51 protein-coding genes and 1 tRNA gene (1 of these 52 running past the window's edge) are annotated in these 57,671 nt (G+C 25.7%); 9 read left to right on the top strand and 43 right to left on the bottom strand.

The genetic code is table 11. The features are described from left to right. The 14 genes from KQY27_RS03990 to glmS all read right to left on the bottom strand — a co-directional run. Positions 1-238 carry the 5' portion of a P-II family nitrogen regulator gene (locus tag KQY27_RS03990; RefSeq protein ID WP_224425287.1) on the bottom strand. 80 nt of this gene lie to the left of the window's left edge, so 238 of the gene's 318 nt are visible here — the first part of the coding sequence; the start codon lies at positions 236-238; its stop codon lies beyond the left edge, outside the window. Positions 239-295: 57 nt separating this feature from the next. Further along, positions 296-1,123 (bottom strand): nitrogenase iron protein, encoded by an 828-nt coding sequence (nifH, locus tag KQY27_RS03985; RefSeq protein WP_224425286.1) that lies wholly within the window; start codon positions 1,121-1,123, stop codon positions 296-298. Positions 1,124-1,824: 701 nt separating this feature from the next. Then, entirely contained in the window at positions 1,825-3,030 is a 1,206-nt protein-coding gene (locus KQY27_RS03980; RefSeq protein WP_224425285.1) for a hypothetical protein, read from the bottom strand. Between the two features lie 268 nt (positions 3,031-3,298). Next, on the bottom strand, positions 3,299-4,339 hold the full coding sequence (locus KQY27_RS03975; protein WP_224425284.1) for a Zc3h12a-like ribonuclease: 1,041 nt from the start codon (positions 4,337-4,339) through the stop codon (positions 3,299-3,301). 397 nt (positions 4,340-4,736) lie between these two features. Beyond that, positions 4,737-5,480, bottom strand: a complete 744-nt coding sequence (locus KQY27_RS03970; protein WP_224425283.1) for a metallophosphoesterase — start codon at positions 5,478-5,480, stop codon at positions 4,737-4,739. 120 nt (positions 5,481-5,600) lie between these two features. Next, on the bottom strand, positions 5,601-5,951 hold the full coding sequence (locus tag KQY27_RS03965) for a nascent polypeptide-associated complex protein (RefSeq protein WP_224425282.1): 351 nt from the start codon (positions 5,949-5,951) through the stop codon (positions 5,601-5,603). Positions 5,952-6,288: 337 nt separating this feature from the next. Next, positions 6,289-6,780: a DUF2262 domain-containing protein gene (locus KQY27_RS03960; RefSeq protein WP_224425281.1), complete on the bottom strand. Its 492-nt coding sequence runs from the start codon at positions 6,778-6,780 to the stop codon at positions 6,289-6,291. A gap of 26 nt (positions 6,781-6,806) precedes the next feature. Continuing rightward, the gene (locus tag KQY27_RS03955; protein WP_224425280.1) at positions 6,807-7,217 is read right to left on the bottom strand and encodes a tetratricopeptide repeat protein; all 411 of its coding nucleotides are present in this window, start codon (positions 7,215-7,217) and stop codon (positions 6,807-6,809) included. Between the two features lie 91 nt (positions 7,218-7,308). Further along, on the bottom strand, positions 7,309-7,722 hold the full coding sequence (locus KQY27_RS03950; protein ID WP_224425279.1) for a VOC family protein: 414 nt from the start codon (positions 7,720-7,722) through the stop codon (positions 7,309-7,311). A gap of 61 nt (positions 7,723-7,783) precedes the next feature. Beyond that, positions 7,784-9,772 carry a tRNA guanosine(15) transglycosylase TgtA gene (gene tgtA / locus KQY27_RS03945; RefSeq protein ID WP_224425307.1) on the bottom strand — a complete coding sequence of 663 codons (1,989 nt, stop codon included), beginning with the start codon at positions 9,770-9,772 and terminating at the stop codon, positions 7,784-7,786. A 560-nt stretch (positions 9,773-10,332) separates the two neighbouring features. Beyond that, the gene (locus KQY27_RS03940) at positions 10,333-11,601 is read right to left on the bottom strand and encodes an MnmC family methyltransferase (RefSeq protein WP_224425278.1); all 1,269 of its coding nucleotides are present in this window, start codon (positions 11,599-11,601) and stop codon (positions 10,333-10,335) included. 75 nt (positions 11,602-11,676) lie between these two features. Further along, on the bottom strand, positions 11,677-12,453 hold the full coding sequence (locus KQY27_RS03935; RefSeq protein WP_224425277.1) for an FkbM family methyltransferase: 777 nt from the start codon (positions 12,451-12,453) through the stop codon (positions 11,677-11,679). A gap of 638 nt (positions 12,454-13,091) precedes the next feature. Next, positions 13,092-14,096 (bottom strand): sugar phosphate nucleotidyltransferase, encoded by a 1,005-nt coding sequence (locus KQY27_RS03930; RefSeq protein WP_224425276.1) that lies wholly within the window; start codon positions 14,094-14,096, stop codon positions 13,092-13,094. Between the two features lie 462 nt (positions 14,097-14,558). Further along, positions 14,559-16,340: a glutamine--fructose-6-phosphate transaminase (isomerizing) gene (gene glmS, locus KQY27_RS03925; RefSeq protein ID WP_224425275.1), complete on the bottom strand. Its 1,782-nt coding sequence runs from the start codon at positions 16,338-16,340 to the stop codon at positions 14,559-14,561. Between the two features lie 645 nt (positions 16,341-16,985). On the opposite strand from glmS, the gene purC reads away from it, so the two are divergent. The 5 genes from purC (at position 16,986) to KQY27_RS03900 (ending at position 20,434) form a co-directional block, all read left to right on the top strand. Further along, positions 16,986-17,723: a phosphoribosylaminoimidazolesuccinocarboxamide synthase gene (gene purC / locus KQY27_RS03920; protein WP_224425274.1), complete on the top strand. Its 738-nt coding sequence runs from the start codon at positions 16,986-16,988 to the stop codon at positions 17,721-17,723. Between the two features lie 59 nt (positions 17,724-17,782). Next, positions 17,783-18,028, top strand: coding sequence for a phosphoribosylformylglycinamidine synthase subunit PurS (gene purS / locus KQY27_RS03915; protein WP_224425273.1), 246 nt, complete (start codon positions 17,783-17,785; stop codon positions 18,026-18,028). 24 nt (positions 18,029-18,052) lie between these two features. Further along, a complete protein-coding gene (gene purQ, locus KQY27_RS03910) occupies positions 18,053-18,706 on the top strand; it encodes a phosphoribosylformylglycinamidine synthase subunit PurQ (protein WP_224425272.1) in 654 nt (217 codons plus the stop codon). A 97-nt stretch (positions 18,707-18,803) separates the two neighbouring features. Beyond that, positions 18,804-19,544, top strand: a complete 741-nt coding sequence (cobA, locus tag KQY27_RS03905) for a uroporphyrinogen-III C-methyltransferase (protein ID WP_224425271.1) — start codon at positions 18,804-18,806, stop codon at positions 19,542-19,544. Positions 19,545-19,654: 110 nt separating this feature from the next. Beyond that, positions 19,655-20,434: a uroporphyrinogen-III synthase gene (locus tag KQY27_RS03900; protein ID WP_224425270.1), complete on the top strand. Its 780-nt coding sequence runs from the start codon at positions 19,655-19,657 to the stop codon at positions 20,432-20,434. Between the two features lie 20 nt (positions 20,435-20,454). Here KQY27_RS03900 and KQY27_RS03895 read toward each other — a convergent pair whose 3' ends face one another. The 5 genes from KQY27_RS03895 to KQY27_RS03875 form a co-directional block, all read right to left on the bottom strand. Beyond that, positions 20,455-21,636, bottom strand: coding sequence for a GDP-mannose 4,6-dehydratase (locus tag KQY27_RS03895; RefSeq protein ID WP_224425269.1), 1,182 nt, complete (start codon positions 21,634-21,636; stop codon positions 20,455-20,457). A 66-nt stretch (positions 21,637-21,702) separates the two neighbouring features. Continuing rightward, complete coding sequence (gene gmd, locus KQY27_RS03890; RefSeq protein ID WP_224425268.1) at positions 21,703-22,755, bottom strand: GDP-mannose 4,6-dehydratase; 1,053 nt, start codon at positions 22,753-22,755, stop codon at positions 21,703-21,705. Between the two features lie 242 nt (positions 22,756-22,997). Continuing rightward, positions 22,998-23,996: a glycosyltransferase gene (locus KQY27_RS03885; RefSeq protein WP_224425267.1), complete on the bottom strand. Its 999-nt coding sequence runs from the start codon at positions 23,994-23,996 to the stop codon at positions 22,998-23,000. A 607-nt stretch (positions 23,997-24,603) separates the two neighbouring features. Further along, the gene (locus KQY27_RS03880) at positions 24,604-25,890 is read right to left on the bottom strand and encodes a DEAD/DEAH box helicase (RefSeq protein WP_224425266.1); all 1,287 of its coding nucleotides are present in this window, start codon (positions 25,888-25,890) and stop codon (positions 24,604-24,606) included. Between the two features lie 571 nt (positions 25,891-26,461). Next, positions 26,462-27,190 carry a PD-(D/E)XK nuclease family protein gene (locus tag KQY27_RS03875; RefSeq protein WP_224425265.1) on the bottom strand — a complete coding sequence of 243 codons (729 nt, stop codon included), beginning with the start codon at positions 27,188-27,190 and terminating at the stop codon, positions 26,462-26,464. A gap of 328 nt (positions 27,191-27,518) precedes the next feature. Here KQY27_RS03875 and KQY27_RS03870 point away from each other — a divergent pair, with 328 nt between their 5' ends. Beyond that, entirely contained in the window at positions 27,519-28,052 is a 534-nt protein-coding gene (locus tag KQY27_RS03870) for a thermonuclease family protein (RefSeq protein ID WP_224425264.1), read from the top strand. Between the two features lie 169 nt (positions 28,053-28,221). On the opposite strand, the gene KQY27_RS03865 is transcribed toward KQY27_RS03870, so the two are convergent. The 20 genes from KQY27_RS03865 to hypA form a co-directional block, all read right to left on the bottom strand. Continuing rightward, complete coding sequence (locus KQY27_RS03865; RefSeq protein WP_224425263.1) at positions 28,222-29,031, bottom strand: winged helix-turn-helix transcriptional regulator; 810 nt, start codon at positions 29,029-29,031, stop codon at positions 28,222-28,224. Positions 29,032-29,193: 162 nt separating this feature from the next. After that, a complete protein-coding gene (locus KQY27_RS03860) occupies positions 29,194-30,303 on the bottom strand; it encodes a glycosyltransferase family 2 protein (RefSeq protein WP_224425262.1) in 1,110 nt (369 codons plus the stop codon). 131 nt (positions 30,304-30,434) lie between these two features. Continuing rightward, positions 30,435-31,943, bottom strand: coding sequence for a radical SAM protein (locus tag KQY27_RS03855; protein ID WP_224425261.1), 1,509 nt, complete (start codon positions 31,941-31,943; stop codon positions 30,435-30,437). After that, positions 31,943-33,349 (bottom strand): single-stranded-DNA-specific exonuclease RecJ, encoded by a 1,407-nt coding sequence (gene recJ / locus KQY27_RS03850; RefSeq protein ID WP_224425260.1) that lies wholly within the window; start codon positions 33,347-33,349, stop codon positions 31,943-31,945. The genes KQY27_RS03855 and recJ overlap by 1 nt, the downstream gene beginning before the upstream one ends. Positions 33,350-33,588: 239 nt before the next feature. Next, positions 33,589-33,867, bottom strand: coding sequence for a signal recognition particle subunit SRP19/SEC65 family protein (locus tag KQY27_RS03845; protein ID WP_224425259.1), 279 nt, complete (start codon positions 33,865-33,867; stop codon positions 33,589-33,591). A gap of 150 nt (positions 33,868-34,017) precedes the next feature. Next, complete coding sequence (locus tag KQY27_RS03840) at positions 34,018-34,452, bottom strand: RDD family protein (RefSeq protein WP_224425258.1); 435 nt, start codon at positions 34,450-34,452, stop codon at positions 34,018-34,020. A 127-nt stretch (positions 34,453-34,579) separates the two neighbouring features. Then, positions 34,580-35,596, bottom strand: a complete 1,017-nt coding sequence (gene hypE, locus KQY27_RS03835; protein WP_224425257.1) for a hydrogenase expression/formation protein HypE — start codon at positions 35,594-35,596, stop codon at positions 34,580-34,582. Between the two features lie 657 nt (positions 35,597-36,253). Continuing rightward, positions 36,254-37,165: a hypothetical protein gene (locus tag KQY27_RS03830; RefSeq protein WP_224425256.1), complete on the bottom strand. Its 912-nt coding sequence runs from the start codon at positions 37,163-37,165 to the stop codon at positions 36,254-36,256. A gap of 124 nt (positions 37,166-37,289) precedes the next feature. Beyond that, positions 37,290-38,162, bottom strand: coding sequence for a hypothetical protein (locus tag KQY27_RS03825; RefSeq protein WP_224425255.1), 873 nt, complete (start codon positions 38,160-38,162; stop codon positions 37,290-37,292). A 10-nt stretch (positions 38,163-38,172) separates the two neighbouring features. Further along, positions 38,173-39,039, bottom strand: coding sequence for a hypothetical protein (locus KQY27_RS03820; protein ID WP_224425254.1), 867 nt, complete (start codon positions 39,037-39,039; stop codon positions 38,173-38,175). Positions 39,040-39,198: 159 nt separating this feature from the next. Beyond that, positions 39,199-40,149 carry a hypothetical protein gene (locus KQY27_RS03815; RefSeq protein ID WP_224425253.1) on the bottom strand — a complete coding sequence of 317 codons (951 nt, stop codon included), beginning with the start codon at positions 40,147-40,149 and terminating at the stop codon, positions 39,199-39,201. A 392-nt stretch (positions 40,150-40,541) separates the two neighbouring features. Continuing rightward, a complete protein-coding gene (locus KQY27_RS03810; RefSeq protein WP_224425252.1) occupies positions 40,542-41,222 on the bottom strand; it encodes a thymidylate synthase in 681 nt (226 codons plus the stop codon). A gap of 238 nt (positions 41,223-41,460) precedes the next feature. After that, entirely contained in the window at positions 41,461-42,420 is a 960-nt protein-coding gene (locus KQY27_RS03805) for a methionine synthase (RefSeq protein WP_224425251.1), read from the bottom strand. A 90-nt stretch (positions 42,421-42,510) separates the two neighbouring features. Next, positions 42,511-42,819, bottom strand: coding sequence for a DUF1894 domain-containing protein (locus KQY27_RS03800; protein ID WP_224425250.1), 309 nt, complete (start codon positions 42,817-42,819; stop codon positions 42,511-42,513). 30 nt (positions 42,820-42,849) lie between these two features. Then, on the bottom strand, positions 42,850-43,308 hold the full coding sequence (locus KQY27_RS03795) for a DUF1890 domain-containing protein (protein WP_224425249.1): 459 nt from the start codon (positions 43,306-43,308) through the stop codon (positions 42,850-42,852). A 297-nt stretch (positions 43,309-43,605) separates the two neighbouring features. Further along, complete coding sequence (locus tag KQY27_RS03790) at positions 43,606-44,685, bottom strand: hypothetical protein (protein WP_224425248.1); 1,080 nt, start codon at positions 44,683-44,685, stop codon at positions 43,606-43,608. Positions 44,686-44,892: 207 nt separating this feature from the next. Next, positions 44,893-44,965: transfer RNA gene (locus KQY27_RS03785), tRNA-Ala, on the bottom strand. 217 nt (positions 44,966-45,182) lie between these two features. Continuing rightward, positions 45,183-46,223, bottom strand: a complete 1,041-nt coding sequence (locus KQY27_RS03780; RefSeq protein ID WP_224425247.1) for a DUF354 domain-containing protein — start codon at positions 46,221-46,223, stop codon at positions 45,183-45,185. A gap of 176 nt (positions 46,224-46,399) precedes the next feature. Then, a complete protein-coding gene (gene hypB / locus KQY27_RS03775) occupies positions 46,400-47,053 on the bottom strand; it encodes a hydrogenase nickel incorporation protein HypB (protein WP_224425246.1) in 654 nt (217 codons plus the stop codon). Positions 47,054-47,136: 83 nt separating this feature from the next. Continuing rightward, positions 47,137-47,511 carry a hydrogenase maturation nickel metallochaperone HypA gene (hypA, locus tag KQY27_RS03770; protein ID WP_224425245.1) on the bottom strand — a complete coding sequence of 125 codons (375 nt, stop codon included), beginning with the start codon at positions 47,509-47,511 and terminating at the stop codon, positions 47,137-47,139. A gap of 379 nt (positions 47,512-47,890) precedes the next feature. On the opposite strand from hypA, the gene KQY27_RS03765 reads away from it, so the two are divergent. Further along, positions 47,891-48,400: a nitroreductase family protein gene (locus KQY27_RS03765; RefSeq protein WP_224425244.1), complete on the top strand. Its 510-nt coding sequence runs from the start codon at positions 47,891-47,893 to the stop codon at positions 48,398-48,400. A 254-nt stretch (positions 48,401-48,654) separates the two neighbouring features. Continuing rightward, positions 48,655-49,587 (top strand): ribose-phosphate diphosphokinase, encoded by a 933-nt coding sequence (locus tag KQY27_RS03760; protein ID WP_224425243.1) that lies wholly within the window; start codon positions 48,655-48,657, stop codon positions 49,585-49,587. Between the two features lie 453 nt (positions 49,588-50,040). On the opposite strand, the gene lonB is transcribed toward KQY27_RS03760, so the two are convergent. Then, complete coding sequence (gene lonB, locus KQY27_RS03755) at positions 50,041-51,933, bottom strand: ATP-dependent protease LonB (protein ID WP_224425306.1); 1,893 nt, start codon at positions 51,931-51,933, stop codon at positions 50,041-50,043. A 953-nt stretch (positions 51,934-52,886) separates the two neighbouring features. On the opposite strand from lonB, the gene cobQ reads away from it, so the two are divergent. Beyond that, positions 52,887-54,473, top strand: coding sequence for a cobyric acid synthase CobQ (cobQ, locus tag KQY27_RS03750; RefSeq protein WP_224425242.1), 1,587 nt, complete (start codon positions 52,887-52,889; stop codon positions 54,471-54,473). Positions 54,474-54,596: 123 nt separating this feature from the next. Here the strand turns inward: cobQ and KQY27_RS03745 are convergent, their stop codons facing one another. The 3 genes from KQY27_RS03745 to KQY27_RS03735 all read right to left on the bottom strand — a co-directional run. After that, a complete protein-coding gene (locus tag KQY27_RS03745; RefSeq protein ID WP_224425241.1) occupies positions 54,597-55,748 on the bottom strand; it encodes a thiolase domain-containing protein in 1,152 nt (383 codons plus the stop codon). A 24-nt stretch (positions 55,749-55,772) separates the two neighbouring features. Next, positions 55,773-56,822, bottom strand: coding sequence for a hydroxymethylglutaryl-CoA synthase (locus tag KQY27_RS03740; protein WP_224425240.1), 1,050 nt, complete (start codon positions 56,820-56,822; stop codon positions 55,773-55,775). Positions 56,823-57,387: 565 nt separating this feature from the next. Continuing rightward, on the bottom strand, positions 57,388-57,671 hold a 284-nt coding region (locus KQY27_RS03735; RefSeq protein WP_224425239.1), incomplete at its 5' end, for an anion permease.

The following is a 57,671-nucleotide window of genomic DNA, read 5'->3' as shown; positions in this document are numbered from 1 at the left end:
CAGTGAAAGCTGATTCTGTTATTACATCTACAGCAGGATCAATAAACTCATCTTCTGTAACCAACATGATCATTCTCTTAGGCAACTCATCATAGTTAATATTGTTTTGATGAATTCCTTTTTGTTTACCTCTTCCTATAACATCTATTTTTGTAAACGCAACAAATCCGGCTTCATCTAATGCATCTACAACACGTTCTATCTTTTCAGGCCTCACTATGGCTCGAATCATTTTCATTATATAATACTCTCCTAATAAAATTAAACTTAAGAATTAATTATATTGTAACTCAAATCAATCCAAGATACCAAATTCAACTACTAATTCTTCTAATTCTTCCATAGATAATGGTTTAGGTATAACAAAGTTTTCATTTCCAATAATTTTTCCAGCAAGCTCAGAATATTCATTAGCTTGATTACAACCTTCATCAAAATCAACTACAGTTCTTTTATTAAACTCAGCTTTTTGAACTATATTATCTCTTGGAACAAAATGAATCATTTGAGTTCCTAATCTTTTACAAAATTCCTCCATCAAATCTAATTCACCATCAACATTACGACTATTACAAATAATTCCTCCAAGTCTTACTCCACTTTGATTTGCATATTTTACCATACCTTTACATAAATTATTTGCAGCATATAATGCCATCATCTCACCAGAAGCAACAACATAAATCTCTTCAGCTTTTCCATCACGAATTGGCATTGCAAAACCACCACATACAACATCTCCTAAAACATCAAAAAACACAAAATCAAGATTATCCTCATATACTTTTTGCATCTCCATTAGTGAAATAGCTGTTATAACACCTCTTCCAGCACATCCTACACCAGGTTCGGGACCTCCAGACTCAACACATTTTATTCCTTCAAATCCAGTTGACATTATATTATCAACAGTACAGGCCTCTTCACCTTCTTCTCTTAATGTATCCATCATAGTCTTTTGCATAGTTCCTCTAAGAATCATACGTGTACTATCTGCTTTTGGATCACATCCATGAATCATAACTTTCTGATCATGAAAATGTGCCATAGCTGCTGCGGTATTTTGAGTTGTAGTTGACTTTCCAATACCACCTTTTCCATAAATTGCTATCTTCCTAACCATTTTTTTCTTACCCTCTTTTATTAATCTTATTTAATTTTATTTAGCAAATATAGATACAAATATATTTAAATAGGTTTTATTTCAATTATGAAATTTAAATCCAATCATATTTATCCCAATTATATTTATTCCAATAACATAATCACAAAAATATAATTATTAAATATATTTGATAATATTTGATAGTAGGAAAACGGTTTCCGTATTCCTACTTAATTATATTAAAGTTCATTATATATAAGTTTTATGATAACAATTATCAGAAAAAATTGATTTTTTCTAAAAAAAATTATAAAATATAAAACGATTATTAAACAATATACATAAAAACAAGATTTATCTAATAAATATTAAACAATAATACTAAAAAAACTAAAAAAACTAAAATATTGTATAGAAAATATATAAAATCAAAAACAAAATAAATTAAAATTCAAAAAAAATAAAACAAAATAGTTTATTTTTATAATATTTTATATATTTTTATTAAATATTTAAAATCTATATGATACATATAAAATTATTTTTAATAGTTAAATTAATGAAATAAAAAAGAAAAAAGGAAAATAAAAATAGATATATAGAATAGAAAGCTAAAAATAATATAAATAATAAAAATAGTTAAAATAGTAAAAATTCTGCAAATATTAAAAATAATAAATGCTAAAAAAATTATAAAATAAATTAATGAATTAAATAAATTAAGAAGCTAAAGCATATATAGCTGCTAAAATTACCACTATAAAACTATATTCCCAGTATCCTAAAATAGTCATGAAGTAAACAGCTATGAATACTAAAATAAATATTCCAATTAATTTTGCTTTTTTGTTTAAGAATAAATTGAGAACAGTTCTAAAGAATTCTGAAGGAATATAATAAGCATAAAGACCATTAGCCATCTCAAAAATAACAAGAGATAATGGATTTGTAATTTTAATCTCATCAGCTAATTGAGCTCTTTCTCCTGCTTCTCTTCTGCTTTTTCCAATACCTGCCCTAATTTTAGCACCATTATTGAGAATATACCATGCAGTATCAAGACCTGCCCTAATAGCTAAATCTTTACTAGGGAAACGAGCAATAAGATCATCTCCACCTTCCCTATATCCTTCAATTTTACCATTACATTCAATTTCCATGAAATTTTTAACACCAGTCATTAATTCCACTAATTTATCTCGACCATAATCATCGATGAATTTAGTTGAATCGATTACATCAATGAATAAATAATTTTGAAGTTCTGGAGGAGTAGCTGTTGAACTTATAAAGTTAGAATCAAAAGTAAGAGCATATTCCCCACCAAGTTTGGTAAAACCTACTCCAGAATCATCTCCAACTTCTTTAGTAAGATTAATAGAACGTTCAATAGCCGCAGCACCTGTCATTCCAACAGCTGCACGAACATTTAAACCATAATCAAGACCAATACCAATCATTTTAATAGCTACTCTAATAGCATCATTTTTGGAAAGGAGTTTTGAAACAATTTCAGTTGAACTTTGTTCTATAATTTCCCCTTTTTCTTCAATAATAATTCTAGAGAACTGATTTATAATTTTACTAGAGTTAGAAAGTTCAACATATAGATAACGATCACTACCCATTATAATATTACTTACAAGAGCATATTCTTCTATCTTATTTTCAGCTGGTTTTAACTCATAAAAATTATGTTTTTCAGGGATATTTTCTGCACCAACATCTCTTAAAAGATTGTAAAAGATACTATCAGTAGTAATTTCAGCTTTTTCAATCTCCATGAGCATAGTTTGAGTATAGTTAAACATTTCAACATATTCAGTTTCTAAAGGAGTTGTTGGGTAATATTTAGTACCAATACTTATAATTTCATGTTTAGTTAAAAATTTAAATAAAGCTCTAGTTAATCCATTACCAGCCATTTTATTCCCTCCTTTTATAAATCTGAAATTTTTATGTTAATTAATAATAGATGTTAATAATATTTAGAAATTTTTATAAACCCTATTTTTATGCTAAAAATATAATTTATATAAATATTTTTTAATTAATTATATAAATTTATAAATTATTTTAAATATGTCAATTATTTTAAATATGTTAAATATATTAAATATATTAAATATGATAATTCATGAAAATATTTAGAAATATTTAATCTTATTATCATCTTATTTATATTCTTATATTTTATTCATCTTTTTTTCCATATTTTTCATTTTTATCAAGAAATGTTTCAAATTCACCAGGTTTTTCTAAAATAATATCTGGTTTAACAGCAACAAATGGAAATTTCCAAGATCCCATTCTTCCAGCTACAGTACTAGCTATATTTCTAGAATTTTTCTTAATAAATACTTCATCATGTTGATTAATCTTGATTTCTACATTGAAAGGTGCCTCTTCTTCAACTTCATCGGAATATAAGATATTCAATTCAAAACTTCCAGGCTTCATAAAAAGATCATTTCTAACAGCTATAAGAGGTCGTTTATTTAGCCTTAATCTATCAGCTATTGTAACAGAAATATTTCCTGCACTTTTTACAGCTTCTTTATAGTCTTTTGGATGAACTAAAACAAAAATAACATAAGGTGCAGAAGTTTCGACATTTTCAACCATATCCATTACTTTATCAAACATAGGTAATTTAGAAAACAATCCTTCAATTTTATTCCCAACCCCATCATGCTGAGATTTATCCATCCGAATAATAGATTCTTTAGCTATATTAAGTGGAGTAAACTCAATACCTTCCTTTCCTTTATAAATTTCCCAACGTTTACGCTCAATAGCAATTAAGATATCTTCACAAATATGTTGGAGAATATTCTTATCTTTTTTTGGTTTTTTAGATTCACCAATAACTATATCTTCGCCTTCAAAAGAAAAAGGCAGTCTTCTACTTTGAATATCTTTAAATTCATCATTAAATTCTCTAAACATGTCATTTGAAAGAATTTTTGCATTTTCTTCTTCAGATAATTCTAGTATAAAATGATCTGCATTATTTCCAGCTGGAACTTCTTCAATAGCTTCTTCTTCAACTAGATGATTATATTTCTCTTTATCATCAATCCCGTGTTTAAGTGAAGCATCAGCTATAATAACAAAGTCATCCCCCCTATCTTCTAAAGCTTTCACTGCAGAGAGAATATTACTCAATTTAGGAGGAGAATCATCTTCTTTTCCAAAGTGTGCTACATTAGATCCATCTATAACAACTTTCAAACTACCACCAGCTTAAATTAATCAATGATTAGATAATAATTAAATTAAATTAAATAGAATTTCAATAGAATTAATTTCCTATAATTTCTATGATAATAATATAAGAGTTAAACATATATTTAAATTTTACTACAAAATATCATAAAAAACAATAATTAAGTAGTTTTATAATGATTATTAATAAAATAAATAAAAAAATAGACAAAGAAATTAATAAAATAATTAAAATGATAATTTTAAAATAAAAATGAAAATTTAGTACAAATGATAGCAGCTGAAAAATAAAGCTGATAAAACTAATAAAAATAATAAAAGTAATAAAACTAATAAAATTAAAAAATAAAAAGTGAAAAAGTAATAAAAATAACAAAATAGATAAAATAGATAAAAACTAATTTCAAAGCTGATCTCTATTGAATTTACCTAAAAATATTTTTTCACCATTAATATGATTTAAAATAACATCAATATGATTATCAGATATATGATAAGTATTGTAAGAATTTTTATCATTACCACGTAATTTAATAGATGAAACAGAACCTGCATTTATGAACAAAGTGTTTTCCATTCTCCAAAGGTGAGGAACATGTTTATGGCCACAGATAACCATATTTACATCATGATTAATTAAACTTTGTAAAATATCTCCAGCATCAGATAAAACATTTCTCTCTCTTCCAGTTTTAGGAACAGGTATTACATGATGGTGCATGGCTACAATAGAAAAATTAGAATTGTTTAAAGATTTATCAAGCTCATTTTCCATCCATAATTGTTGGGGGCGACCTATATGGCCCTTGTCAACATCAGGACCGCTGCTATCAAGACCAACAACAGTTAAATTATCATCTTTAGTTAAAACCCAACTTCGTTCACCGATTAATTCTTCAAAAGTTTCATATCCAACATTTCGAGCATCGTGATTTCCTGGAACAGCGAATAATGGATAATTAATCATAGAAAGATATTCTGTAGCTTTATGAAATTCAGAATAATAACCATGATCAGTAATATCCCCTGTTACAATAACCATATCAGGTTCTAAAGCATTAACTTGATTAACAACTTCTAAATATACTTCATCATCAAAAGCATTGTTACTGACATGAAGATCAGATATATGAGCAATTACAGTCATTATTTCCTCATTTTTATTAATTATTTATAAATATAGTATAATATAATAAATACAGTATAAATATAGCTATAAATTATTTTTATATATAATGCAGTTATTTTTATAAATCATTTAGTCAAATTATTGACTTAACTTTAAAATAGCTTCAGCTAAATCTCCTTTAGTAGCAATAAGTGCTTCTTCAGCATCAGCTTTAGTGACTCCTGCTTGGTTTGCAACCATCTCAATATCTTCATCAGGAATCTCAATTTCTCCATTCAATTCTACTTCAACTGCATTTCCTGTAATTTGATAAGTTTCTTGACCCATAACATTCATAAGGTTTACTTCAGCATCAGGAATAACAAGTTCTTTATCTTCAAAACGAATAATAACTTCTTTTACTCCAGGAAGGTCTTTCATATCCATTCCCATTTTTTTCATCTGTCTTTCCATCTGCTTCATTTGTTTAGGACTCATACCAGGTATCATAGATAATTCCTCTTATAATTTCAATTTTAATTAAATCTTATTTAAATTTTTTAATTTTATTTATAATCATTAATATTATAAATATTATTTTTATTGTTAATAAAGTTTAATTATTATATTGTTATTATATTATTTTTTATTATTTTTTTATTAGAATCATTATTTTAAGGATAAAATATAATTAGCTTAATCTATTATTCTAATAAATTATTTTATTATTATTTATTGATAAAAAATAAATAAAAATTTAATAATTTTAATTATAACAATTATTCTCAAATTTAAAAATTAATTATTATAATAGTTTATTTTAAAAAAAGAGTGTGAAAATATTAAATCAACCTTCATTTAAACCATTGAATTTAATATTTTTCTGATTATCAATAGATATACTAATATATTGACCCATAAAGTAATCTGGTATACATATTAAAACAATTTCTATTGATTGGATAGTTATCCCAAAATCAATAGAAAGAGATTCAATATATAAACTTTCTAAAAATTTTTCTTCTGTAATAGGAAAATCAATCTTAGAACCATCTTCTATCATATAACATTCTTCATCAGAACATTTTAAAAGATGTGCAGAACTTACAGTGTGTTCAGCTAATTCAATAATATCATTATTAAGTAATTCATCTTCTATTTTGTTTTTATTATTTTCAATCCAGATAATTTCATTTTTAATAATATCAAAAAAATTATTTAAATTTTTTTCATTTTCATCTTGGAAATTGATAAAAAGATCTGCTTCTTTTTTCCAGATATTAATTTTAGTTTCAAACGAGGAACAAGATCCTTTAAAAAAATCATCTAATGTTAACAAAATACCCCTCCATTTTAAAAAAAAAATTATGTATTAATTTCATCTTCTAAATAATTTTTTCCAATGAATAAATTTATTTTTAGAGCTTCAAAATGATTTTTAATAATTTTATTATTTTCATCTAACTTATGAGCAATTTCATATTCTTTTAGAGCATCCTCATAGTTATCAATGTTAAAATAAGCATAACCTAATCTAAAATGCCATAAAGGATCTTTTCTACCCTTATCTTTTATAATTTCTAGTTCTTCAATAGCTGATTGGAATTTTTCAATACTATTATAAGCTTTTACTAAATAAGAGCTTGTTTCATAATCTCTTTGATCTTTAGGAATTTTTAAGATTTTGTCTATTATCTTATCAAATTCAGAATTCTCATACCAATAGCCTAATTTTCTCAATAGCTTTTCTTTCATAAGATTATTATTTTCTTTCATTATTTCTCCAAAATAATAGTGACAATAATCATAATTACTACTAGCAATAAAAAATTACCTATATTAACAGTAACAAAAAAGTTTTAATTGATTATTCATCTTTAACAACAACAAATTGCCAATTTACACCAAATCTATCTGTGAAAAAGACATATAAATCACTGAAAAATGTCTCACCTATATCCATATGTATAGTAGCTCCTTTTTTTAACCCTTCAAAGAAAGTTTTGACTTCTTCAGCAGTATTTACTCTTAAAGCAACAGACATCATATTTCCATGAACATATTGACCAGGAGTATCTGAAAAATTGAAATTTGTATCTCCAATAGTCATTTCCCCATGAAGCACCATATTTTTTTGATCTTCTGAAGTTGGAAAGTCAGAAGTATTTGGAATATCTGAATATCTCATAATTTCCATATTTTTCCCATTGAAAACTTTTTCATAAGTCTTCATAGCTTCTTCACAATTTCCAGCAAAATTTAAATACACTTCAACTTTCATAAGTTTAATCCCCTAATTCATATATATTAACAAATAATCGTATTTTTTTCTATTAATAATATTATCCATTATTAAATATACCTTTTCTTGTTTTTATAGCTTGGCCTGTATTAAAGTTCATTATTTCATTGTGATTTAATAAAGATTTTCCAAATGCTAATAGTTCATCTTCTTCATTAACAATTAATACTTCATCTTTGGACCTAATATTAATATCACAATCTATTACAAACTTGGAAAATACACTTTTACCTTCACGAGCAAAAGGTTCTGAATCTTTATTTACAACAACTCTGTTTTCAGGGAACGGTTGGGAATTATGTAGTCTAATAGCACCTTCTTTAGCTAATACAAAAAAAGAGTCAGAAGCTCTCATATTAGCAATTAGAGTTCCATTAGAATAAATATGGCGAATTTTTCCAGTTTTCTTACTTTTTTCTATGGTCAAATCACCTTCAAAAAGAGTTTCACCAACTCCATTGCCAAATTGATAATCAGCTATAGCTTTAATCTTTCTTTTATCGTCTTTTTTAAATTTTACTTCATTTGATTGAGGATGTATATTATAAAGACCAATATCCAAATCATTAATAACTTTAGAACTTATTAATGTTTGATCATAGTATTCTATAAATTCTGAAATAAAATTCTCAATAAATTCAATTGAATCAATATCTCTTATTTTAGGAGATTCATTTTGAGCTAATGGATATACTTCATCAATATCAAGAGGAATTAAACAAAATGGAACATCTAAAACCATGAAATCAGTGTTATCTAAATCTAACTCTCTTTCACTACCATAAGTATAAAATTCTCCAAATTTTGATTTATTAACATATTTAGAATATGGTTTCTTTGAATTTGGTAAAATTACTAAATCTCTTTTTTTATCCATATCTTTAAGATTATCCAAATGTCTTTTAACTTCAGCTCGTTTTAGTGATTCTGGACCTGTATAAAAGAATGCAGATTTCTTAATTCGAGGGTCATATACTTCCAAGTCATTACTATAATTTCCAAGCTGACGACAAGCATTTAAAAGCATTGGATGGACTCTGCATCGCTCTTCAACAAGTTCCATCAAGCTACCTTCGGCAATAGCTTGACGAACAATTCTTAATTCAGCGAAACTAACATTTAAGTTATGTTCAGCTATAAGTTTAGTCCTTTCTTCTTTTTTCATAGTTCTAAGATCATCAGGAGTGTAATTACAACAAACTTCACATGAACATGGCATTTCTTGTAAATTTTCAAGTTTATAAGTTCCACGAGTGGTTAAAAATCTATCATCTTCAGCATATAAAATATATGCCGCAGAATCAAATAAATCACACCCCATAGCAACTGCTAAAGCGAAAATCATTGGATGACCTGCCCCCATAAGATGACGAGGAACAGAATCTGGAAGATGAGATACAGAAGCCATAACAACATCAACAAGATCACAATATTTGTAATTTTCCATCAATGGTACTACAGCACCAATTGGATATAAATCAGCATTGAGTTTTGAAAGCTCATCTGCACAGAAAGATCTAAGATTAGGATAAGTGGATCCTTGAACAACAGAATTTAACAGCATTTCCATATTATTTGCTTCTTTATACTCAACTGCTTCTTTAGCTCTCTCTAAAGTTATAGCTAAATCTTCCTCAGTTTTTTCAATAGTTTCATAAGGAGGAGTCGGTATGTCAAGAGAAGTACCTATATCTGTTTTAATAGCTTCCTGGAATTCAATTACTTCTTTATTATTTATATCTACATCCCCATAAACTGAAAGTTGGAATGAACCAGAATCTGTCATAACAGGACCATCAAAATTTATTAAATTGTGAATACCAACATTTAAAGCTTTTTCTTTTAATTCTTCATCTTTATAAATCAAATATGCATTTGTAATAACAATTTCAGCCCCATGTTTTTTCACATCAATTTTTTGTTTTTTAGGATGAATAACAGGCATTAAAGCAGGAGTTTTGATAGTTCCATGTTTGGTTTTAAGTAAACCAACTCTCCCTCTATTATCTTTATGTTTAATTTCAAAAATGGTAATTCCTCCATTAGCATATATTTAAAAATATTACTTAAATTATATCTCAATATTCAATTCAATTTTTATATTATTTATAAAAATCTTTTTTATAAATTAAAAAATCTCTGATTCTTTCTTATTTTTAATATCAAATATATTTGTATTTTTAATTCCTTAATATATTTCTTAAATATCTTATATAATTTTTTACTGCATATATTATGAATAATAATATAAAAAATCTAAATATAAAAAATCTGATAAATTATTGTATGTTGTTTATTTAAGTATATTTTATAAATATTTAATTATAGCTACTCATTGAAAAACATTGATATTATTTATATTTTATTCAAAATTCTTGCTAGTTAAATAATGATATTTTCCTTAAGTGTATATAAATATTGTTGATGTCACTTTAAAAAAATTAATTATAATAGTAAAACTGAGCTTAAATAGTAAAATTGCTTTGAAATAGTAATATTTTTATGGTATATTAATGTCTTAAAAAATAATCAATATAAATAAAAAAAATAAAAAATAATGATAATATATAATATTCTAAATTATAATAATTAATTTAAAGTATTATCCTTAATAACATTTAATAATCTTTTATTCATTTCAATAATCCTATTTTTAGAATTGAATTTAATACTTGGTTCTTTATAATGATTTTCTTGAGGTTCAATAATATAATAAGCTTCTTTTGATTGTGAATCTGGAATATTTACCTTATTAAGATTCCTAAAAACTCTTCTTTTTAATTTTTCATCATCTATTTCTTTGCCTAAGAAAATCGGTGTTTGAACAGCAGATGAAATTCGAGTATAATGTCTTGCTTTACTTCTTTCATCCACCCTATGGTCTAAAATTTCTGATGATGTGTGATTTAAATTTTGATCCCTAAATGGTATTCCTGCATCAGATAATGCAATAGTTCGCTCATCCATAATAGGAATGTTTTTAGAAATATTTTTAATATCAATAGAAGCTATAGTTCCTCCTGATTTTCTACCAAAAATAGGACCTTCACCAATATAAAATCCAGCTTCAATAAAAGCAAAACGAACTCCTGCAGCTAATGTGTAAGTAGCTATTATTCCATCATCTTTAATTAAACGTTTTAACTCTTCGAAAAATTCAACTGTGCAAAGTTCAGGGGCCATAGCTGGAGAATAAGGATCTAAAAAAATAGCATCATATTTATTACTTGGTAAATTTTGAACAGTTTTACGAGCATCCTCACAGAAAATGTTAATATCAATGTTTTCAGGAATCTCAGTTTTTTCAATAGATAATTTTGCAAAATCCTCTTCAATTAACTTAGATTCAATAGCTTTTTTAATAATATCATGATTTTTAATAGGAGATGGGATAAGAAGCCCCATAGCTAAAGTTTCTATTGATATTTCAGCCAAATCAATTGAAAGTGAGGAATTTTTACCTTTATTCTTCAAAAACTCATCAATTATAGCTGAAGAGTTATAACCTAAACCACTACATATATCAAGTATAGCAATGTCTTTTGAATAGGAAAAATCTGTATCTTTTTGGATATTATTATTCAAAAAGTAGCTTTCTTTAAATGGTTTCACAAATTTTTCAAATGATTCAGTTATAGCTCCATTTGAGTTATGCATAGTTTCAACTTTACCACCAAAACTAGGAGAGTTAATAGTGTATGATTCATCTTCTGTTTGAATTATATAATCATGAAAAATTTTTGAAAGTTTCTGACGATGAATAGGGTCTGAACTTTCTTTTTCTTTAGATAAGTATTCTCTAATTATTTTATGAAATTTTTCAATAGAATCTGACTCAAAATCTAAATGATTATTCATAAATAGATATATCTTATTTAATTATATAAAAACATCACTCTATTTAATATAAAATTTTAAATTAAAAAAATTTAATTAAAATTTCTTATATTTTATTCGGTAATATTTATCTGTAAAAAAATAAAATGTTTTATCAATATGCTTTAAAATTTTATATGGTTTAGTATTTTTATTTAAAGCATAAAAGATGTCATATTTTTCTTTTAAAGTGATATAATTTTTAATTTTTTTATCAAATAAATCTTTCTTACTTTTATCTGCATAATAACGATTAACTCCTTTAGAACATAAGAGATAATAATTGTTATCTAATAAAATATTTTCCCATGATTTATATGTTGGTATTTTCGTAAGTGGAAGTGTTGATTCAATACAAAAAATCCACGGCCTGATTTTGTCTAAATTTAAACCTGATAAAACCTGTTTTTCAAAATTTTCAACATCAATTTTACAAAAATGGATTTCTGTATTTATTATCTCAATATTCTCAGAAATTATATCAGTCAACTTTTTTACTTTTACAGATATAACTTCCTTAGTATTTAAAACATTATCATTATCAAAAGTAGAACACCCTTCAGAGACAAATAAATCTAATATCCCTTCCTTATCTCCGGCTCCAAGATTAACATTAATATCTCTTTTCCTATCCTCAACTAATGCATTATACATATCAGGCAAAGGTTCTATATTTATGCCATTCCATCCTAAATCATAAAATAATTTAGTGATTGAACCTTTCCAAGGGTCATTTGCTCCGACATCTACATAAAAACCATTCTTAATTTCATCTAAAAAACTAAACAATATTAAATCCTCTGCATCTTGTGCAAATGACATTAATTTTTTCAATATGAACACCTACTATTTATATTTCTAATTTTAAATTATCATCAATAAATCTAGAGCTATTATCTTCAAATACTTGAAACTTGATTTTTTTCAAAATTCTTCTAAATACAAGACTACGACTAATACTAATATCAATAATAATAATAATAATAATAATAATAATAATACTTCTAATAGCTATATATTGAATTTTGTTATTCTCATAAGCTCAAAAACTAATTTATGTTGTATATAGACTAAATCATAATTCTTACTTTTCTCAATAAATTTAACATAATAAAATAATAATAATACTTCTAATAGCTATATATTGAATTTTGTTATTCTTATAAGCTCAAAAACTAATTTATGTTGTATATAGACTAAATCATAATTCTTATTTTTCTCAATAAATTTAACATAATAAAAATTAGCTTTATCAATAAAATCAATATTTAAATTAATTGTAAAGACTTAATTTATGTTACCCATCTTTTAGAGAGAGTTTATATTATTTAAGGTAGTTTGAACTCCAAATATTTCATTGTAAATACTTAAATGCAATATTTTCAATATACCTCTTTTATATTAAGATTATCTATATCATTCTTAATTATTATGGCTATATAAATTATTATAATGAAAAATCTATAAATAATCTATCTAGTATAAAAATCATTTACTCTAATAGTATCATCTAAATAGGGAGTAGATACTTCATGAAGAACAGTGTTTTCAGTAGCTACAATTGAATGTTTCTTATTAGGTTCTATTCTTATTGTATCATTTTTACTGAAGTATTCTTTTTTATCATTAAATTCTATGTAACCTGCTCCTGAGATTATATACATTGTTTCATCCTTTTTTTCATGATAATGGAAAGAAGTTTGAAAACCTTCCTTAATAAAAAGCTCTTTAGTAAGATATTTTTCAGTATATATTAAAACTTTTTCATAGCCCCATGGCTTATCAGTTCTATTTTCATACTCTTTTCTAACTGATTCTAACTCTTTATTTGTATCAATAGCCATCCAAAAGAGATTATCTTCTTTATAATATCCAATTTTATTTTCTTTAGCCATTATTGGAAATAAAGTTTTTTCAATATCTCCAGTTTTGAATTCCCCAAAATTAAGTTTTCCTTTAGAAAAATAGACTCCTCCGTTTATATAATAATCAAGAAGAGGTTTTTCTTTAAAAGAAACTAATCTATCTCCACTAGTCTCTACAATACCATATGGAGATTGCATTTGAGTTATAAAAATTAAAAATGGATAATCTGATTTTTCACCTTGTTCAATCATTTTTTTTATATTTAAGTCAGCTACTACATCACCATTTCTTATAATAGATTGAATATTATCATCAATAGCATCCATTCCAAGACGAATTGCATTTAGTGTTCCAAGAGGTTCATCTTCAATGATATAATGAATATTTATTCCTTTATACTCATTACCATATCTTTCTTTAATTTTTTCATTTAAAAAACCAGTTAAAAGATAAACATCTTTAATATCCGCATTTTTAAAATCAAATAATTGTTTATCTAAAATTGTATAATCATCCTTTATCTCTACTAAAGGTTTTGGAATTTTTTCAGTTACTGGTCTGAGTCTTTTCCCAAAGCCTCCACAAAGAATCATTCCTACTGTTTCTGACATAAAATGCCTCTTATTTTTAATTTTTATAATTGAATATTTTATTTAATAAATTTATTATTTGAAATATTTTAGAATATTTTTAAATATTTTAGTCTAAATTTATATATTAAATTTATTTAAAATATAATTTATAATATTCTTTTATTCTTACTAATTTTTTATTAAAATTTATTTTTAATTTATTTTGATACATTATATAAATAGCTATGTATTAATAGATCTCTATTTCTATATTTAATTTTTATATAGATTTTATCGATAGTAAAACTATTTTATATACAGTTTGAAATAAAAATTATATATTAATTACATTTAATATACTGAGTATTTTATATACAGTTTGAAATAAAAATCATATATTAAATAATTACTCCTACGAAATAATTACTCCGATATATTATTAAATTAATAATATTATATATTAATAATATCGTATATTAATTTAAATAGAATAATCACTTATTATTCGACAGTTACACATTTAGCTAAATTTTTTGGTTTATCAGGGTCTAAATTTCTTTCTATACTTACATAATAAGATAGTAATTGTAATGGTACTACATAAACAAGAGGAGCAATAATTTCATCTACTTCATTATTAACACAAAATGAATCTTTTGATTCCCTTTTAATAGCTTCAACACCACAAGGACCAATAGTTATTACATCAGCACCACGAGCTCTAACTTCCTCAAGGTTACTCATAGTTTTATCATATCCATTACCTGGAGGAACAACGACAACAACAGGGATTTTCTTATCAATCAAGGCAAGTGGCCCATGTTTAAGTTCACCTGCAGCATAACCTTCCCCATGGATATAAGTAATTTCTTTTAATTTAAGTGCTCCTTCTAAAGCTGTTGGATAAGCTAGTCCCCTTCCAATAAAGAAAAAATCTTTAGCATCTTTATATTTATAAGCTATTTCTTTAATTTCATCTTCTTTATTCAAAACATCTAAAATATAATCTGGAATTATTTCTAATCTATTCAAAATTTCATCATTATCTGCTAAAATAGCTGCAAACAAATATATACAGACTAATTGACTTATATAGGTTTTAGTAGCTGCAACTCCAATCTCAGGACCTGCTCTTGTATAAATAACAAATTCAGCTTCGCGAGTAGCTGAACTACCTAAAACATTTACAATAGCTAATGTTTTAGAAGTTTTATTAGCTCTTCTTAAAGCTTTGAGAGTATCTGCAGTTTCACCAGATTGACTAATAAATATAGTAAGAGTTTTATCATCCAATGCATTAGCAGAATATTTAAACTCAGAAGCAAGTATAACATCAGTTGGAATACCAGCCATTGATTCAATAAGATATTTTCCAGTTAAAGAAGCATGATATGATGTACCACAAGCAACAAAACAGATTCGATTAATATCATCTAATTTCGAAACTATTTCAGAAATATTATCTTTTTCAGATAAAGTATCTCTAATGACCTGATCTTGTTCATGAATCTCTTTAAGCATGAAATAATCATATCCCTCTTTTTGAGCCATATCTGCAGTCCAATTAATCACTTCAATTTTTTTATCAACTATATTCCCATCAGAATCTTTGATAACTGCACCTTCTTCGTTTAAAACGACAAATTCTCCATTATCAACATAAATTATATTATTAGTATAATTCAAAATAGCTGGAGCATCAGAAGCAATGAAAAAATCAAAATCTCCTACACCCACAATCAAAGGACTGTCTTTTCTTGCAGCAACTATTTCTTTAGGATTATCTTTAGAAATTGCACCAATAGCATAAGAGCCATTTATCATTTCAACAGTTTTCCTAAGAGATTCTTCTAAATCAAACCCTTTATCCATAAATTTTTCGATTAAAATTGGAATGACTTCAGTATCAGTCTGAGATTTGAAAACAAAACCTTCTGATTCAAGAGATTCTTTAATTTCAGCATAATTTTCAATTATTCCATTGTGAACAACAGCTATATTCTCACTATTATCAGTATGAGGATGTGAATTTTCTTTACTTGGAATTCCATGAGTTGCCCATCTAACATGAGCTATTCCAAACTCTCCAGGCATTTCACCAAGATCAATCTTATTATTAACTTCTTCAATTTTTCCAGAATCCTTTTTTAAGTGAATCCCATTATCATCAGCCGTAGCTATACCTACAGAATCATAACCCCTATATTCAAGTTTACTAATACAATCTAAAAGAATTGGAGCCGCCTTCCTATTTTTTAATACACATCCAACAATCCCGCACATGATTTTAACCTTTAAACTATCTATTATCAATGTATTAATGTTATATATTTACTTATTATTTAATTTTAATTATTTAATTTTTAAGTTATATTAATAATATTATTATATTAATAATATTTTAAATGATTATTATAATTTAATTATAATTTAATTATTATTTAATTATTATTTGATTATTATTTGATTATATAATTAATATTTATTCATATTTTTATTCCTTAAAAATTTCTAAATTAATTGATTAATTTTATTTAGATTTAATAACAATTAAATTGAATTTTCAATAAAGTTATTAATTATATAAAACATATTGTTTATTCATAACATTATAATGTATAAGTGAAATTAAATATATATACTTATCATTAAATATAGAATTTAATTAAAATTAAATTGAAATTGAGTTAATATTAAATATAAAAATAATAAAAGTCAATACAATCATGAACAATGATTAATCTGAAAATTTATTAAAAATAATTAAAAATAATTAGAAATAATTAGAAATAATTAAAAAATATTAAAAATATTAAAAAATATTTTAATAATAAAATAATTATAAAAATAGAACAAAAAAGAATATATAATTAAATAACCTAGAAAAAATTATAAAAATAAATGAAATAAATTCAATTGAGGGTTAATATGAGTGATTCTAAAAAATTAATCTATGCTGGAAAAGCTAAAGATGTTTTTGAAACTGAAAATTCTGATGAAGTGATAGTTGATTTTAGAGATGATATTACTGCAGGAGATGGAGCTAAAAAAGATAATCTGCAAGGAAAAGGCCATTGCAACTCATTAATATCTTCAAAATTGTTTGAAGTTTTAGAAGAAAATAATATCAATACCCAATATATTAAATTGATTAAAACAGGATCTATGTTATCTAAAAAACTAGATATGATTCCTCTTGAAGTAATAGCTAGAAATATAGCTACTGGAAGTCTTTTAAAACGATTCCCATTTGAAAAAAATCAAAAACTAGATCCTCCTATAATACAAATGGATTACAAAAATGATGAATACCATGACCCTATGTTAAATGATGAAATAAGCATAGCATTAGGAATAGCTACACAAAAAGAACTTGATGAAATAAAAAAAATAACACTTAAAATTAATGAAGTTCTAAGTAAATTTTTAAAAGAAAAAGGAATTCTTTTAGTAGACTTTAAACTTGAATTTGGAAAAGATAAAGATGGAAATATCGTTCTTGGAGATGAAATTAGTCCAGATACCTGTAGGTATTGGGATATAAATACTCTTGAAACTTTAGACAAAGATTCATTCAGACAAGGGCAAGAAAATGTTATGGATATCTATGAACAAGTTTGTGGAATGATTGTTGATGAAGAGGATGCTAAAAGATGGAAAATTTAACTTAAAAATTTTAAGATAAATTAATTTAATAATAATGTTTTAATAATAATGTGATAAATATGATATTTAATGTTGAAGTTAAAATTTCATTGAAAAAAGGAATGTTAAACCCAGAAAGCTCAACAATAGAACGAGCTTTAGATTTACTTGGATATAAAGTAGAAAATACTGACACAATTGATATAATCACCTTTCAAATGGATGAAAATAATGAATCAAAAGTCTTAGAAGAAGTTGAAGATATGTGTCAAAGATTACTTTGTAATCCTGTGATTCATGATTATGAAATAACTGTAACTAGCTAATATGGAGAAATTGGAGAAAATTATATGAAAATAGGAGTAATAAGATTTCCAGGTTCTAACTGTGACAGAGATGTTTATCATGCTATTGAACTAGCTGATGGAGAGCCTGAATATGTTTGGTGGAATAAAGAAAATCTCACCAATCTAGATGCAGTTGTAATCCCTGGAGGATTTTCCTATGGAGATTATCTTCGTGCAGGAGCAATAGCTTCTATCACACCAGTTGTGGAAGGAATAAAATCTCTTGTAAAAGAAGAAAAACCAGTGCTTGGAATATGTAATGGTGCACAGATATTAGCTGAAATAGGTCTTGTTCCAGGAGTTTTTACTGTAAATGAAAATCCCAAATTTAACTGTGAATGGGTTGATTTGAAAGTATCTACTAATAGAACTCCATTTACAAGTAACTTTAAAAAAAATCAGATTATAAAAATGCCAGTAGCTCATGCTGAAGGTAGATATTTTGTAGAAGATCTTGAAAGTCTAAGAGATAATGACCAGATAGTTCTTCAATTTGAAAACAAAAATCCTAATGGTTCTCTTGAAGCTATAACTGGAGTATGTGATGAAACTGGACTTATATGTGCAGTTATGCCACATCCTGAAAGAGCTTCAGAAGAGATATTAGGTTCTGATGATGGTTTGAATTTTTTTAAAGGAATGATAAAAAGTTTATAAACACATTTATTTTATAAGCACATTTATTTTTAAAAAATTATAATTTTAACCAATATTAGAATAAATTTATAATTCATGTCATATTAAAGGTGAAGAAATGGTTGTTTATTTAATTGGAGCAGGTCCTGGTGATCCGGATCTTATCACTCTTAAAGCTGTAAAAGCATTGAATATTGCAGATGTTGTAATATATGATAGATTGGCCAATGAAGAAATATTAAAACACGCCCCAGATAAAGCCAAACTAATTTATGTTGGTAAAAAAGCTGGAGAACATTATAAATCTCAAGATGAAATAAATGAAATAATTATTAATGAAGCAAAAGATGATAATAATGAAATTATCATAAGACTTAAAGGAGGAGATCCTTTTGTCTTTGGAAGAGGAGGAGAAGAAATATTAGACTTAATAAAAGAAAATATTTCATTTGAAATTATACCAGGTGTAACTTCAGCTATTGGAGCACCTACTTCAGTCGGCCTTCCAGTTACCCATAGAGCAATAGCTACATCATTTACAGTAGTTACTGGCCATGAAGACCCAACAAAAGATAAAAAACAAGTTAAATGGGATTATACTGCAGACACAATCATTGTTTTAATGGGAATTGGAAAAATAAAAGAAAATACTTCAGAAATGATGAAATATAGAGATCCTAAAACTCCTGCTTGTGTTATTGAAAGTGGTACTCTTCCAAATGAAAAAATAATATTTGGAACTTTAGAAAATATAGCTGACAAAAATATTAACACCCCTGCAATTCTTATTGTTGGGAATGTTATAGATGTCTTTAAAGAGATTAATGAATTTAAAAATAAAAAAATTAATATTTCTTAATTATTTTATTACTTAAATAATCTTAATTAATGTATTCTTAATTAATGTATTTTTGATTAATATATTCTTGATTAAATTATTCTTAATAGAAAATTTATGGAGATGTAAATATGGAAAAAAATGAAAATAAGATAATCGTAGCTATTACACGACCTTTTAATAGAATAGACGAAGCTGTATCTATTGTAGAATCTCATGGAGCCACTCCGTTTATAGCTCCAACACTTGAATTAAAGTTAAGTAATACAGAATCTCTCAAAGCATTAGTAGAATTAGTTAATGATTTAGATTGGTTAGTATTTACATCACCAACATCAATAGAATCTATTTTTAATTTTTACCCAGATTTTAGAGAAAAAGTTAATGAAAATTGTCAAATAGCTACTATTGGACATAAAACAGAAGAAGTAGCTGCCCAGTACGGTTTAACAACTGATTTGATTCCTGAAGATTATACTGCAGAAGGACTTCTGAAAGCATTTAAAAACATTAATATAAAAAATAGTCTAATCGGAATTCCAAGAACATTAGCTGCAAGAGACACACTTCCAGAAGGATTAGAAAAAATGGGTGCTGATGTTATCTTAGCTGAAAGCTATGAATCAATCATACCTTTAGATACAGTTCGAATTGAAGTTCTTATTGGGAAAATATTAAGCTCAGAAATTGATGCAATAACATTTACAAGTCCTTTAACTGCTGAAAATCTTTTTAAAATAGCGACTGAAGAACAAATTCCAGAATTAGTTAATAAATTATCAAAAAATGTGTTGACTGTGTCTATTGGACCTATAACATATAAAACTCTTAAAAATTTAGGTGTTGAATCCATTTATCCTAAAAAATATACTGTGAAAGATATGATGGAATTGATGTTTGAAAACTTATAATTAATTTTCATCAAGAAATCTCATTTTAAAAAGTTTAATTGATCTTTAATGATACAATCAATAGAATAATTCACTTTGAACCCTAATTTGCTAATTTTTTCATTATTTGAAAGTAATATTGGAACATCAGCTGGACGAAACCTAGTTTTATCGAATAGTATTTTTATTTTTTCTGAATTAGTAAATACTATTATTCCTTTATCATCTAGGTTAAAATTTAGTTTATTAGTAAGTATTAAATTATCAACTTTAGTTTTTTCGAATTTTACACCAAATAACTCATTATTATCTAATTCTGTAGGGTTTTTAATAATTTTATCATTATTTATTGTTTCGATTCTATCAATCTCATATCCTACAGATTCTAAACTTAATAAAATATAGGTTAAAATAGAATTTGTCCTCATAGAACCTTGATTATAAACTTCACCACTAATACCTTTTTCAGCTAATAAAATATATCCATCAATAATATCTTTAACATGACTCCAATCTCTAAATGCATTTACATTACCAATACTTATACTATCAATTATTCCTTTTCTAAATTTATCAATTTGCTCTGTAATAACTGAAGTTACAAACATTGATCCTCTACCCGGACCTTCATGAGAAAAAGATCTTGAAACAACTGTATCTAAACCATAAGCATGATAATAATTTCTCATTAAAAAATCTCCATAAACTTTACTAACAGCATATGGAGACATTGGTCTTAAAGGATTTTCCTCAGAAATTGGCAATTCTGGAAAAGAAGTAGGTTCTGGGAAAATATTTCCATATTTTTTTTTAGCATCTAAATATTGCTTTTTGGAGGAAAATACTAAACCATATTCATCACTTGAACTAGCAAATATGACCTTACATCCCAAATCTTTTGACACAACTGTTTCTAATAGATTTAAAGTACCTAATCCATTAATTTCATGAGTTTCTTTTGGTTTTTCAAAAGATCTTGGTATAAATGGTTGAGCAGCTAAATGAAAAATAAAATCTATATCCTGATCTAAAGCATTATTTAAGGAGTTTATATCTAATAAATCTCCTTTAAAAACATTTAAATTATTATTTCCATTAGTATCTTCATATTTTCTATCAAAACCAGTGACATTTGCCCCAAGTTCTAATAAAGATTCAGTTAAATAAGAACCTACAAAACCAGATATTCCAGTTATTAAAACATTTTTATTCTTCAAATTCATAAAATCATCAAATAATTTTTAGTTTCAAATAAAATGAAAAAATTTGTTTAAATTTTATTATTTTCTTTAATTAGTTTTTTCTTTAATTAGCTCCAAATCACTTGCAACCATTTCTTTGACCAATTGATCAAATGAAATCTTTGGTTTCCATCCAAGTTCATTTTTTGCTTTAGTAGGATCACCTAATAATAAGTCTACTTCAGAAGGGCGGAAATATTTTGGATCTACTTCAATCAATACTTCATTATTATCAGAGTTTATACCTTTTTCATTAATTCCTGAACCCTCCCATATTAAATCAATTCCTACTTGTTTAAATGCCAAATTAACAAAATCTCTAACTGTATGAGTCTCTCCTGTTGCGATAACAAAATCATCAGGTTTTTCATGTTGTAATATTCTCCACATAGACTCAACGTAATCTTTTGCATGTCCCCAGTCCCTTGATGCATCTAAATTTCCTAAATATAATTTTTTTTGCATATTTAAAGAAATTCTTGCTGCAGATAATGAAATTTTTCTTGTTACAAAAGTTTCACCTCTTCTTGGAGACTCATGATTAAATAAAATCCCATTAGACGCAAAAATATCATAAGCTTCTCTATAGTTCTTTGTTATCCAATACCCATAAAGTTTAGCAACACCATAAGGACTTCTTGGATAAAAAGGAGTTTTTTCTGATTGAGGAGTTTCTTGGACTAAACCAAATAGTTCAGATGTAGAAGCTTGGTAAAATTTAATTCCAGTTGAATTAGACAATCTTATAGACTCCAAAAGTCTCAATACGCCTAATCCATCAGAATTAGCAGTATATTCTGGAGTTTCAAAAGAAACTTTAACATGAGACTGAGCAGCTAAGTTATAAATCTCATCAGGATTAACTTTACGGATTACAGACATCAAATTAGTTGAATCATTTAAATCACCATAATGTAAATGAAGTTTTCTATTTTTATGACTATCCTCAATTAATTCATCTATATAAAGATGTTCAATTCTTCCAGTATTGAATGAAGAACTTCTTCTTAAAATTCCATGAACCTCATATCCTTTTTCCAATAAGAATTCTGCCAAATACGAACCATCTTGACCAGTAATCCCTGTGATTAATGCAATCATATATTATACACCTGTTTTTATAAAATATATTTTTAATATAAATAATATTTAATATAAATAATGTTTTTAATATAATGTTTTTAAATTATATAATACTTTAAATGTAACTTTATAATGTAATTTTATTTTTTAATATAATTAAATAATTAGATTAATAATTAGTTAATAATAGTTAGTTAATTAATAATTAGTTAATTAGATATAATTGATAATATAATTAATATTAATCTAATTATTAAATTTTAATGAATATTTCTATAAATTTTAACCATATCTTTTTTCATATTTTCAGGAGAATGTTTATTAGCAAATTTTAAATTATTTTTAATATCAGAATCAAAATTCATTTCTTTTAAGTCATTTGATAAATTTGAAGATATATGAGTTTTATTTTTAATATCCATTGGAATAAGAGCATCATCTAAAGTTATTACTTGTTTTCCACATGCCATTGCTTCAACAATAGGTAAACCATATCCTTCCATAATAGTTGGAAAAACAAAAACATCTAATGAATTATAAAATTCATTCATTTTCTCATCAGGAATAAATCCTAAAAATTCTATTCGAGAATCATTTTTAGACAATCTTTTGAGATTATCAAGTTCTGGACCTTTTCCCCCAATCAAAAGACGAGAATTTTGAATATCTGCCTTTAAAAAAGCTTTAATTAAAATATCAACTCTTTTTCTATTGTTTAAATGAGAAACTGTTCCAATTGTAAAAATATCATGTTTTTTATTTAGTGGAGTGAAATTTTGTTGAATACTTGTACGTACAACATGAATTTCATCAATATCAACTCCAAAATATATGTTTAAATCATTAGCAGTTTCTTCAGAAATAGCTACAATTTCTTGAGATTTAATAGCTTTTTTAATAGCTTTTTCAAAAAATTTCTTGATCAATTTGGATTGTAGACTTGTATACCCCATTTCAAACATTTTAATAGGTATTAAATCCAAAATTGTAACAATTGACTTTTTACTATTTAAATAAAAACTTTCTAAAGGAGATAATGCATGATAAACATCAGACGTTCTTAATTTAAGGGGAACTTCAAAAATATCAAAAAATAGATAATCATAAGGACTATCTCTTTGAAAGAAACTATTATCTTGGGAAATTAATTTTATATTGAAATCCTTTTCATCTTTAATACTTTCATAAAGCATTTTAGAATAACTTCCCATTCCTTGTTTATGAAGTTCAAATGATCTTGAAATTAAAGAAATATCCATTTTGTAAGCACCACCTAGCTTCTATAATAATTAATAATTAATATTAAAAACTAATATTGATAATTATTATTGACAATTAAGTATTATTGATTAATATTGATAGTTTATAATGATTTATTGATAATTGATAATTGATAATTTGATGGTTGATAAAAACAATTTTACCTAATATTATTTATTATAATTGTTATTTATAATTGTTATCATAATTCATTTAAAAATTACTTAAGAATATTCTATTAAACATTCTATTAATTAAATTATTTATGGATTATTTATAAATTTACAAAATTTTGTATAATAATCTCAAATTTAAATATTATATAATTATTTTATTATTAAAATATAAAAATATTATTATAGAATATCTTGAAAAATTTCTTAATAAAGTATAAAAGTATAAAAATATAATTAAATTATTATTTTAAATTAATTTGAAAAACAACTAAAAGAGAGAAATAAGAAATAAAAAAGAAATAATGAAAGAATAAAAGAATAAATGAAAAATAATAAAAAATATATAATAAAAAAATGAAAAATGAAAAAAATAATAAAATAATAAATAATAAAGAATAAAATAGTAAAATAATAAAAAATTAAATAAATATTATTCTTTAACCATCTTCAAAAGAGCAGCAGCTATATCAATTGAATTATAACCTACTTCTATTAAAGATTCAATTTGATGGATATCCTTATTTAAATTATTATCCTCAATAGACTTTTTAATTTTATCTAAAATTAAATTATTTTTTATATCCCTAATATCATCTAATGAAGGAATTTTTTGTTGTTTGATTTTAGATTTTGTATATTTTTGAATATCTCTAAGTTTATATATTTCTTTTCCTGCAACAAATGTAAATGCATAACCTGTTTTTCCAGCCCTACCAGTTCTTCCAATTCTATGAACATAATATTCATTATCATTAGGAACATCATAGTTAAAAACAGCTTCAACATCAGGAACATCTATTCCTCTTGCAGCAACATCAGTAGCTACTAAAATTTCAATATTGCCTTTTCTAAACTTATTCATAACTTTATCTCTTTGACCTTGTCTCATATCACCATGAATACCATCAACATCATATCCACGACTCTTTAAATCTCTTACAAGACGATCAACTCTTCTTTTTGTATTACAAAAGACTAAAACAAGATTTAAATCATAAATATCCAGTAAACGAGATAGCAATTCTAGTTTCATCTTTTCTCTTGCTTCAAAATAAATTTGTTCAATTTCTGGAGCAGTAATAAGATGCTGTGCAACACGTAAATGTTCAGGATTTTTCTGATAATGGTGAGTTAACTTTTTTATTGCTTTAGGCATTGTAGCTGAAAACAATAAAGTCTGTCTGTTTTTTGGAGTTCTTCTTAATATTTTTTCAATATCTTCTCTAAAACCCATGTCCAACATTTCATCAGCTTCATCTAAAACAACAGTTTCAATTCCAGATAAATCAAGTGACCCTCTTTCAATATGATCTATTATACGGCCAGGAGTACCTATAATAATGTGAACTCCTTTTTTTAATGCACGTAATTGTCTTCCTATAGGTTGTCCCCCATAAACTGGGAGTATATGTAGTTTCCTCATGAAAGAAGAAAGTTTTCCAAATTCTTCAGCTACTTGCAAACTAAGTTCACGTGTAGGACATATGATAATAGCTTGTGGAGTTTTATCTTCTATAAAAATCTTTTCCAACACAGGAATTCCAAATGCAACTGTCTTTCCAGTTCCAGTTTGTGCTTGTCCTATAATATCTTTACCTTCTAAGGCTTCAGGTATGGTTAATCCTTGAATAGGAGTCGGTTCTTCAAAACCCATTTCTTGTACTGCTTTTTTTATTTCTTTTGATACATTAAAATCATAAAATGATAATTGTTTCATAAAATCTTCCTATATTTTTTTTAAATATTATGTAAATTATTCTACATAATATAATTGAATAATTAATTAAATTAATTAAATAAATTAGATAATTAAATAATTAGATGATCAAACAAATTTAGAGGATCAAATAAATTAGATAAATTATATTATTTAATTTATTAGATAAATTAGATAAATTAAATAAGTTAAATAAATTATAAATCAATAAATTAAATATTAAAATATTAATTCTTAAATATTTCTAATCAGATTATTTTTAATATTAGTTTAATATTAGTTTTAATACCCAATAATATTGTAAAAATAGAAAAAATACTTAAAATGATATTGTAAAGTATAAATATAAAATTAATAATTTATTCTATTAAATATAACTTATAAATAGTTTATAATATATTCTAAAACTATATTTTACAAATATAGCTAAAGTATAACATTAATAAATATGTTTTTAATCCTATTTAAATAAATCTATTATAAATATATATAAATCTATTATAAAGCTATTATAAAATTATTATAAAAATACAAAAAATTAGATTAACAAAATAAAAAGAATAATTTATAATTAAAAATGCTCACAATAGCTTTGGAATCTGCATTTATTGCATTTATTCCGATTTTTTGTAGGTATAAATGGTTTATATCCTTCAAAAAGCCCGTGCATTCGATTTATCAAGAATTTAATTTTTTCTTCATTATTTTCATCAAATTCTTCAATCCAAAAAATATTATCAGTGCCTCTTTCACGTAATGCTGCTTTTATTTTCCTATTGTCGCCTTTTGGAGAAGTTAAAGTAGTTTGGGTATCTTGAGAGTCTGAATTCAACATAGATTTAAAAGCTAAACAATAAGCTAATACTTGATTAATGGTTGAAGGATATGGGATTTTTCCAGGTTTATCGTCAATAATAACAAATTCATCAGGAGTCATCCAAATTTCATCAATGAAACCGCGAATTCCCCATTTTGGAGTTAAAACAAACATTTCTCTTGATATAGCTGCTTCTTCTTTAGATGTTTGAAGAATTTCATCAAATGTTGTTGGAACTGCATCTTCTTTAAATTTATATTCTAATTTTTGATGTTCTTTAGTTCCAGTGACCATTGCTTGAGTAGGAGCTGTTTTTATCCCTTTAAAATATTGAAGATATAAACTATATTCACAATACCCTTGTTGATTTAGCCAACTAATTGGAAAATTATTTTTCCCATTAATAATCTGAATTCCTTTAATTTCAGGATGATTAATCCCATCATATTTGATATTAGGATTATTAATCAATTTATTTTTCATGAAAATTCCTTTATAAATATATATTTTAATTCATAAAATTATTTATTTTATATAATATCAATTTATGTATTTTATGTATTTTATATCTTTTATTCTTTATATTTCCTTTATTTTTTATATTATTTTATTTTTTAATATATTTATAGAATTTGTAGAATTAAATATAAATAAATTTTTCATAATTTATAAGAGCAACTTATATCATTAAAATTGTAAAAAGAAAAAAAGATATAATAGATTCAATATAATAAAAATTAGCCAATAAATAGATAATTATTAAATCGAACTAACTAAAATAACTAACTCTAAAATATCGAAAATAGATAAAATGAAAGAAAGAAACAAAAGAATTATAATGATAGTTTTTTTAGTATTTGCATTATTTGCTGTAGGAGGTAAACTCTTAACTAGTGTTGATGATAATAGCTCTTTATCTAATAGTAACTCAAAAAATTCTCAATCACAATATACTAATCAGAATTATAGTGAAAAACACCCTGGAATCAATATAACAACAGAAAATTATAAACAATATTATGAAGTTAAGGGATTTTGCGATCGTGTTGTAGATGGAGATACAATAGATGTTTCTGGAGTTGGAAGAATTCGTCTTGTAGGCATAGATACTCCTGAAAGAGAGCAATCTGGATATGAAAATGCTACCGACTTTGTAAAGAGCAAATGTCTTGGAAAAACAGTTTATTTAGATATTGATGATGCTAAAAATAAAGATAAATATGGTAGGATATTAGCTATTGTCTATGTTGATGGATATAATATAAATGCAGAATTGCTAAAAAGAGGTTATGCCCAAATACTATTTATTCCACCCTCTGAATTCGATCCAAATCAATGGACATGATGTTTTAATAGATTATTCTTATAAAACATATTTCATTGTGACAAAACATATGATAAAAGACATAAAATATAAAATATAAAATATAAAAAAGCTTTTTTATAATATATTATAAAATTAAAAAATATAACTAAAAAAAGAAGTTATATTAAATAATAATAGCTATAAAAAACTACTTATGGGCATCAACAAGATCAAATTTAATGTTTTCATCTTCTAAGTTCTTTATTATTCCTTTAGACATATCCCCAACTACTAAAATCATTACATTCAGTCCTTTTTTTGCAGCTGATATAGTAGAAGAAGAAATTGCAAATTCAATATCAATTGGAATATTCAATTTATTAGCTACAGCACGAGAAACAGTTCCCATAGCTCCAAATTTATCTATCTTTTCAATTCCCCATTTTTTATAGTCATTTTTGTAAATTGAATCGACTAAATCAATGTCAGTATTACGAGATCCACCTTGTTTTATAGTAGGTAATGAGACAATTATTACTTGACCTAACTCTAAATCAATCATTCCGGTTAAAGCAGTTAATGGAACATCTTCACCTTTTTTAACATCACATAAAACTTCAGCACATGCACTTTGCTTAGATTTTCCTGCTAAAAGAATCCCATCTTTCATAAATAATCCAACATGTTCTCCTTCCTTCAAATCTTCAGTAGCAATAGCTGGCCAGACAGATTTATAATAGTTCATTGTTTCCAAAACATCGTCGGAATATTTTCGAAGGTTAATAGCATCTTTTTTAACTTTAGCTATGCCTTTTTGACTTATTTTATAAGGAGCCCTTCCATCTTTAGAAGTTATATAATCCTCATCGATCAATGTTTTTATATTCTCAGATACAGCTTGAACAGTTATTCCAAGACGTTCAGCTATATCTTTTTGGCGTAAATGAGGTTCTTGTTTAGATATTTCACTTAATATCTGGAAATGTGTCATTTCTCCTCTTTTTTTAAATATTTTCATTATTTCCCTCATAAAGTTATAGTTATAACAGAAAGTTATAGTTATAATATCATATCATAATATAATTATAATTATTTAATTTTAGATTATACTTATATTTATTCACTATTAATAATTAATATTTTTATATAATATTTTATCTAATAAATTAAAATCATCGTTTTATAGAGTACTAGATCTTTTTATTAAAAAAATAACTAGTGACATTAATAATTTTGCCTTAAATCCATTTTTATATGATTTTTTCATTTCTTTAGCTAATTTTAAAAGTTTTTCTTTTTCTTCTACACTTCCTTTAAACTTTGAAAATATCTGAATCCAATTTAATAAGAAGGGGTTTAAAATAATATCACTATATTTAAAATTATAATCATTACATAAATCAGAACATGTTTTATAAGCCTTTAAAGAGTCAAAAACTAGTTTAAAAGAAATTTTTTTTGTAATAGATTTATCTTCTTCAGAATCCCTCATATAATAATTATTAATAAAAGTATCATTTAAAAAAAGAATTCCGTTTGCCTTGAAATATGCTTCAATGACAAAATTTAAATCTTCTCCTGAAATAAAATGTGAAAATTCAATTTTATTATTAATTATAAAGTCAGTTTTATAAATTTTAGTCCATATAGAAGGTAATATCTTTAATATGTCAAGGTCTTTATTAATATTTTTAAGATAAATTTCATTTGAATCCATTTTTTTCTTTTTTCCATAAATAAACCTAACAAAAAAAGTTTTCCATAAAAAAGAAAAAAAGCTTGAAAGATTAGGATTTCCTATAATATCATCTTTAAAATTATATATATTCTCTTCGTTATTTTTATTAGATAATCTATACATATTATCTTCATAAGGAGAATATGATTTTAAAACTAAATTTTCACCTGTATCATTGAAATTTGGATATATTCGTTTATATCTACCAAAAACAAGGTCTAAATTACCATATTCAGTTGAAGAAATCTTATTATAAAGAATTTCACATGCATCTAATTCATAGCTATCATCAGAATCTAAAAACATCAAATATTCCCCAGTTGCATACTTCAATCCAATGTTTCTAGGACCATATGCTCCTCCAATATTTTCTTCAAGATGAATAGCTAAAAAATTATCATAATTATCGACATAATCATTAATAATCAAATTAGTATTATCAGTTGAATTATCATTGATTAAAATAACTTGAAGGTTTTCTACCCCTATAGACTGATTAACAATAGAATCTAAAGAAAGTTTTAAATGTTTTTCAGCATTGAAAATAGGCATTATAATACTGATTTTATAATCCCTTTTAACATAATTATCATTAATGCTATAATCAATACTAATAATAAAAACTCCTTTTTTAATACTTACTTTAAAATTAATAAATCTAATTAAAAATAATCATTGCAGAATTAATTTCTTTTTATTAACTTTTTTAGTCTAAATGCAACATATGAATACCCACCACGAGCAACACGTTTAAATTCAACCCAATCTAAGTTACTTAAAAATGTTTTAAAGATATATGTAAATGAAAAATAATATTTGCTCATTAAATTATCTCTAATTTTTTCAATCTCCTCATGATTTGCATAAGGATAGTCTACAAGACAATTCAAATAACCATCTTCATTTAACCATTTAGAATAATCTTCGGTGATTAAATATCCTTCTTTTTTAACCCATTCATAAAATTCAGTCCCTGGAAAAGGAACCGCCTGTTGGAAGAAACACATATCAGGATATACTTTTTTTGCAAACTCAAATGTTTCATTAATAGTTTCTAAATTATCTCCCTTTAATCCTATCATAAAACAACCAAAAACTTTGATTTTTAGTTTTTTAGTATTCTTTGCAAAATCAAGAGACTGCTGAAGAGTAATTCCTTTTTTTATCTCATCAAGGACTTTCTGTGAACCAGATTCATAACCTGTTACAAGAAGTCTGCATCCTGCATCCCTCATTTTTTTCATAACATCATATGGAAGATCTACACGAGTGTTACAAGACCAAACTGGTTTCAAGCCTCGATTAGTTATTTCATCACAAAATTCGATTACTCGATCAAAATTTACTGTAAATGTATCATCTTCAATAAATATCTCTTTTATCTCAGGGATTTCAGTTAAAATATATTCAAACTCATTAACAAGGCTTTTTGTGCTTCTTGTTCTAAATAATCTTCCTCCCATTGTTGAAGGATAAGAACAGAAATTACATTTATTAGGACAACCTCTTGCACTAACAATTTGAATCATTGGATTTTGAGCAAATGCATATCCATAATCATCAAAATTTAAAAATTTCTGATAAACTTTGGAAACAAAAGGTAATTCATCAAGATTATCTAAAGGAATCCTATCTTTTGTATGAATGAATTTTGAAGTAATTTCATTAATTTCATTATTACTATTATTATACTGAACTCTATAAGAAATTCCATCAATATTAGCTATATCACCTTTATCATCTTCATTACCTATATTATTTTCAGTACAGATGATTTCGGGAACTGTGAAATCATATTCTTGACGTACAATATAATCAATAGATTCACATTCTTTTAAAATTTGTTCGGGCAAAATAGTTGCATGTGTACCTCCAATGATAATCTTAACATGTGGGTTCTCTTTTTTTATTGTATTTAAAGTTTCATAATCATAAAAACAAGTAGAAGTGGTAATCTCAGCCATTATATAATCAGGTTCATATTTTGAGATTTCAGCTAATGTATCTTCAGTAGTATATCCTTTTGTAATACAATCTATTAAATTTGTTTCAATACCTTTTTCATCACAAACTCCAGTACAATAAGCTAACCAATATGGATAATACAAAGTTCCAGACTTTGTTTTTTCTGGCCATCGACTAGCACGACTGATATCAAATTTATATGGTAAATTTAAAAATAAAATTTTCATTATAGAACCCCTGTAAGCTGATTATTAAAAGTTGATAAAAATTCTTCTTTTTTATTTAATGGGATATAAGCACCACATGCTACTGAGTGACCTCCACCACTACCACCAACAGATTGAGCTACTTTTCTTATTATATTTCCAAAATGTATTCCATCATAAGCAAGAAGTCTAGAACATCGAAGAGATACTTTTAAATTATCATCTTCATCACTAATTTGAGTAAAACCAATCATTGGTTTTCTCCAGTCCCCATGGCTAAGGATCATACCAGCTATAGTTCCAACAACTTGACTTCTTATTCCATCACCATCAAAATATTGAATATTATCTAAATTTTTTATCATATCTTCTTCTTCAATTTTATGGATGTTTTGAGCTAAATATCTCCTGTGATCTTTGGAAATAATTTCAAGTTCATCAAGAGCAGAAGTTCTGTCACCTTTTAGTATTTTTAAAGCTATATCTTCCCGATTATTTCTAGTACAAGCATTCATAGCTGTTGAAAATTCAGAAGCATCTCTAAGGAATGTATGATCTTCTTCCATCATAAATTCATAAGAATCTGCAGCTACAAGCTTTGGAACATATTTAGTATATCTTTTTGGAACTTCTCTAGATAGCATTCTTACAAGTTCAGAAAATAATTTTCCTTTTTCTACATTATCTAGATCACTTAGAGTTCTAGATCTATCCCCTACTTTCCTTGGAATTCCAAGATCTTTCATCAAAGCTATAGATTCAGTTCTATTATTAGTTATAGGAAGGTTAACATCACTAAAATAAGAGAGAGCTACAAATAGTGGACGAGTTTGTCTCCCATAAAGAGATAAATCATTAATCGAATGAATATATCCCAAATCAATACTATCTTTAAGAATAATTGAATTTAAACCTTCTAATTTACCAGTGCTACTATTTTGCATATCTCCAACAGCTGCAAGAACACCAATCCAACTTAAATCAGTATATCCAAACTCTTTAGCTAAAAAATAACTTAAACCTCCACCAGAGACATAATAAGATCCATCAATACCATAGTGTAATGGATTGATTTCTAAATATTCATGATCAATAGTATTTTTATAATTTAAATCCCTAAGTGGAGGGTGGTGATCTAATACAACAATTTTTGAAGAATCTTTAGCTAATTTGTCTATATTCTGTCCAGAACCTAAATCAGAAAACAAAGTTAGCTCATGTTCAATTTCCAAATCTTCAAGTTTGTCTAGACTAACAATTTCAATTTCATGATCTTTTTCTTGACGATCAAGAATAGTAGATAATATAGCTCCAGCTGAAATACCATCACAGTCATTGTGACTATAAATTTTAATATCTTCAGCAGATTCTATCAATTTTTTAGCTTTACTAAAAGATTTCTTCATTTTTAAAGGTAATTCATACATATTTCCACTTAATGATTAAAAACAATATAATATAATTAAATATAATATAACTCAATAAAATCCAATGAAATCAGTATAATCAATATTATCAATAGATAAATATCATAAATATGATAAATATGATAAATATGATAAATATGATAAATATGATAAATATAATAGAAAATAATTAAAATAAATAATAAATTAATAGAATAATAATCTATATATTTAGTAATAAATAATTATTCTTTATAAAATCATTTCTGTCTTAGATTTTTTATTTCTTGACTAATATTAGCTAAAATTTTATTTTTAGATATATCTTTTCTTTCAATGATAATTCGTCCAGAACTTTCCCACCAAAATCTAGGATATAATTTATCATCTTCAGTTTTAGGATTTAAATTTAATTTTCTAGCAGCACGTGAAATTTCAGTTAATTTTGGATCAGCAACTGCATCACTCTTGTTTATTTTCCTTCCTTCTTTTCTACTTCTCTTAGAATCAATGTAAGAAGGCCATATGATTGTATCCAAATAATCACCACATAATTTACTTATATATTCATATATAAATTTCATATATTACAATTTATATTTTATATATTAATATAAATCTTATTCAATAATCTATCTATATCCATCCCTATATCCAATATATTCATCTCTATATTCATCAAAAATGAACTATTTTTTGTCAGATTTAATATCTTCATTAATAACTTCAGTTCTAGAAATTCTTCCTAAAATTCTTTCATTTGAAGATCCAAAAATACGACCAATAATCACATCTATAATTATTGGAAACCAGTATATTTTTGAAAGGTTCCTTATTATAGCTTGTACATAAGAAATATTAGAATAATAATTTTTTTTACTATTAGAAACAACTTTTATAAATAATAAATGCTTACCAACAGTAGTTCCCAAATTTTTTTCCAATAGAACAAAATAAATCATTCCAACAAATGGAGCTAAAATTATTAAATATTCATATATGAAAAATGCTCCAAAAGGAAATACTACAACAACCAATAATTCTGCAATAATCCACATAACTGCCATAACAACAAAATAATCGGCAATATAAGCTAAAGTTCTTTTTTTAAATAAATTTGTCATAATACCACCATTAAATAAACTTGTTTCAAAAATGTTTTTTACTTTGAATTTACTATCAATATTCTATTAAAATTTGCTATATCTATATTCTATGAATTTATATTAATTATTAATAAATTATAAATAATCAGCATACTCTAGGAACAGGATCTGCAATAGGAGATTCTAATATTCTTTGTCCACCTACAGCAGTTTCTATTAAAACATGATTATTATCACTGTTAATAACTTCCCCTACAATAGCTGCATCTTTACCATATTTATCCTTAGATATAGCTTCTAAAGTTTCTTCAGCTAAATCGCTTTTAACACCCATTACAATCTTTCCTTCATTAGCTACTTCATATGGATCGATTCCAAGCATATCAGAAACAGCTTTAACTTGTTGTTTAACAGGAATTGCTTCATCTTGAAGAAGAACACTAACATTAGATTTAGTTGCCATTTCATTAATAGCATTAGCTAAACCTCCCCTAGTAGGATCTTTCATTGCAGTTACTCCTCCAACTTCAAGAGCTTTCTCTACCATACCCCAAACAGGAGCAACATCAGATTTAAGGTCTGTTTCAAAACCAAAACCTTCTCTAAAAGACATTAAAGACATTCCATGATCTCCAATACTTCCAGTTAGTATTATTTTATCTCCAACATTTAAACCAGAATCACGAACAGCTTTTCCTTTTTCAACAACCCCAATACCAGTAGTAACAACAACCATTTCATCAATCTTGTCTTGTTCCATTACTTTAGTATCTCCAGCAATGACTCCAACATCAGCTTCCCTACAAGTTTCATCCATAGATTTAATTATTTTATCAAGATCTTCGATAGAGAATCCTTCTCTAATAATCATTGCATTTGTTATAGCTAAAGGTTTAGCTCCCATAACAGCTATATCATTTATAGTTCCAGCTGCAGATATTCTTCCAATATCACCACCTGGAAAGAAAAGTGGGTTGATTGTATGACCATCAGTGGTAACAACAATTTCTTGATCGCCTAAAGGAATTGTAGCTCCATCATCAAGAGCATCTAATCCTATTCCTCCATTTACAGACTTTTTTGATAAATTATTAAGAATGGTTTCAGAGATAAGTTTTCCCATAACTTCTCCACCAGCACCATGAGACATTCCTATTTTCATTATATTCTCCTTAAAAATTATATAAATATTATTTTAAAAATATTATTTTAAATCTTATATTTTATTTTAAACCTTATTTTAAATTTTTTTATTAAATTTTTAATAAATTGTTTGTAATAATTTAATGTTATGATATATACTAATAAATTTAGTAATAGTCAAATTCAACATTTAACCAATAAATAATTTTACTATTTGATTAACATATCCTCTTAAATCAAGGTATAGTAATAAAATAAGAATTTTTTAATCTTAAAATTATCAATACAAATAACTATGTAAATACTGTTACTATACATTAATCAATTATTATAATAAAATATTAGTTATCATCATTATTAAATTTATGTAAATATTCAATCATTAAAATTTTTAATATATAATTTTATTTATAAAATATTTATAAATAATTTTTAGATAGAATATAAATATTTTTAAATTAAAATAAAAAATAATTAAATAATTTTTAAATTGAGTTATATATTGTTTTTAGTTAATATAAAAAATAATTATAAGAATATTATAAATAAAAACTAAAAAAGAAAAAATAAGAAATAAGAAAGAAAATTTATTTTTAATTATAAATTTCTTTGAAATAATCCACAATAGTTAAATTTATTTCAATAAAATCTACTTTTTCTTCCTCATTAAATAGGATTATCCTGCTACCCTATATTTATCCGAAGGAATTGTAGGTTTAAAATTATTAAGAGAATTTTTAGTAATAATTTTTTTATAAACATTCAAATAATGTTCCAACGGAAGTAAATTCTTTTCAATATAATAATAGCTTACACTAGCAACAACGGCCGGATGTGATATACCTTCTCTTTCACAGAATATGTAATGTGAATTGATTTTGAAATCTAACCCATTTCCTATTTTTTCGATTATGATAGTTCTAAAAATACTACCTTTTCTAAACTTAGTATTCTTTATAATATTAGAGTCTTCGCAAAATTCATTAATAATTATCCTATTTCCATTGATTTCAGCTTTCCACGAAGATTTAAAAGGATTATTTGGTCGTAGCTCGTAGTCAAGATATTCATCGGGAATATGAATATATCCAAAACCTTCGTCAAAAACTCCTTTTTTAATGGTATTATTAAGCATTTTTGGTTTATAAATATTTAAATAATAAGATTTAGGACCATGTTTAGTTCTAACATATCTAACAGTTCCTTGTGAAGATATTTTCAATTTATTCTTAGCAATTTTTTTTATTATAGTTTTCTTAATAGTGCTTTTATATTTTCCTTGAGAATAACGACTGAAAACAGTTACACTTTTGCTTGAACTATAAGATTTCCAATGAATTAGCTTAAGATTCTTATTAGACTTCGATTTTTTAATAGGTAAAACAGATTTATTATCAATTATAACATTAGATGCAGCACTACTTTTAACCTTAAGATTTTTCGAAATAGTTCCCTTATTATTCATATCATTAATAGTTGCACCTTCACTCACACCAATAAAACTAAAGGTAACAACAACCATAGCTAAAAGTAGAAGAAAAGAAATAAAAAAATCTTTCCATCTTATATTTTTTTCAAAATAATTCATATAGTCTCCCCTTAAATCAATTTTTTAATTTTTATAATGTTTTTCTTATTCCTTTTAAAAATTTAGATTAAGAATAAATTTTTAATACTAAATTATTTTCATCAGGATTTTGACAGCTCTTTAATTAATTATTATTTCTTTTAAAACCAAAAATACCTAAAATAGCTATTAAAAATACTATTAATGGCAATGATGGAACACTTGTTTCTTTCATCTTCCCATATACTACTTGAGAATTATTTCCTGATTTATCTCCAACTTTAGGAAAATTAGAACCATAATTTGATTTATTGATACTTAAATCTTTTGGAGAAAATAAATCAGAATTAGATTCAGGATCAGGAGTATATTGTATAATATTAGGGCTTGGTATAATATGAGGATAATAAGGATAAGGTTCACTTATATAATAATCCCCATATACTGAAACAGGTTCTAAATCAATGAAAGAACCATTATCAAGAATACTCGACTCATTAAATACAGCCCCAAAAGTCACAAGACCAAAAATATTAGGAGAATATAAATAATGAATAATACCATTTTCATTTGTAATAAAAGAAGTTGTTTCATTCCCAATAATCAAATATACTATTTGATTAGAAAGAGGAGAATTATCCTCCTTATAACGAAGAGAAACATCTAAATATAGATATGATTTACTACCTCCACATACCATCATAGTAGCTATATTTGCACGAGTAACATTAAACTCTAAAATAACATTACTAGACTCATTATATCCTCTAATACCCCCATATAGACCTAATATAGGTTTACTTAAATTACCATCAATAATTGACTTATTATCAATATTTGAAAGATTTTCAATAGATTCATTAATATTTTTAGAATCAGAACTCATATTAATTGTTTCATTATTAGTTGCTCCTTCACTCACACCAATAAAACTGAAGATAACAACAACCATAGCTAAAAGAAGAAGAAAAGAAATGAGAAAATCTTTCCATCTTATGTTTTTTTCAAAATAATTCATATAACCACCATTAATTCACAGAAAACATCTTAACCATCTTTGGTTTAAAGACTTTTAGATAATATTTTTTTAAAGGTAGATTAGACTTAACATTATAAATTTTATGTTTTATTATATCCCCATTTAATTTATTCAAACTACCAATTTCAATTCTAATTGTGTTTTTATTAGTTTTTTGAAGAGTAATAGAAGGAGAATAATATTCATAACTTCCATCTGAAACATATGTTACTTTATCTGGACCATACATCTGCCACTCTATAGGAGCATTATCCCAATAATTCTGCTTAATATAGAGGATATTTGGAAACTTTGTATAAGTTTTAGCTATCCAATCTATTCTATGTTTTACTGAATTTATATTATCTGGATTTGTTTCATTGTTTGTGTCATTATAAGGTAGAATAGCTTCAAGTTTACCTTTATCAAAAACTATTTCTTTATAAAAAGCTTTTTTATCAATTTTACTTGTAAATTTTGTTTCAATATATTTCCAGTAAAAAGCTCTTACACTTAGCTTTGTTTTATATATTTTTGTTTTTGCTATTTTAGGTTCTGATGAATAAGTAGTTGTGACTTTTATTCTATTCTTTTTAATTTTCTCTATATCATAAAAGACAATTGCATTGCGAACAGCTTTAGTTTTCTTGTTTTTAAGTTTATATTCATTATAAACCATTATATCATCATTTTTACCTTGAGAATATCTATGGGCATACCATGAAGTATAAACCTTATAATTTTTATTATCAAATGTTTTATGACCTTCATCAAGCTCATATGATGGTGGTGCACATGCAGACACAGAAGAAACTACAGCTATAAAACTAAAAAAGAGAATTATAACTACTATCATGTGTTTATATTTTGTTTTCATATTTTCACATCCTTTAATGGATTATTTAACCATTTTATTATGTAGTTAATAAATTATTAGTTCAAATAATGAATTGAACTAAAAAATAAGTCCATTGATAATAGCTAATTAAATATCTAGTTTACACTAGCTAAATAAGATTTAGCTATTAATAATTGTTTAAAAAGAGTTTAATGGTTCTTTTCCATTATCATGATGTTCCATGAAAATTGTTATAAAAAACAAAGCAGAAAAAATAGGGTTAGGACGCGACTCCAATGATTTAATAACTGAAATATCTTCATTAATAGCTATTTTATTAAATTCAAGATTAGATATTTCATTTAAAAAATTATTATATTTTTCAATACTGGTTCCTTTAAAATCCAAATTAGAGTTAGAAATTAAAATTACTAAAGGAGGATTGATAAAATAATTATCATTATAAATATTACTATCAGTATATTCATTATAATTAGAATTATATGAAAAAGCAGAGAAAAAACTATTAAAATCCCTATTACCTGCTTTAATAGAATTTTCTCCAATTTTTTCTAAACTATCCTTTTTATTTAAAGGATAAAAGGCATTACCGCCTCCATAATCACCATATAAAAGTTCATTATTATAATTAGAATGATAAAAATTAGGAGAAAGAAAATTAGAGATAGAAGAATGATTAGCAGAAAAAGAAATAGATGTGGCTTTTGAAAAATGAGTATTATCTAGTGAAGCTAATTTAGAAACCGAATGTCCATTAGAAGAAGTTGAGACTGTAACACCACCAGCACTATTTGGTGAGCCAATATTTATATTATTAGTACCATTAGAACTTTCATTATCATTTGAATCATTACTTTCAATAGAATCATTTCGATACTCAGAATCATTCTCCAAAACAAGATTATTATTATTATAGACATTATGGATATCATTATTGGTATTATTATCTAACTCATCCAAATCATTATCTAAATTATTTTCATCATTTTTTCCAAAAATAATTTCACTATCAGAACCATATACATTATTAATGGAAGAAAAAGATAATATGACAAACAATATCAAAAGCCCGGCTAAAAAAAAGAAAGATATTCTTTTATTGCCACATATTTGTTTATTGGTTTCCATATTATCACTATATCGCTCTATCAATCACAATCAAAATTATTAAATTTAATTATATCATAACATAAAATTATGAATATCAATATTTAATATTAAAAAACTACTATTTAAACTTTATTGCTTGATTTAACCATTCAAAACTAATATAAACTAATATATAAAATAAATAAATAGTAAAATAAAAAATAAGGACTAATTAATAGAAAACAATGCAAAGTAAATGAAAAAATAAAAATTACTTAATAGAAAACAATACAAGTAAATGAAAAAATAAGAAACTATAGAAATTATATGAATATATAATAAATAATTAATAAAAATAAAATAAGAAAAAAATAAGAAAAAAATATCTAAAATAAGAAAAATAAAACTAAATTAAAAATCAACAAATAATTTTATTCTAACAACTTATTAGCTTCTGGAAAATTAACTTCATAAATATGAGCACTGATTGAATGGATTGTAATTGATCCAATAGGAACATCAACTCTTTTTGAAACATATTGAGCTAAATAAGTTAGACCTACAGCATTTGGGAACCATGCCCCATAAATATCATGACTTCTCCATAGAGCAGTTGTATAAAGTTTATCATCTCTTATTTTAAAGTCAACAAGGATCATACAAGGAACTTCATCATTTTGAGTATCAATCACTTGATCCCATGTGATAGAAATAGCTCTTCTTGATTCTCTGCAATTATTAAGTCTTTTAATTGCTTCATCGATCTGATCAACTTCATCAAAATGAGCTCTGAGACGGTTTCCATATGTATAAATAAAACCTTGTTTGTCATCGCTGATGAATTGTTCACTATAGGTTTTAAGCTTATCTCCTCCCCAAAAATAACCTTCAGGAACTTTAATATCTAAAATATCAGATACTTTAGATTTAATATTGAAAAAATCACCACTATTTGCCTTACCTAATGGTTTTTTGATGGATACCATTACATTTAGGATTTCTTTAGTTAATGATCCCCTTTCATCATTAACATCTTTACCTTCTTTAATTATCTTTTTAACTAATGTTTCCCATCCATCTGCTATTTCATCAACTTCTATTAAAGTAGCCATTATATATCTCCAAACTTTGATCAAAAAAATATTTTAAATTTAATTAAAAATAATTTTAATAAAAACTTATTGCAAATTCAATAATTATCCCAATTAGTTTTAACTATGATAATATTTGAGATACATTATATATGAAATTAATGTATTTTATAATATAAGCAATTTTTAATGATTATATTTTTAATAATTATAATAAAAAATAAAAATAAATAAAGAATCCAGAAAAATAATAAATGTATTAAAACCTATTCATAGCTTCAACCATGTTTTTAAGTTTAGAAAAGGCAACATTATCTGAAAGTAGTTTCATACCACAGTCAGGATCGATTAGAAGATTTTCTTTCCCTATTATAGATATTCCTTTCTCGATTATGTTAGATATCTCATCAATAGAATCAATAGTTGATTTTTTAGTATCAATAACACCTAAACCAATCTTTTTATTAGCTGTTTTTAAATCATTTGCATATTTAGCTAAAACATTTAGATTACTATGATGACCTGCAAACTCACAATCAATAATATCTACATTAAAAGCTATAATATCCTTAAAAACAGATTTAACATCTCCACATGAATGAAGTGCTACAGGAATAGCTATCTCATCAGCAATAATGTCAATAGCTTTTTTAGCTATTTTCATATCAATTAAACCAGTGGAAATAAAAGGTTCATCTATTTGAATTAGTTTTGCACCAGCTTTTTCAAGAGAAGCACATTCATCCATTAAAACATGAGCCATATCCAAGATAGCAGTGTTTTTATCCTTATAAATTGGGCCTAATTTAGAAGATTGAACTATGGTACATGGACCAGTAACAATACCTTTAACACCTTTTTTAGCTTTTTCATCATCAGTAAAGTTTGAATTTTTCAGGAAGTTATTCATATATTTAATAGCTAATTTTAAATCACTAGCTCCAATAGATTTATGATGTTTAGCTATTTTAGAATTGATAACATAGGTATTTCCTTCAATTTTAAACCCAGGAACACTTTTTGTAAACAGTTCAACCATTTCCCCCCTAACTTGACCATCAGAAATAATATCAATTCCTGCAGTAAGTTGAGATTCAACAGAGTGTTGAATAGCTATTTTACAAGGATCATGAGTACCCACATATGATAAAATCTTGTTTTTCCTTGATTTTCCTTCTTTTTTATACACCGGATAGCTACCAACAACAGTACTAATCATCTAATTCCTCAAAAAGTAAAAGTAAAAATAAAAACAAAAATAAAATCTATAATTTGATAATAAGAAAAATTATAGAGTAACTATAACAATCTATTTATCAATAGCAATTTTTCTAATGTTTTCAATTTCTTTAATATCAACAGGTAATTCAATAGCTGCAGTTCCATGACAAGGTTTAGTATAAGAAATAATTATAGTTCCCTTATCATTATTAATTCCAACAGGAATTGGAGGAATTCCAATAATACGAACTCCAAGAACTTTATCACCAGGATTTATATAAAGAACTTCATCAGCTTTTTCTTTTATAATTTCTGCACATTCTTTGAATCCTGCTCGTGAAAGTAAAACTTCATAATCATCAGACTGCTGAAGATAAGTCTCTAAACAAAATGACATAAAATAAACACACCCATAATAATCAAATAATCATTGTAATTCTTTTAAAACTTTATCAAACTTAACTCTTAATGGAGTTGGATTATGGAAAGCTCTCACAGATACTATTTTAGCATCGGTATTTTCAGCAACCATATTTTCAAATTCTTCTATTAATTTTGTATCTTTTTCAAATACTAAAGCTATAGCTTCACATTGTAGAATATGGTAGAAAGTAATGAAATAAGAAGCAGCAGCATCTTTATGTACAAAACCTACTAATAAATCATATTGTCCTTGTTCTAAACCATCTAAACAAGATTCAATATCCATTTTATTTTTCACATAATACTCATCAGGATCTGAAACTTCTAAAAGTTTAGCTGCAGATGGAGTACTGGCTATAGTAACTTCATAGTCCATTTTAGCTAATTTTTGAGCTGCATAAATAGCTATTGGTGTTTGAGAAGGAGATTCTGGACATCCCAATAATATTAAAGCTTTTTTCATAATATCGTCCAAATAACTTTATAAAAAATTTTATAAAATAAATAATATAAACTAAAAGTTAATATAATCTATTTTCAATATTTATTTAATTTTAAATATTTAGTTTATAATTTTATCTTTTATAATATAATTTCTTTATAATATAATTTATATAAAAATATAATTTAAATTAATCCTAAATACTTAACCTATAACATAATATTCTAATTTTTATATAATATTATATAATCTAAATATATAATCTACATACAATTTATTTTTTATGTTTTCTTATTAAATATTTATAAATATACTATGTCAATCACGTTTTAAAGAAACAACATGAGCAAGTACCATAGATGCCAAGAATATAAAAGTTAAAAGTGCAGTACCATTGATAGAACGATTGAATATAAATAATCCTATCAATGCTTGAGCTATGAAAGCCGTAAGCGACCCTATTAGAAGAACTTCCTTACCTAAATATTTTTTATTGTTTTTCTCCCTCTTTTCCCGGTATTCTTTTAATATCATAAGCCCTACGATTACCGTGAAAATAGTAAAACCTACAAGACATACTAGACCTAGATAACCGAAATCAAATGCATAACCAAAAGTTCCAGGGAGCATATAATCAATAGCATCTTTTTTTGATACTAAAATACCATAAAAGAGCGGAAATGGCAACCCAAACATGATAATTAGTGACATTGGAAGACTTATATATCCCGATGCAAAACCTGTATCTTGAGCTCCCCAATAGGCAGAACCCTGAGTATGACCAATTAGTTGAGTATTATGTAGAACCATTTTTAAACTTGCAATAGAGTTTGTTTCAAGTCTTGTAATCCTTAGTAATGGTGAAAATATTTCCATATGTGTTACCATTGAAATCAATTGTAAAGCAGCAAATGCAGCTCCACCTAATCCTAAAAATATCAAAATTCTTTTAACTGTTAAGAAAGATTTTTGTCTAAATGATTTAGATATTAAGAAATAACCAATGAATAATCCTAAAATCCAAAGTAATAAGAAAGATCTGTGCATCAATCCTCCAAATACAGTTACACCAATTAATAGACCAAAAACTAATTTTTGTAATCCTTTTACATTAACTCCAGAATCTTCCATTATTTTTAATGAAGCTAAAGAAGTTATTATTGCTAGAAGTGCAATTGGTCCAAAAGGATGAGTAAACTCATTTTGTCCAAATGAAGTAAATAAAAGTACTAAATCTGCTCCAAAAAGAAGTGTAAACCCTACAGATAAAAATAAGGATAAAAATGTAATTATACTAAGAGAAATTGGAACTAAATTAAGTGTAAATGTAACTAGTGCAAAAATTATCGCACCTATTTCTAATATAAATTGAAAATGATTTTGAGCTATTAAAGGCATTGAAAACTCCCATAAAATTGATGTTGTAATAATAATCTTAACAGTAATTAATAATATTAATAATATTAATAATTATAATAAGTAATAGTATTTATCTATAATATAAATATATTAAGATTTCACTTTATAAAAAGTTTTTCCATTAAATCTATTAATAAATCTTAAATATATAATATATTTTTAATATTAAAAATAATAATTAAAAAATGGACTGACCGGGATTTGAACCCGGGGCCTCCGCCATGCCAAGGCGACGATCTACCATCTGAGCTACCAGCCCATACTATAGAAAATTTGTTTTTAAACTATTTAAATTTAACTAATAAAAAGATAAAAATTAAATGAATAAAAATCAGATAAAATAGATTAAAAATGAAAAAATATAAAAAATAAATAAAAACTATATAGAAAATAGATAAAATAGATTAAAAATTAAAAAATTAAATAAAAAGAATACAAAAAAAGAATACATTAATTAATAATCAATAATTCATTATTTATTTTCCATTTTTAGCCAAATCATAAACATTATCAATAATTAATTGAAATAAATCATCATGTTGAATTTCATTATGATTTTTATGATTTACTAGAAAACTTAAAGCTTTATTTATAATTTCATCAGTATCATTAGATCTAAACATTAAATCTCGATTAATATAATATTGATCAACAGATAAAGGAACTCCAGGATAACAAGATATAACAGGAGTGTGTAAAACAGCAGCTTCCCTATTCATAGTTCCCCCAGCACCAATAACAAGATCGCACTTTTTAATTATGCTTGAAGTATCTACAGGAGGTTTAAGAATTGTAACATTTTCTATACCTTCAAATATATCTGCTTGTTCTTTAAATCTAGGAAGTATAAGAATATTTGCATATTCTTTTAAAACATCAACTATTGGTGAAAGAACTGAAACCCTACAATCAGCATCAAGATAAGAAGCAAGAGATGGTTCAGGCCTCATTAAAATTGTTTTTGAAGAAGTTAGATTCAAATTCATATCATCAAAAATATCTTCATTATAATTAAAACTCTTAAAATGGATAATTTCAGAAGTTCCGTTATATCTAATAAGTTTATTAGGATCTGCCCCATAACCAATTAATTTCCACATATCTATTATTCTTGGAGCTATAAGACGATCACATAAAGGGAGAGTGAGTTTATTAGCTGCTTCAGCATGTTCATTATCTAAAACATAGATACTAGGGATTCCAAGACCAAAAGAAATACGAGGCAATTCAATTGAATGTTTAGAAAGAGCAACATCAACTTTTTCATGAGCAACTATATCAACAAGATCATTGACTCTAGCAGTACTTTCTTTTAGCTTTTCATGTAGCTTTACTCCATGCTTTCCAACAGAAATAAAGTCAAAACCATACATATCCATTAGTTTATGAATATCTCCAAATTGTCTAGCAGTGATTATTAGATCTTCACCTTCATCTTGAAAGTATTTGATTATATCTTTAAAAAATCTAACATGTGGAGCATTAGTTATATCTATCCATATTTTCATAATAATCACCTTATGACACTATATTTTTATAAATGAGATATTAAACTTTTTTAAAAAATTTATAATAAATTTTTATAATAAATTCTTACAACGAATTATTAAGTAAATTATTAAATAAGTTCTTAAATAAATTTTTAAATAAATTTTTATAATAAATTCTTATAATAAGAACATATTTTTATAATCTAGGTATTTTTAAATTCTTCAATAGCTAAAATGATTTCTTCTAAACCTTGACCTTCTTTAAGACTACTTTTAATAACTTTAACATTAGGGTTAATATCATGAACGTCTTGGACCATTTTGTCACTATTTGCTCCAACAGCATCAGCTATGTCCACTTTATTAATAATAACAAGATCTGCACCTTGGAATATTAAAGGATGTTTCTCTACAGTATCATCCCCTTCACTAACACTAATTACCACTATTCTCATATGAGAACCTAAATCAAAGTCAACAGGACAAATAAGATTCCCTACATTTTCAATGAATAAGTAATCAATTTTATCCATAGGCATATCATCAAGAACATGTTCAACAAGATGAGCATCAAGATGACATTCTTTTCCAGTATTAAGACCTACAACTGGAACATTATGACGTTCAAATCGGCCAGCATCAAATTTACTTATTACATCACCAGCTATAACACCGATTGAACCATTCATATTGTCAATAAGATCTTCAATAAGAGATGTTTTTCCAGAACCAATAGCTCCTACAAAATCAACACAAAAAACATTATTATCATCAAAAATTTTTTGGTTTTTATCAGCTAACTTCTTATTAGCTTTCATTATATTATGTTGAACTTCAATTTCAGCTACTTTATGCATAATAATCATTCCTTTATAAGTTAGATTTAAAAATTAAAATTAATTAAATTTAATTAAATTTAATTAATTTAAAAAATATTCAGTTAATCATCTGGTTTTTCGATAACTATATTTTTTACAATACAATCTTTACCATTAGTAACATTAACAAGTTTACTTTCACATTTAGGACATTCCACAATAGGAGAATAATGATCAAGATCATCTCCATTAGCTATTCCTATATAATCACATTCTTTACATTCAATTTCAATAGGAATTTCTTCCATAGTAAATTTAGCACCATTAGCTATAGTATCCTCACTAAGAACACCAAGCATGAATTTTACCTGCTCAGGGTTAAGAAGAGCTAATTTTCCAATTTCAACTGTAACTTCTATAACTTCAGTAGCGTCACTTTGTTCAGCATTTGCAATAACAGCTTTTAAAATACCATCAGCCATTGATAATTCGTGCATTATCCTACCTCTTAATAATAAATTTAATATTAGATTTAATACATTTAATAAATATTTAATACATTTAATAAATACTATCATTTCAGATATTAGTTAAAATAAATATAATAAAATATAATAATTAACTATTTAGAACACATCTATAATATATCTTTCCAATTATTATTTATTATTATTTATTATTAATATAAAAAATTTAAAAATAATAATAAAATAAAAACTGCAAATAAAAAACTAAATAAAAAACTAAATAAAAGCTGTAAATAAAATCTACAAATAGAACTTATAAATTGAGATTTTAATAGAAATTTTAAAATAATAATTATAATAAAAATTATAACAAGAAATATATTATACAATAAAAAACAGAGGCGAAAATATGGAAATAATAAATAAAAGAAGAAGTATTCGAAAGTATCGTGAAGATGAAATTGAAGATGAAAAAATAGACAAAATGATAAGGGCTGCAATGCAAGCACCAGGTTCTAGAATGGGACAAGAACCATGGGAGTTTATTGTTGTTAAAAATAAAGACACAATAAAAGAATTGAGTAAAATGGACCATAATTCAAAAATGTTGGAAGGTGCAACACTAGCTATTGTTCTTATAGCAAATATGGATAACTCACATTTTAAGAAAGTTTGGCAGCAAGACATGGCTGCTGCAGCAACAATGTTACTTCTTGAAGCTAGCTACTTAGATTTAGGTGCTGTTTGGGTTAATGTTGCTCCACATGAACATAGGATGAAATTTATAAGTGAATTCTTCAACCTTGGTGAAAATTTAAAACCATTTAATATGATTAGTATTGGATATCCACAAGAAGGTCAGGAAAATAAATTTGTAGATAAATATCATGAAGAAAGAGTCCATTATGAGAAATATTGAGATTATATTAAAATATTATAATATACAAAAGTTATAAAAATTATAAAATTATAAAATTATAAAAATCATTAATTTATTAAAAACATATTTGGAATTATATAAAAATATAAAAAATATTAAAACTATTAAAAATATATTTTAAATTATATAAAAATTATTAAAAATACTTGAAATTATTAAAAACATATAAATTATATAAAATTATAAATAAGAAATAATACAAACTATTATATTATAGTTAAATGGTGATATTATTGATAATTGGTGGTTCAGCTTCCCAAAAATTAGCAGCTAATGTTGCAGAAGAACTTGAAGATTGTTTATGTTCAATCGAAACTAAAAAATTTCCTGATGGAGAAAGATATATTCGAATCAAAGGGAAAATTGATAAAGAAGCAGTGATTGTTCAATCAACAGGCTATCCTCAAGACGAAAATCTAATTGAATTACTCTTTCTAATTCAAAATTTAAAAGACCTTGGCTGTGAAAAAATAAAAGTTGTTATTCCTTATTTTGGATATGGAAGACAAGAAAAAAGATTTAAAGAAGGAGAAGCTATTTCCGCAAAAATTGTAGCTAATTTAATTGAAAAATCTGGAGCAGATGAAATATTATCAATAAATCTTCATGAAGATAGTGTAAGAGAGTTTTTCACCATTCCAACTAAAAATATTTCAGCTATGGGAGCAATTGCTGAATATATTGATAACATAACTGAAGAGCCAATTATTATAGCTCCTGATAAAGGAGCCCTTAGTTTTGCAGAAGAAATAGCTAAAATATTAGATTGTAGATGTACTTATATGAATAAAGTCCGTCTTGGACCAGATAAAGTTGAAACAAAAATAGCAGACATAAGATGTGATTTTGATCCTGATGATCCTGAATTAAAAGATTTAAAAAAGAATGAAGAAAAAAAAGTAGACATTCAGTCTGTAGAAGGCAAAGAAGCAGTTATAATCGATGATATTATAGCTACAGGAGGAACCATAGTAAACGCTATTGGAATCCTCAAAGAACACGGAGCTAAATCAGTTAATGTTTGTTGTGTTCATCCACTTCTTGTCAATGATGCAATACTAAAAATATACGCTGCTGGAGCTAAATCAATAGCTGGAACCAATTCATTGAAATCTGAAGTTAGTTGTATATCAATAGCTAAAGTAATTGCAGATGCTTTAAAATAATTATATCTTTTCATTATTTATTTTCTTTTTAATTATTATCTTAAAATTATCTTAAATTATAATTAATTAAATATTATTTTATTTTCTTTTTAATTATTATCTTAAAATTTTTTAATTATATTTTTAATTATATATTAGCTATATATTAACTATATATTATTTTATTTTCTTTTTAATTATGAATATCCTTATTCACATTGTTTTATTCTTATTTAATCTATTCTATTTCTAAAAAATTAATACAAGTTTTTTAGCAATTATATTTATTTTATTTAAATATTAATAAAATTATTTTAAAAATAATGAAAATTATTAAATAAAATATAAAAAGAATTAAAATAAATAAAAACAAGTTAAAAATGAATAAATATTAGAAATAAAATAAAAAAAGAATTAAAATAAATAAAAATAGAAAAAAGAAAAAAATTTCTATATGTATATAGTGTTTAAGATTTAAGACTTAGAAGGTGCATCACAGCTATTTAAAGGCCTATTAGGAACTTTATCAACTACTGCACTACTAATTTTTTTCATTTTCTTAATTAAGCTACTTTTTTCAGTACATCCAATAAGGATATTCTCTAAAACATCACTTAAAGTATCAACAGGAATGATTTCAATTTCATCCTCATACTTCTTCTCAATCATGACATCTTTCATGTTAGATCTTGGAATTATGACTTTTTTGATTCCTGCTTCAGCTGCAGCTTCAATCTTACTAGTAGCTCCACCAATTGGTAAAACATCTCCACGAACACTAAGAGAACCAGTTAAAGCAACAGTTTGATCAATTGGAATTTCTTCAATAGCTGAAATAACAGCTGCTGCAATTGAAACACTTGCACTATCTCCTTCAACACCATCATAAGTTTGTAAAAACTGAATGTGAATATCATATTGTGAGATATCAGTACCAGTATGTTTTTTAATAAGTGCACTAACGTTTTGAACAGATTCTTTAGCTATTTCACCAAGTTTTCCAGTAGCAATAATTTTACCTTCTTTCCTACTCTGAGCAGGGGCTGCTTCAGCAGCTATAGGTAACATTAAACCACTTCTATCCCCAATAACAGATAATCCATTAACCATACCAATTTTTCCACCTTCTGGATTGAATACAGCATATTCTTTTCTTTGGGAAATAGATCTATCAGCTATTTGCTGTTCTAAAGTTCTTGAGTATTTTTTAGCTGTTAAAACATGCTCAGCTTCAACAAGATTAGAATTTTCTTCTTTAGCCACATCTCCTGCGGCTCTAACAAGACCTCCTAAATCTCTTAATTTGAGAGTTAAAGATTCTTTTTTACCAGCCCTACGTTTAGCTTCTCTTATTATTTCATCTAATGCATCTGGAGAGAAATGAGGAATTCTACCATCATTTTTAACTTCTTGAGCTACAAATTGAATGAGTTTTTTCCTATTATTTTCTGTATCAGGCATATTATCTTTCATAAAGACTTCGTAACCATAACCTCTAATTCTAGAACGCATAGCTATATGCATACCTTCAAGAACTTGTATATTACCAGAAGCTACAAGAACGAAATCACAAGGAACTGCTTGAGAACGAACCATTGCACCACTACTATTTTCACTTTGACCAGTAATGGAATATTTTTTCTCTTGCATAGCTGAAAGAAGTTCTTGTTGAGTTTTCATTGACATTGTACCAATTTCATCAATGTATAAAACTCCACGATTAGCTTTGTGAATCATACCAGGTTCAACACGCTCATGTGCCGGAGTTCCTAAACCTCCAGATTGATATGGATCGTGGCGAACATCACCAAGAAGTGCACCTGCATGAGCACCAGTAGCATCTTCAAATGGAGAAAATCTTTTTTCAGCATTATTAACTAACAATTTTGGAGCCATAGTCATGTTCTTTGGTTTTATTTGCATTGATATAAAGAATATGAAAACAGCAGCTAGAATTGCAAAGATTAATTGACTTCTATACATGAAACCAAGAGCTAAAACACCTGCAATTAAAATCATTGTTACAAGAAGTTTTTTCTCTTCATAACCTTTTGTAGTATTTTTATTAGCCATTACAATTTTTTTACCCTCACCAGAAGGAACAGTTCTAATTAAAGGATTATTTGAATCTTCAGCATTAGGATAAACTAATACATCTTGAAGTACTTCAGGAGGAAGAAGTTCTGCCATTCCTTTAGCTATCATTGATTTACCTACACCAGGATCACCAATAAGAAGAACATTTCTTCTTTGTTTAGCTGCCTTTTTAATGGTTTCAACAGAATCTTCATGACCAATGACTTGATCAATTAAAAGAGGAGGTACATCAATATCTTTAGTACTTCCAATATTATCATAATCTAACATTGGTTCATCATTTTCATGAGGAATTACTTTTTCATTATTTGCAATTAGCTCATCATTAGATTTTTCATTTGGTTTTTCATCAAAATCATCTGATTCTTTTTCTAAATTATCTTCTTGAAATTCTTCTTCAGAAATATCATCATTCTCCTTTATTTCAGTAGAATCATGGTTATTATTAGTATCAAATGTAATTTTAATCGCCTCTTTCTTAATCGAAGTTTTATCAATATTCAAATCATTATTAACATTTTTATTAACATAATCATTATCATCAGCAAAATCAGATGATATCCTATTGATTTTCATATAGTTACCTCAATTAAGTTTGGATTTAATTTTTGATTAATTTTTAATTAATATTTAATTATTAAATTAATCTTTATATTTAATTTTTTATATTAATAATTTATATCATCACTTTAATTAATCTTTTTATTAATAATTAATCATTATTAATTTAAGATTATTAATATTACTAAAATGATTTTAAAGATTATTTGTATTTCTTATATTAAATTATTATATGTTTCTTTCTTATATATAAATTATTGTATTTTAGTAAATAAAAGTAATTAAAATAAAATATTCATGAAAAATATATGTCGAATATATGAAATATATAGAAAATTTACAAATATATTTGATGTTTATATTTAAATATTTTTAATTATATTTAAATCTTATAATAAAACTGAAAATAGTAATATAAAAATAAGAAAATAAAAGAAGAAAAAAACATGAAAAATTTCAAAAAATTAATTTTCAAAAAATCAATATCAATTTATAAATTATCAAATATTGTTAATTTTATATATTAATTAATTATAATATCTAATATAAGTTATTTAATATTATTAAATATAATAAAATAAAATAAAATTTTAAAAACATATTTTATTTAAATATATATTTCTATTTAATATAAAGTTTTTAAGCATGAAAAAGGTAAAATTATGGCGAAATGTATAATGGTTCAAGGAACTTCATCAAATGCAGGAAAAAGTGTTATGGTAGCAGCACTTTGTAGGATTTATTCACGAAGAGGATATAAAGTAGCACCATTTAAATCACAAAATATGTCACTAAACTCATATACCACAAAAGAAAATGGAGAAATAGCTATTGCACAAGTTCTTCAAGCTGAAGCAGCTGATATTGAACCAAGTATTCACATGAATCCTATACTCCTTAAACCAAAGGGCAACTTTACATCACAAGTAATAATTCAAGGAAAAGCAATAGCTGATATGAATTTTTATCAATATCAACATGATTTTAGAGATAAAGCTTTAGCTGCAATAAAAGAGTCATTAGCTATATTAGACTCGCAATATGATATAATAATTATTGAAGGAGCTGGATCTCCTGCTGAGATTAATATGAGAAAAGAAGATTTAGCTAATATGGAAATAGCTCATATGTCAGATGCCGATGTTTTTCTTGTAGCAGATATTGATAAAGGAGGTGTTTTTGCTTCAATAGCTGGAACATTCTCTCTTTTAGATGATTATGACAGGTCTCGACTTAAAGCAGTGATTATTAATAAATTTAGTGGAAATCTCGATATACTTATGCCAGGAATAGAAAAAATAGAAAAAATAATAGATGCACCAGTTCTTGGTGTTTTACCTTATGATCATGATCTTCAATTACCAGAAGAAGATTCTGCATCATTATTTGAACATAAATTCAATCCAAACAAAGAAATAACAATTGGAGTTATTCGTTTCCCAAAAATAGCTAACTTCACAGATATTGATCCATTTGAATTTGAAGAAGATGTTGGTTTAAAACTTATTGATATTAATGAAAGTATAGCTGATGAAAAAGGTAATACTAGTCTAGATGCAATTATATTGCCAGGAACAAGAAATACAACTGAAGATATGATAGCTATAGAAAAATCAGGATTAGCTGATCAAATAAGAAAAATAGCTAAAAACAATCCCCAAATTCCAATTGTAGGTTTATGTGGAGGATATCAAATTCTTGGAAATAGAATATTTGATGAAAATAATAGAGAATCACAGAATGGTTCTGTAGATGGACTTGGACTTTTAGATATAGAGACTCACTTCAAACATAACTCATCAGAAGAGAAAATTGTTGAACAAAGTGAAGGAATAATATTAGATAAATCAAGTGAAGAAAATAGTTCAAATTCCTCTGATATCTTTTCATCAATTACAGGCGAAATAATTACAGGATATGAAATTCATGAAGGAACAACAACACTATTTAATGAAGAACCATTACTAAAAATAGAAAAAGGCATAGGAAACAAAAAAGAAAAAAATAAAGAAGGATTATTTGATGGATCAAAAAGAGAAAATATATTTGGCACCTATTTCCATGGAATATTCCATAACTATAATTTTAGAAGAGCCTTATTAAATTATATTCGAGAAAACAAAGGAATAGAACCAAAATTTGGTGAAGATCCTTATGAAACAAAAAAAGATTATTCAATAGATAAGTTAGCTGAAATAGTTGAAAAAAACTTAGATATGGATTTTATTGATAATTTAATAAATAAATAAAAAATAAAAATAAAAAACTAAGAATACTAAAAAATAAAATAATAAAATAAAAATTAAAGTAAAAATAATAAAAAAGCAAAAAAAAAAGCTATTAAATAAATTAATAGCTACCTAGGATTTAAATTACCTAGATAAAATATGTACAGCAGCTGTTCCACCAGTACCACCAATATTGTGAGTCATACCAATTTCAGCCCCATCTACTTGGCGTTTGTCTGCTTCTCCTCTTAATTGCCAAACGATTTCTGCTGCTTGAGCTATTCCTGTAGCTCCAAGAGGATGACCTCTAGCTTTTAATCCACCAGATGGATTAACTGGAATTTCTCCACCAATATGAGTAATACCTTCCTCAACAGCTGGGCCACCTTGACCTTTTTCAACAAATCCAAGATCTTCAATAGCTAAAATACCATTGATTGAGAAACAATCATGTACTTCAACTGCATCAATATCTTTAGTTGTAACACCAGCCATTTCATAAGCTTTTTTAGCAGCTACTTTAGTAGATTCAATCGTAGTAATATCTTTTCTATCATGTAAAGTTATTGTATCAGAAGCTTGAGTAGAAGCTTTAACATAAATTGGAGTGTCAGTATACTTTCTTGCATCTTCAGCAGGACATAAAACAACTGCAGCTGCTCCATCAGTAACTGGAGAACAATCAAGTAATGTTAATGGGTCAGCAACTACTGTAGAGTTTAAAACCTTATCAACAGTAATTTCAAAAGGATATTGAGCTCTTGGGTTTTTAGTAGCATTTCTATGATTAATAACAGAAAACTCAGCTAATTGTTCACGAGTAGTTCCATATTCATACATATGACGTCTAGCCATCATTGCATAAAGTGATGGGAAAGTTACCCCTTGTTGAGCTTCCCATTCTTGGTCAGATGCAGTAGCTATAGCAGGTGTTGCATCCACAACATCAGTCATCTTTTCTACACCTGCAGAAATTACTATATCATGATAACCAGAAGCAACAGCCATAACACCTTGTCTAAGAGCAAGACCTCCAGAAGCACAAGCTGCTTCAACTCTTGTAGAAGAAACAGGATTTAATCCAGTATGATCAGCTATAAGAGCTGCAATATGTTCTTGTTGGATAAATAAACCTGCAGTCATGTTTCCAACAAACATTGCATCTAAATCATTTCCTGCTATGTTTGAATCTTCAATAGCCCCAAGTCCTGCTTCAGCTATTAATTGTCTAAATGATGAGTCCCACAATTCTCCAAATTTAGTTTGTGAAACACCTATAATCGCAACATCTCTCATATTATCTTTTCCTCACAATAATATTTACATTCTTAATTTACCTTTATACTTAGCATAAACTGCATAATCAACGTAAGATTTATTTTCAATCATTTTTTCAAGTTTAGGAGCTAATTCTCTCTTTTCATCAATATTTTCAGTAACATTAATAGTAAATGCATCACTACCAGAACCTGAACCATATGAAATAGCCAATATTTTATCTCCAGCTTGAGCTTTATCCAAAATAGAAGCAAGACCAATAGGTGTAGCTCCAGAATAAGTATTTCCAATAACAGGAGTTAAAAGACCATCTTTAATCTGATCATTAGTAAATCCAAGTTTTTTACCAACTTTTAAGTAAAATTTACCATTAGGTTGATGGAAAACTGCATAATCATAATCACTAGCTGTAGTTCCAGTTTTCTCAAATATACCTTTTGCTGCGCCTTCTACATGTTTAAAATATGCAGGTTCACCAGTGAACCTTCCACCATGAGATGGATAAGGTTGACCTTCTCTCCTATAAAAATCTGGAGTATCAGTAGTAAAACTAAAAAGTTCACCAAAATCAGCTATTGAACCATTTTTTGTTCCTTCTTTTCCAATGATATAAGCTGCTCCACCAGCTGATGCAGTATATTCAAGAGCATCTCCAGGAGCACCTTGAGAAGTATCAGCACCAATAGCTAAACCATATTCAATTTTGTTTGAGTCAACTAAACCAATAGCTGCTTGCATACCTGCAGTACCTGCTTTACAAGCAAATTCAAGATCTGCCGCAGTCATAGCAGGTGTTGCCATTACAGCTTCAGCTACAATAGTTGCTGTTGGTTTAACTGCATAAGGATGAGATTCAGAACCAACATAAACCGCTCCAATTTTTTGAGGATCAATTTGTGCCCTAGCTAACGCATTTCTTGCAGCTTCAACAGAAATTGTAGCTGTGTCTTCATCAGGAGCAGGAACAGATTTTTCAGTTACCACAAGCCCATTTGATATTGCTTTTGGATTATCTCCCCACACCTTAGCTATTTCTTCGACTTTTATCCTATATGATGGCACAAAGGCTCCATATCCTATAATTCCCGCCATAAAATCACCATAATTATTTTTTAAGTATTTTGTAATTATTTATAAGTTATTTGTAAATTATATGTAAATTTTCCGTAAAATTACTAATTGTAAAATTACTTGTAACTTTTTAAATTATTTAAAATTAATTAAAATAATATCTAATCCATATTATCTATAATATATCTAAATATCATATTATATATAATATTATATAGTATAATATATCCACAATAATATTTAATGTTATAAATATTATCAATAATATTATCTAATGTGATAATTTTTATTTTTATAATATATTAATGTTTCCTTATAAATAATTTAAAATTAACTTAAAATTAACTTAAGAATATTTGATGAAAAATGAAATATCTTAAATATATGAAAATATCTTAAAATATCTGAATATATATGAAAATATTTGAAATGATATAAATATTAATCTTTAAGAAATAAAATTAGAAATTAAAAAATTAAGGAAAAAATAAAGGATAAAATAATAAAATAAATAAAATTAAAAAAATAAAAAATAAAATGAATATCTCAACTTGAACTACAAATTAATTCAAGTTAAAGATAAAATTTAAGCCCCTAAAAATGGTTTCCCTATTGTGAAAATAATTATAATAGATAAAATTGCACCTATTATAACTAGTGGGAAACCAGCCTTAAATATTTCTTTTATTTTAACAAAGCCCGTTCCATAAGCCATAGCTACAGTTGGACCAGCTGTTGGTAATACATAGGATAATGAACAAGCAATAGCTACAGGAACTGCGAAAGTTCCAATTGGAAGACCCTGAGCATGAGCCAATGTCACAGACAATGGAACCAAAATAGCTGCAAGAGCCACATTAGACATTACTT

Source organism: Methanobrevibacter sp. TMH8 (assembly GCF_020148105.1).
Lineage (GTDB): Archaea > Methanobacteriota > Methanobacteria > Methanobacteriales > Methanobacteriaceae > Methanobinarius.
The sequence above is the reverse complement of the archived record's forward strand: the minus strand, read 5'-3'. Positions and strand labels throughout refer to the sequence as shown.

Excerpts from the sequence above, each read along its gene's own strand:
- KQY27_RS03830 (WP_224425256.1), bottom strand. The coding sequence starts at position 37,165 with ATGAATTATTTTGAAAAAAATATAAGATGGAAAGATTTTTTTATTTCT.
- KQY27_RS03810 (WP_224425252.1), bottom strand. The coding sequence starts at position 41,222 with ATGGCTACTTTAATAGAAGTTGATGAAATAGCAGATGGATGGGAAACA.
- nifH (WP_224425286.1), bottom strand. The coding sequence starts at position 1,123 with ATGGTTAGGAAGATAGCAATTTATGGAAAAGGTGGTATTGGAAAGTCA.
- KQY27_RS03855 (WP_224425261.1), bottom strand. The coding sequence starts at position 31,943 with ATGAAAATTTTATTTTTAAATTTACCATATAAATTTGATATCAGTCGT.
- purS (WP_224425273.1), top strand. The coding sequence starts at position 17,783 with ATGATATTTAATGTTGAAGTTAAAATTTCATTGAAAAAAGGAATGTTA.
- KQY27_RS03930 (WP_224425276.1), bottom strand. The coding sequence starts at position 14,096 with ATGTCAGAAACAGTAGGAATGATTCTTTGTGGAGGCTTTGGGAAAAGA.
- KQY27_RS03840 (WP_224425258.1), bottom strand. The coding sequence starts at position 34,452 with ATGACAAATTTATTTAAAAAAAGAACTTTAGCTTATATTGCCGATTAT.
- hypB (WP_224425246.1), bottom strand. The coding sequence starts at position 47,053 with ATGCATAAAGTAGCTGAAATTGAAGTTCAACATAATATAATGAAAGCT.
- KQY27_RS03965 (WP_224425282.1), bottom strand. The coding sequence starts at position 5,951 with ATGATACCTGGTATGAGTCCTAAACAAATGAAGCAGATGGAAAGACAG.
- gmd (WP_224425268.1), bottom strand. The coding sequence starts at position 22,755 with ATGATTGCATTAATCACAGGGATTACTGGTCAAGATGGTTCGTATTTG.
- cobA (WP_224425271.1), top strand. The coding sequence starts at position 18,804 with ATGGTTGTTTATTTAATTGGAGCAGGTCCTGGTGATCCGGATCTTATC.
- KQY27_RS03865 (WP_224425263.1), bottom strand. The coding sequence starts at position 29,031 with ATGAAAATATTTAAAAAAAGAGGAGAAATGACACATTTCCAGATATTA.
- KQY27_RS03740 (WP_224425240.1), bottom strand. The coding sequence starts at position 56,822 with ATGGCGGGAATTATAGGATATGGAGCCTTTGTGCCATCATATAGGATA.
- KQY27_RS03815 (WP_224425253.1), bottom strand. The coding sequence starts at position 40,149 with ATGGAAACCAATAAACAAATATGTGGCAATAAAAGAATATCTTTCTTT.
- KQY27_RS03940 (WP_224425278.1), bottom strand. The coding sequence starts at position 11,601 with ATGAATAATCATTTAGATTTTGAGTCAGATTCTATTGAAAAATTTCAT.
- KQY27_RS03900 (WP_224425270.1), top strand. The coding sequence starts at position 19,655 with ATGGAAAAAAATGAAAATAAGATAATCGTAGCTATTACACGACCTTTT.
- KQY27_RS03875 (WP_224425265.1), bottom strand. The coding sequence starts at position 27,190 with ATGAAAAATAAATTGATTAATAATCCTAATATCAAATATGATGGGATT.
- KQY27_RS03825 (WP_224425255.1), bottom strand. The coding sequence starts at position 38,162 with ATGAATTATTTTGAAAAAAACATAAGATGGAAAGATTTTCTCATTTCT.
- KQY27_RS03800 (WP_224425250.1), bottom strand. The coding sequence starts at position 42,819 with ATGTCATTTTGTTTAGAGACTTATCTTCAGCAGTCTGATGATTATGAA.
- KQY27_RS03745 (WP_224425241.1), bottom strand. The coding sequence starts at position 55,748 with ATGAGAGATGTTGCGATTATAGGTGTTTCACAAACTAAATTTGGAGAA.
- glmS (WP_224425275.1), bottom strand. The coding sequence starts at position 16,340 with ATGTGCGGGATTGTTGGATGTGTATTAAAAAATAGGAAGGCGGCTCCA.
- KQY27_RS03895 (WP_224425269.1), bottom strand. The coding sequence starts at position 21,636 with ATGAATTTGAAGAATAAAAATGTTTTAATAACTGGAATATCTGGTTTT.
- KQY27_RS03950 (WP_224425279.1), bottom strand. The coding sequence starts at position 7,722 with ATGAAAGTTGAAGTGTATTTAAATTTTGCTGGAAATTGTGAAGAAGCT.
- KQY27_RS03765 (WP_224425244.1), top strand. The coding sequence starts at position 47,891 with ATGGAAATAATAAATAAAAGAAGAAGTATTCGAAAGTATCGTGAAGAT.
- KQY27_RS03880 (WP_224425266.1), bottom strand. The coding sequence starts at position 25,890 with ATGAAACAATTATCATTTTATGATTTTAATGTATCAAAAGAAATAAAA.
- KQY27_RS03885 (WP_224425267.1), bottom strand. The coding sequence starts at position 23,996 with ATGGATATTTCTTTAATTTCAAGATCATTTGAACTTCATAAACAAGGA.
- KQY27_RS03790 (WP_224425248.1), bottom strand. The coding sequence starts at position 44,685 with ATGCCTTTAATAGCTCAAAATCATTTTCAATTTATATTAGAAATAGGT.
- KQY27_RS03980 (WP_224425285.1), bottom strand. The coding sequence starts at position 3,030 with ATGGCTGGTAATGGATTAACTAGAGCTTTATTTAAATTTTTAACTAAA.
- KQY27_RS03970 (WP_224425283.1), bottom strand. The coding sequence starts at position 5,480 with ATGACTGTAATTGCTCATATATCTGATCTTCATGTCAGTAACAATGCT.
- KQY27_RS03860 (WP_224425262.1), bottom strand. The coding sequence starts at position 30,303 with ATGCCTATTTTCAATGCTGAAAAACATTTAAAACTTTCTTTAGATTCT.
- purQ (WP_224425272.1), top strand. The coding sequence starts at position 18,053 with ATGAAAATAGGAGTAATAAGATTTCCAGGTTCTAACTGTGACAGAGAT.
- cobQ (WP_224425242.1), top strand. The coding sequence starts at position 52,887 with ATGGCGAAATGTATAATGGTTCAAGGAACTTCATCAAATGCAGGAAAA.
- KQY27_RS03820 (WP_224425254.1), bottom strand. The coding sequence starts at position 39,039 with ATGAAAACAAAATATAAACACATGATAGTAGTTATAATTCTCTTTTTT.
- hypE (WP_224425257.1), bottom strand. The coding sequence starts at position 35,596 with ATGAAAATAGGAATGTCTCATGGTGCTGGTGGAGAAGTTATGGGAAAA.
- purC (WP_224425274.1), top strand. The coding sequence starts at position 16,986 with ATGAGTGATTCTAAAAAATTAATCTATGCTGGAAAAGCTAAAGATGTT.
- recJ (WP_224425260.1), bottom strand. The coding sequence starts at position 33,349 with ATGTATGAATTACCTTTAAAAATGAAGAAATCTTTTAGTAAAGCTAAA.
- KQY27_RS03870 (WP_224425264.1), top strand. The coding sequence starts at position 27,519 with ATGAAAGAAAGAAACAAAAGAATTATAATGATAGTTTTTTTAGTATTT.
- lonB (WP_224425306.1), bottom strand. The coding sequence starts at position 51,933 with ATGTTAGATTATGATAATATTGGAAGTACTAAAGATATTGATGTACCT.
- KQY27_RS03795 (WP_224425249.1), bottom strand. The coding sequence starts at position 43,308 with ATGAAAAAAGCTTTAATATTATTGGGATGTCCAGAATCTCCTTCTCAA.
- KQY27_RS03955 (WP_224425280.1), bottom strand. The coding sequence starts at position 7,217 with ATGAAAGAAAATAATAATCTTATGAAAGAAAAGCTATTGAGAAAATTA.
- KQY27_RS03805 (WP_224425251.1), bottom strand. The coding sequence starts at position 42,420 with ATGATTAGTACTGTTGTTGGTAGCTATCCGGTGTATAAAAAAGAAGGA.
- hypA (WP_224425245.1), bottom strand. The coding sequence starts at position 47,511 with ATGCACGAATTATCAATGGCTGATGGTATTTTAAAAGCTGTTATTGCA.